The 57,028-nt window shown below is 57.4% G+C and carries 55 protein-coding genes (1 of these 55 cut by a window edge); 30 read left to right on the top strand and 25 right to left on the bottom strand.

Translation table 11 applies throughout. The annotated features are described in order from the left end of the window. The 7 genes from RT018_RS01270 to RT018_RS01240 form a co-directional block, all read right to left on the bottom strand. Nucleotides 1-862, bottom strand: the 5' portion of a protein-coding gene (locus RT018_RS01270) for a DUF3810 domain-containing protein (protein WP_312938724.1). 239 nt of this gene lie to the left of the window's left edge; only the first 862 of its 1,101 coding nucleotides appear in the window; it begins with the start codon at nt 860-862; the stop codon falls past the left edge of the window. Nucleotides 863-867: 5 nt separating this feature from the next. Continuing rightward, entirely contained in the window at nt 868-1,602 is a 735-nt protein-coding gene (locus RT018_RS01265; RefSeq protein ID WP_312938723.1) for an ATP-binding cassette domain-containing protein, read from the bottom strand. 65 nt (nt 1,603-1,667) lie between these two features. Next, a complete protein-coding gene (locus RT018_RS01260; protein ID WP_312938722.1) occupies nt 1,668-2,465 on the bottom strand; it encodes an ABC transporter ATP-binding protein in 798 nt (265 codons plus the stop codon). Continuing rightward, nucleotides 2,458-3,291 carry an ABC transporter permease gene (locus tag RT018_RS01255; protein ID WP_312938721.1) on the bottom strand — a complete coding sequence of 278 codons (834 nt, stop codon included), beginning with the start codon at nt 3,289-3,291 and terminating at the stop codon, nt 2,458-2,460. Before RT018_RS01255 ends, RT018_RS01260 begins: the two co-directional genes overlap by 8 nt. After that, entirely contained in the window at nt 3,288-4,232 is a 945-nt protein-coding gene (locus tag RT018_RS01250; RefSeq protein ID WP_312938720.1) for an ABC transporter permease, read from the bottom strand. Before RT018_RS01250 ends, RT018_RS01255 begins: the two co-directional genes overlap by 4 nt. A gap of 46 nt (nt 4,233-4,278) precedes the next feature. Further along, complete coding sequence (locus tag RT018_RS01245; protein WP_312938719.1) at nt 4,279-5,835, bottom strand: ABC transporter substrate-binding protein; 1,557 nt, start codon at nt 5,833-5,835, stop codon at nt 4,279-4,281. Between the two features lie 163 nt (nt 5,836-5,998). Beyond that, entirely contained in the window at nt 5,999-7,285 is a 1,287-nt protein-coding gene (locus tag RT018_RS01240) for an AI-2E family transporter (protein ID WP_312938717.1), read from the bottom strand. A 178-nt stretch (nt 7,286-7,463) separates the two neighbouring features. On the opposite strand from RT018_RS01240, the gene RT018_RS01235 reads away from it, so the two are divergent. The 4 genes from RT018_RS01235 (at nt 7,464) to typA (ending at nt 11,309) form a co-directional block, all read left to right on the top strand. Next, nucleotides 7,464-8,354: a YegS/Rv2252/BmrU family lipid kinase gene (locus RT018_RS01235; RefSeq protein ID WP_312938716.1), complete on the top strand. Its 891-nt coding sequence runs from the start codon at nt 7,464-7,466 to the stop codon at nt 8,352-8,354. A gap of 30 nt (nt 8,355-8,384) precedes the next feature. Beyond that, nucleotides 8,385-9,011 carry a CoA pyrophosphatase gene (locus tag RT018_RS01230; RefSeq protein ID WP_312938715.1) on the top strand — a complete coding sequence of 209 codons (627 nt, stop codon included), beginning with the start codon at nt 8,385-8,387 and terminating at the stop codon, nt 9,009-9,011. Between the two features lie 56 nt (nt 9,012-9,067). Next, nucleotides 9,068-9,376 (top strand): helix-turn-helix domain-containing protein, encoded by a 309-nt coding sequence (locus RT018_RS01225; protein ID WP_312938714.1) that lies wholly within the window; start codon nt 9,068-9,070, stop codon nt 9,374-9,376. A gap of 166 nt (nt 9,377-9,542) precedes the next feature. Then, nucleotides 9,543-11,309 (top strand): translational GTPase TypA, encoded by a 1,767-nt coding sequence (typA, locus tag RT018_RS01220; RefSeq protein ID WP_312938713.1) that lies wholly within the window; start codon nt 9,543-9,545, stop codon nt 11,307-11,309. An 83-nt stretch (nt 11,310-11,392) separates the two neighbouring features. On the opposite strand, the gene RT018_RS01215 is transcribed toward typA, so the two are convergent. Further along, nucleotides 11,393-11,746: a hypothetical protein gene (locus tag RT018_RS01215; RefSeq protein ID WP_312938712.1), complete on the bottom strand. Its 354-nt coding sequence runs from the start codon at nt 11,744-11,746 to the stop codon at nt 11,393-11,395. A gap of 171 nt (nt 11,747-11,917) precedes the next feature. Here RT018_RS01215 and RT018_RS01210 point away from each other — a divergent pair, with 171 nt between their 5' ends. Continuing rightward, a complete protein-coding gene (locus RT018_RS01210) occupies nt 11,918-13,084 on the top strand; it encodes an S-layer homology domain-containing protein (RefSeq protein WP_312938711.1) in 1,167 nt (388 codons plus the stop codon). A 108-nt stretch (nt 13,085-13,192) separates the two neighbouring features. Here the strand turns inward: RT018_RS01210 and RT018_RS01205 are convergent, their stop codons facing one another. The 6 genes from RT018_RS01205 to murI form a co-directional block, all read right to left on the bottom strand. Beyond that, a complete protein-coding gene (locus RT018_RS01205) occupies nt 13,193-13,528 on the bottom strand; it encodes a branched-chain amino acid transporter permease (RefSeq protein WP_312938710.1) in 336 nt (111 codons plus the stop codon). Continuing rightward, the gene (locus tag RT018_RS01200) at nt 13,519-14,229 is read right to left on the bottom strand and encodes an AzlC family ABC transporter permease (protein WP_312938709.1); all 711 of its coding nucleotides are present in this window, start codon (nt 14,227-14,229) and stop codon (nt 13,519-13,521) included. The genes RT018_RS01205 and RT018_RS01200 overlap by 10 nt, the downstream gene beginning before the upstream one ends. Nucleotides 14,230-14,233: 4 nt before the next feature. Continuing rightward, complete coding sequence (locus tag RT018_RS01195; RefSeq protein WP_312938708.1) at nt 14,234-14,518, bottom strand: hypothetical protein; 285 nt, start codon at nt 14,516-14,518, stop codon at nt 14,234-14,236. A 66-nt stretch (nt 14,519-14,584) separates the two neighbouring features. Further along, the gene (gene argS / locus RT018_RS01190) at nt 14,585-16,330 is read right to left on the bottom strand and encodes an arginine--tRNA ligase (RefSeq protein ID WP_312938707.1); all 1,746 of its coding nucleotides are present in this window, start codon (nt 16,328-16,330) and stop codon (nt 14,585-14,587) included. A gap of 51 nt (nt 16,331-16,381) precedes the next feature. Then, nucleotides 16,382-16,846: a DUF1934 domain-containing protein gene (locus RT018_RS01185; RefSeq protein ID WP_312938706.1), complete on the bottom strand. Its 465-nt coding sequence runs from the start codon at nt 16,844-16,846 to the stop codon at nt 16,382-16,384. Further along, nucleotides 16,812-17,627 (bottom strand): glutamate racemase, encoded by an 816-nt coding sequence (gene murI, locus RT018_RS01180; protein WP_312938705.1) that lies wholly within the window; start codon nt 17,625-17,627, stop codon nt 16,812-16,814. The genes RT018_RS01185 and murI overlap by 35 nt, the downstream gene beginning before the upstream one ends. Nucleotides 17,628-17,836: 209 nt before the next feature. Here murI and RT018_RS01175 point away from each other — a divergent pair, with 209 nt between their 5' ends. Further along, nucleotides 17,837-18,250, top strand: coding sequence for a hypothetical protein (locus RT018_RS01175; protein WP_312938704.1), 414 nt, complete (start codon nt 17,837-17,839; stop codon nt 18,248-18,250). A gap of 56 nt (nt 18,251-18,306) precedes the next feature. Then, entirely contained in the window at nt 18,307-19,425 is a 1,119-nt protein-coding gene (locus RT018_RS01170) for a DUF362 domain-containing protein (protein ID WP_312938703.1), read from the top strand. A gap of 48 nt (nt 19,426-19,473) precedes the next feature. Here the strand turns inward: RT018_RS01170 and RT018_RS01165 are convergent, their stop codons facing one another. From RT018_RS01165 to mtaB, 3 genes are all read right to left on the bottom strand, one after another. After that, on the bottom strand, nt 19,474-19,656 hold the full coding sequence (locus RT018_RS01165; RefSeq protein WP_312938701.1) for a hypothetical protein: 183 nt from the start codon (nt 19,654-19,656) through the stop codon (nt 19,474-19,476). A gap of 82 nt (nt 19,657-19,738) precedes the next feature. Next, nucleotides 19,739-20,314 (bottom strand): 5'-deoxynucleotidase, encoded by a 576-nt coding sequence (gene yfbR / locus RT018_RS01160; protein WP_312938700.1) that lies wholly within the window; start codon nt 20,312-20,314, stop codon nt 19,739-19,741. Further along, nucleotides 20,311-21,606: a tRNA (N(6)-L-threonylcarbamoyladenosine(37)-C(2))-methylthiotransferase MtaB gene (gene mtaB, locus RT018_RS01155; protein WP_312938699.1), complete on the bottom strand. Its 1,296-nt coding sequence runs from the start codon at nt 21,604-21,606 to the stop codon at nt 20,311-20,313. The genes yfbR and mtaB overlap by 4 nt, the downstream gene beginning before the upstream one ends. Nucleotides 21,607-21,730: 124 nt before the next feature. Between mtaB and RT018_RS01150 the strand changes: the two genes are divergently transcribed. The 3 genes from RT018_RS01150 to RT018_RS01140 all read left to right on the top strand — a co-directional run bounded on the left by RT018_RS01150 (nt 21,731) and on the right by RT018_RS01140 (nt 25,141). Continuing rightward, complete coding sequence (locus tag RT018_RS01150; protein ID WP_312938698.1) at nt 21,731-22,864, top strand: cysteine desulfurase family protein; 1,134 nt, start codon at nt 21,731-21,733, stop codon at nt 22,862-22,864. A 64-nt stretch (nt 22,865-22,928) separates the two neighbouring features. After that, on the top strand, nt 22,929-24,320 hold the full coding sequence (locus tag RT018_RS01145) for an MATE family efflux transporter (RefSeq protein WP_312938697.1): 1,392 nt from the start codon (nt 22,929-22,931) through the stop codon (nt 24,318-24,320). Further along, a complete protein-coding gene (locus RT018_RS01140) occupies nt 24,317-25,141 on the top strand; it encodes a putative RNA methyltransferase (protein WP_312938696.1) in 825 nt (274 codons plus the stop codon). The genes RT018_RS01145 and RT018_RS01140 overlap by 4 nt, the downstream gene beginning before the upstream one ends. A 548-nt stretch (nt 25,142-25,689) precedes the next feature. Here the strand turns inward: RT018_RS01140 and RT018_RS01135 are convergent. Next, on the bottom strand, nt 25,690-26,121 hold the full coding sequence (locus tag RT018_RS01135) for an enolase C-terminal domain-like protein (protein WP_312938695.1): 432 nt from the start codon (nt 26,119-26,121) through the stop codon (nt 25,690-25,692). Between the two features lie 160 nt (nt 26,122-26,281). Between RT018_RS01135 and RT018_RS01130 the strand changes: the two genes are divergently transcribed. Further along, nucleotides 26,282-27,415, top strand: a complete 1,134-nt coding sequence (locus RT018_RS01130; protein ID WP_312938694.1) for an exosporium glycoprotein BclB-related protein — start codon at nt 26,282-26,284, stop codon at nt 27,413-27,415. A gap of 98 nt (nt 27,416-27,513) precedes the next feature. After that, nucleotides 27,514-28,614, top strand: coding sequence for a glycosyltransferase (locus RT018_RS01125; protein ID WP_312938693.1), 1,101 nt, complete (start codon nt 27,514-27,516; stop codon nt 28,612-28,614). Nucleotides 28,615-28,682: 68 nt separating this feature from the next. Here the strand turns inward: RT018_RS01125 and RT018_RS01120 are convergent, their stop codons facing one another. From RT018_RS01120 to RT018_RS01095, 6 genes are read right to left on the bottom strand one after another with little or no spacing between them, the layout of a single operon-like run. Next, complete coding sequence (locus RT018_RS01120) at nt 28,683-29,399, bottom strand: PilZ domain-containing protein (RefSeq protein ID WP_312938692.1); 717 nt, start codon at nt 29,397-29,399, stop codon at nt 28,683-28,685. Nucleotides 29,400-29,426: 27 nt separating this feature from the next. Further along, nucleotides 29,427-32,759 carry an S-layer homology domain-containing protein gene (locus tag RT018_RS01115; protein ID WP_312938691.1) on the bottom strand — a complete coding sequence of 1,111 codons (3,333 nt, stop codon included), beginning with the start codon at nt 32,757-32,759 and terminating at the stop codon, nt 29,427-29,429. Between the two features lie 25 nt (nt 32,760-32,784). Next, a complete protein-coding gene (locus RT018_RS01110; RefSeq protein WP_312938690.1) occupies nt 32,785-37,647 on the bottom strand; it encodes an S-layer homology domain-containing protein in 4,863 nt (1,620 codons plus the stop codon). A 60-nt stretch (nt 37,648-37,707) separates the two neighbouring features. Next, on the bottom strand, nt 37,708-38,307 hold the full coding sequence (locus RT018_RS01105) for a PilZ domain-containing protein (protein WP_312938689.1): 600 nt from the start codon (nt 38,305-38,307) through the stop codon (nt 37,708-37,710). Continuing rightward, nucleotides 38,307-38,636 carry an EscU/YscU/HrcU family type III secretion system export apparatus switch protein gene (locus RT018_RS01100; RefSeq protein WP_312938688.1) on the bottom strand — a complete coding sequence of 110 codons (330 nt, stop codon included), beginning with the start codon at nt 38,634-38,636 and terminating at the stop codon, nt 38,307-38,309. The genes RT018_RS01105 and RT018_RS01100 overlap by 1 nt, the downstream gene beginning before the upstream one ends. Beyond that, entirely contained in the window at nt 38,623-40,071 is a 1,449-nt protein-coding gene (locus tag RT018_RS01095; protein WP_312938687.1) for a hypothetical protein, read from the bottom strand. Before RT018_RS01095 ends, RT018_RS01100 begins: the two co-directional genes overlap by 14 nt. Nucleotides 40,072-40,337: 266 nt before the next feature. Between RT018_RS01095 and RT018_RS01090 the strand changes: the two genes are divergently transcribed. The 11 genes from RT018_RS01090 (at nt 40,338) to RT018_RS01040 (ending at nt 50,403) form a co-directional block, all read left to right on the top strand. Beyond that, nucleotides 40,338-42,449, top strand: a complete 2,112-nt coding sequence (locus RT018_RS01090) for a chemotaxis protein CheA (protein ID WP_312938686.1) — start codon at nt 40,338-40,340, stop codon at nt 42,447-42,449. 37 nt (nt 42,450-42,486) lie between these two features. Then, on the top strand, nt 42,487-42,954 hold the full coding sequence (locus RT018_RS01085; RefSeq protein WP_312938685.1) for a chemotaxis protein CheW: 468 nt from the start codon (nt 42,487-42,489) through the stop codon (nt 42,952-42,954). A 2-nt stretch (nt 42,955-42,956) separates the two neighbouring features. Further along, nucleotides 42,957-43,802, top strand: coding sequence for a protein-glutamate O-methyltransferase CheR (locus RT018_RS01080; RefSeq protein WP_312938684.1), 846 nt, complete (start codon nt 42,957-42,959; stop codon nt 43,800-43,802). 43 nt (nt 43,803-43,845) lie between these two features. Next, nucleotides 43,846-44,898, top strand: a complete 1,053-nt coding sequence (locus RT018_RS01075; RefSeq protein WP_397359462.1) for a chemotaxis response regulator protein-glutamate methylesterase — start codon at nt 43,846-43,848, stop codon at nt 44,896-44,898. Between the two features lie 281 nt (nt 44,899-45,179). Beyond that, nucleotides 45,180-45,500 carry a flagellar biosynthesis anti-sigma factor FlgM gene (locus RT018_RS01070; protein WP_312938683.1) on the top strand — a complete coding sequence of 107 codons (321 nt, stop codon included), beginning with the start codon at nt 45,180-45,182 and terminating at the stop codon, nt 45,498-45,500. A 3-nt stretch (nt 45,501-45,503) separates the two neighbouring features. Then, entirely contained in the window at nt 45,504-45,980 is a 477-nt protein-coding gene (gene flgN / locus RT018_RS01065; RefSeq protein ID WP_312938682.1) for a flagellar export chaperone FlgN, read from the top strand. 32 nt (nt 45,981-46,012) lie between these two features. Continuing rightward, a complete protein-coding gene (locus RT018_RS01060; RefSeq protein ID WP_312938681.1) occupies nt 46,013-47,947 on the top strand; it encodes a FlgK family flagellar hook-associated protein in 1,935 nt (644 codons plus the stop codon). A gap of 14 nt (nt 47,948-47,961) precedes the next feature. Continuing rightward, nucleotides 47,962-49,008 (top strand): hypothetical protein, encoded by a 1,047-nt coding sequence (locus RT018_RS01055; protein ID WP_312938680.1) that lies wholly within the window; start codon nt 47,962-47,964, stop codon nt 49,006-49,008. 65 nt (nt 49,009-49,073) lie between these two features. Beyond that, the gene (locus RT018_RS01050; protein ID WP_312938679.1) at nt 49,074-49,685 is read left to right on the top strand and encodes a DUF6470 family protein; all 612 of its coding nucleotides are present in this window, start codon (nt 49,074-49,076) and stop codon (nt 49,683-49,685) included. 26 nt (nt 49,686-49,711) lie between these two features. Continuing rightward, nucleotides 49,712-50,161, top strand: a complete 450-nt coding sequence (gene fliW, locus RT018_RS01045; RefSeq protein WP_312938678.1) for a flagellar assembly protein FliW — start codon at nt 49,712-49,714, stop codon at nt 50,159-50,161. After that, nucleotides 50,155-50,403, top strand: coding sequence for a carbon storage regulator (locus RT018_RS01040; RefSeq protein WP_312938677.1), 249 nt, complete (start codon nt 50,155-50,157; stop codon nt 50,401-50,403). Before fliW ends, RT018_RS01040 begins: the two co-directional genes overlap by 7 nt. Before the next feature lie 267 nt (nt 50,404-50,670). Here the strand turns inward: RT018_RS01040 and RT018_RS01035 are convergent, their stop codons facing one another. After that, nucleotides 50,671-51,588 carry a sugar phosphate nucleotidyltransferase gene (locus RT018_RS01035; RefSeq protein ID WP_312938676.1) on the bottom strand — a complete coding sequence of 306 codons (918 nt, stop codon included), beginning with the start codon at nt 51,586-51,588 and terminating at the stop codon, nt 50,671-50,673. Nucleotides 51,589-51,796: 208 nt separating this feature from the next. Here RT018_RS01035 and RT018_RS01030 point away from each other — a divergent pair, with 208 nt between their 5' ends. The 7 genes from RT018_RS01030 to RT018_RS01000 all read left to right on the top strand — a co-directional run. Next, nucleotides 51,797-52,219 carry a transcriptional repressor gene (locus RT018_RS01030; protein WP_312938675.1) on the top strand — a complete coding sequence of 141 codons (423 nt, stop codon included), beginning with the start codon at nt 51,797-51,799 and terminating at the stop codon, nt 52,217-52,219. Further along, nucleotides 52,206-52,919 (top strand): ATP-binding cassette domain-containing protein, encoded by a 714-nt coding sequence (locus tag RT018_RS01025; RefSeq protein ID WP_312938674.1) that lies wholly within the window; start codon nt 52,206-52,208, stop codon nt 52,917-52,919. The genes RT018_RS01030 and RT018_RS01025 overlap by 14 nt, the downstream gene beginning before the upstream one ends. Continuing rightward, the gene (locus tag RT018_RS01020; RefSeq protein ID WP_397359457.1) at nt 52,916-53,737 is read left to right on the top strand and encodes a metal ABC transporter permease; all 822 of its coding nucleotides are present in this window, start codon (nt 52,916-52,918) and stop codon (nt 53,735-53,737) included. The genes RT018_RS01025 and RT018_RS01020 overlap by 4 nt, the downstream gene beginning before the upstream one ends. Before the next feature lie 324 nt (nt 53,738-54,061). Continuing rightward, nucleotides 54,062-54,526 carry a ribosome maturation factor RimP gene (rimP, locus tag RT018_RS01015; RefSeq protein WP_312938673.1) on the top strand — a complete coding sequence of 155 codons (465 nt, stop codon included), beginning with the start codon at nt 54,062-54,064 and terminating at the stop codon, nt 54,524-54,526. Between the two features lie 88 nt (nt 54,527-54,614). After that, a complete protein-coding gene (nusA, locus tag RT018_RS01010) occupies nt 54,615-55,784 on the top strand; it encodes a transcription termination factor NusA (protein WP_312938671.1) in 1,170 nt (389 codons plus the stop codon). 24 nt (nt 55,785-55,808) lie between these two features. Then, nucleotides 55,809-56,084 carry an RNase P modulator RnpM gene (gene rnpM / locus RT018_RS01005; protein ID WP_312938670.1) on the top strand — a complete coding sequence of 92 codons (276 nt, stop codon included), beginning with the start codon at nt 55,809-55,811 and terminating at the stop codon, nt 56,082-56,084. Further along, nucleotides 56,077-57,028 (top strand): hypothetical protein (locus tag RT018_RS01000; RefSeq protein ID WP_312938669.1); only part of this gene is annotated, 952 nt, incomplete at its 3' end. The genes rnpM and RT018_RS01000, both read left to right, overlap by 8 nt.

The raw sequence follows: 57,028 nt of genomic DNA, 5'->3' as shown, positions 1-57,028 counted from the left end.
GAGCGTTTCCAAGATGTACATAACCCAAAAGCCACCCGGAATACGCGTATTCCGGCAGACCGGAAACCGTGCAGGCCAGAATCGCAATGAAGTTGCACTCCTGCTCTGAGGCAAAGCCCCGCTGATGTGCCAACTCGTGGGCCACGGTGGAGGGCAGAAACACGGCGGGACTGTCCACATTCACATTGCTTTCTCCGATGAGGGGGCAGTAAAATCCTGTGAAGTCCAGCATACTCATCACACGGGAGAAATAAACCGCCTTGGGCGGCACATCGTCAAAGGACAGGAAGGGATATTCCTTGGAAACCCGGTCGTAGACCCATACGCTCTCTTTCAAAATTTCCTCTGTGGACAGAGAAAATAGGCCGTTTTCGTCCCGGGGAACCTGCCCCGCCGTTTCTGCCAGCCGGTCAGCGAAATACTGTGTGACGGCGGTCAAATCCTCCAAGGACACGCTTTGAGCAACGATGCCGGATTTGGCCTGAAATCCGTCTGCCCGATACTGCACGCCCCATAGCCAGCAAAATGCCAGCCAGACCGTCAGTCCTGTGCACACGGCTCCAAGCATCGCGCCGTACGCCCGATGGCCCCGACCCTCCTTCTTCCGAAAAACAGCGATAGTTCCCAGAATAAGGTAGAAGACGATAAACACCACCAGCAATCCGCACAGGACTTCCATCACGGAAAAATGGACCCGATAGCTGAAGATGCCCAGTAAGCGGCGGAAGGGATTGATCACCCGCTCCGTCAGTGTGGTCATCCATGCGCCATTCCATCGGACGGCAAAAAAGACCGCCAGAAGCAACAAGTCAACCGCCAGCCAAAGATGCAGTTTTTTGTATCGTAGAAAAAAGGATCTCATACCCATCACTCCGAGGCGAGAAGACGGCGGGTGTAGTCATCCTTGGGATTCCCGAACAGTTCTTCCACTGTCCCTTGCTCCACAATCCGCCCGTTCTTCATCACCAATACTCGGTGGCAAAGCTGATATACCACATTCAAATCATGGGAGATGAATAGATAGCTCAGCTCCAGTTCCTGATTCAGCTTTTTCAAAAGCCCCAGAATCTGGGCCTGAATCGTCACGTCCAAGGCGGACACCGGCTCATCAGCCACCAAAAATTTCGGCCGCTGAATCAGCGCCGCTGCGATGGACACCCGCTGGCGTTGCCCACCGGAAAGCTCCGCAGGCTTTGCGTCCAGCACCTCTTCGGGCAGTTCCACCCGGTCCAGAATGTCCCGAACGCGCTGCGCCCGTTCCTCTGCGTTGTATTTACCGAATATCCGCAGCGGCTCCTCCAGAATCCACTCTACGGAATAGGCCGGATTTAAGGAGCTGTACGGGTCCTGAAAAATCATTTGGGGGCGCTTGGTATAGTGGATAATTTCGCCGGAGTCGGGCTTAATCATGCCCAGAATTGCCTTTGCCAAAGTGGATTTCCCCGTGCCGGATTCTCCCACCAGACCCAGAATTTCTCCCTCGCGTACATCAAAGGTGACGTCATGCAGCACCTCCCGGCGCTTTCCTTTTCCCAGCAGTCCGCCGCCACTCTCATACCCACAGGTGAGATGGCGGACGGAGAGGGCCGGCTGATCGGTCATTGTGGAACCCTCCCTCCGTAAACACAGATATTTTTCGACACAAACTGAAATATTAGATCAATATATTACACATTGGAATCAGAATTGGGCTTATTCCGGGAGGGAATGGCCGCCACCAGCTTTTTTGTATAGGGGTGCTGCGGATTGGAGTAGACCTCCTCCGTGGCGCCCGCCTCCACAATCACCCCGGTCTGCATTACCGCCACTCGGTTGGTAATCCTGCGGACCACGTTCAAATTATGGGAGATAAATAGCATAGCCATGCCGTATTCCCGGTTCAACCGCTTTAAAAGTTCCAGTATCTGAGACTGAATGGTCACGTCCAGCGCGGTGGTCGGCTCGTCCAGCAGCAGGAGCTTGGGGTGAATCACGGCGGCTGCCGCAATCATTGCACGCTGAAGCATGCCGCCGGAGAGTTGGTGAGGGTATTTGTCATAGAGTGTCTCTGGCTCGGGCAGTTCCACCCGCGCCATGGCGGAAAGCGCCCGGGCGCGGCGTTCCGCCGGGTTCATATCCGTGTGGAGATACAGGCATTCTTCGATCTGCCGTCCAATTTTCATCAGCGGGTCCATACTGGACTGCGGCTCTTGAAATACCACGCCGATGTCCCGGCCCTGAATTTTCCGCAGGGCGGCCCGGTCCGCGTGGAGAAGATCCTGCCCATCCAGCAGCACGTCACCGGAATAGATGCACTGCTTGCGCGGCAACAACCCCGCCACCGACATGGCCGTGACGGATTTGCCGGAGCCAGACTCCCCCACAAGGCCCAGAATCTCTCCATCGGCAATGGAAAGAGACACGCCGGATACCGCCTCCCGGCAGCGGGAGTGAAATTTCACATGAAGGTCCCGGATTTCAAGCATTCCGTTCCCCCCTTCCGTCCTGAAGCCCCTCGCCGATGAGGCCCACGCCAAAAATCAGCGCCACAATCATTCCACCGGAGCAGAGCGCATACCACGGGGCGGAGACAAACATCCCCTGCGCCTCCGAAAGCAGTGCACCGAGAGATGCCTCCGGCGGCTGACCGCAAAGGCCCAAAAAGCTCATGGACGCTTCCGCCAGCACGGCGTTGTTAAATCCAATGGTCAGCGCGGGGAGCAAAATGTGAAGCGTGTTTGGCAGCATATGAACAAACAGAATGCGTGCGCTGCCTGCGCCCATCAGCCGGGCGCTCTGGACAAAGTTCGCGTCCCGCAGGGCGGCAAACGCCGTTCGGGAAACCCGGGCAAAGCTGGGAATAAACACAATCCCCAGCACCAGCAGCACCTGATATTTCCCGGAGCCGAACACAGCCACACATACCAGCGCCAGCAAAATGCTGGGAAAGGCGGTGATGGTGTCGTTTAGGCGCATCAGCGCCTCGTCCACCGCGCCGCCGAAATACCCGGTCAGCGCCCCGATCAGGGTGCCAAGGATTCCGCCGATTGCCACGGTTCCCCCGGCCACCAACGCCGTGAAGCCTGCGCCCTTGAGAACGCGGCTGAAAATATCCCGCCCAAAGTTGTCCGTTCCAAACAAGTGGATAAAGGAAGGCGGCAGAAGTGTTTCACTGCCGCGCATGGCGGTGGGGTCGTAGGGCGTCCACACCGCGCCCAGCAGAATCAGGGTCAACAATATCCCCGTGATGATGCAGCCCGCAAGAAAGCAGGCGTTTCGGTGGGCGCGAACGGCCTTTTGCAGCGTTTTCATGTCCGCGCACCTCCAAGCCTTGGGTCTATAAAACGGTTGATCAGGTCCGCGGCGGTATTTGCCAGCACAACCCACAAAGCCAGAATCACCACGATGGCCTGGACTGTGGGATAGTCCCGCCCTGAGATGGATGTAAGTAGCAGCCGCCCCAGCCCCGGCAGGTTAAACACCTGCTCTACCACAATGCTCCCCGCCACGATTTCCGCCATGGTCTGGGCCAGAAACGTCACCACCGGAACCAGAGAATTTTTCAGTACATGGTGATACAGCACCCTCGACCGGTCGTTTCCCCGGGCAATGGCGGTGCGTACATAGTCTTTATCCATCTCCGTCAGCACGGTGCTGCGAAGCATCCGCATCGTCTGGGCCACCCGGGGGATGGCGAGGGCGACGGAAGGAAACAGCAAATACCACAGGGACCCGCCCACATCCGTACTGAATCCGGGGAAGGCCCCATGGCGAAACCATTGCAAGAGGATGCTGAACAGCCATGTTAACAAAATGCCGATGAAAAACGGAGGCAGAGCCATCAAAAACTGGTTGGTCACGGTGTTCACCGCGCCCTCAATCCGCCCGCCCTGCCGCACGGAACGAAGGCCCAAAGGCAGGGCCAACGCCAGCGTTAGGGCAAAGGCCATCAGGCTGAGCATCAGCGTCACCGGGAGTCGGGCCGAAAGCAGGTCAGCAACAGGTCCGCCGGAATAGGACTGTCCGGGATCTCCCGTGACAAAGCCTCCAAGCCAGCTTCCGTACTGCACCAGAAAAGGGCGGTCCAGCCCCATTTCGTGGCGCAGCTCCGCCACCCGTTGGGGCGTGGCCTCTGTCCCCAGCCGGTCGGTGGCGGGATCCCCCGCCACCACCTGAAACGCCGCGAAGGCCAGAAAGGAGACCGCCAGCATGGTTGCAAACAGCGACGCCAGTTTTTTTGCCGCGTATTTCAAGGCCGCCGCCTCCTTTCCGTCTCCGGGTGCATGCAAGCTTGCACAATTATCCGGCCTTCACGCCGGAGAGGTCCATCACGTAGATGGGATAAAACCGATACCCGTCAAGCCCTACCCGGACGGCGACTAAATCGCCCAAATCCTGCAAGTATACGTTGGCGGCGTTGGCCGCCAGATTTTCCTGCATCTGCTTGTACAGGTTCACCAGCTCCGCATCGTCGCCGGCGCTGGAGACCAGTCGGGTCTTTTTAAACAAAGCGTCGTATTCCGCGTTGCTGTAATTTACAAAGTTTTTGCCATAACCGGAGGTAAACCGTTCCAGCATGGCCTGGCCGGTCATGCTGCTGGCGTCCACACCCACCACGGTGGACTGGTAGTTCCGGTCTGTATAGACCCGGCTGACCCAGGTGCTCCAGTCCACCAGCTCAATTTTGGCGTTGACGCCCGCAGCCTTCAGCTGCTCCACCAGCACCTGCGCTGTGTCCACATGGGGTTGATAGTTGGAGGGAACGGTGATGGTCAGGTCAAAACCGTTGGGATACCCGGCCTCTGCCAGCAGGGCCTTGGCCTTTTCAAGGTTTTGGGTATAATAGTCGGTGACGGAATCGTCAAAATACTTGACAAACGCCGGGTACATGCTGGACCCAAGAGGCTTGCCTGTCCCGTTGCCCGCAAGATCAATCACCTGCTGCTTGTCCACGGCATAGCAGAGGGCTTGACGCACCCGCAGGTCGTCCAGCGGCTTTGCAGCGTTATTCAAATAAAGCGCCTGAACAAGGTTCATGGTGCCGTTCAATACCTGAAAGCCGTCTCTCAACTGGGCGGCCTGTGTGGGCGTGAGATGGGCGCACAGGTCCAGCGCCCCGCTTTGCAGGGCCAGCACCATCGCGTCACCACTCTCGAATATTTTAAAGGTCACGTTTTTCAGGGCGGGTTTGTCCCCCCAATAGCCGTCAAACCGCTCGAGGACAATGGAGTCCCCTGCAACCCGCTTGACGAATTTGAAGGGCCCGGTGCCCACGGGAGCCGTGGCCTGCGCGTCGTAATCCTTGGGGAGAATGGCAGTGGTAAGGGCCGCCAAAAATTCGCTCTCCGCCGAGTTCAGTGTGATCACCACGGTTTTTTCGTCCGTCGCTTTGACCGACTGAATAGCAGAAAACGCCTCCACCAGCGGGGATTTTCCCTCACCGGCGTCGGCGCAGCGTTCGATGGACCAGACCACGTCGTCCACGCTCACCGCCGCGCCGTTGTGAAACGTCACGCCCTCACGCAGAGTGAAGGTGTACACCGTTCCATCGGCTGATACCTCGTGGTGGCTGGCGACCGCGTCGATCAGATCCCCGTTGGGAGTGGGCTTTACCAGCCCCTCGAATACGTTGAACATGACTTCTCTGGTCCCTGCCGATACCGTAAGGTGTGGGTCAAGGCTTTCGTCTAAATCCTGAGAGATGCCCACGGTGATGGAATCCGTCGCGGGCACCAGGCCGTTTCCGCCCGTGCTTTGGCCTCCTGATGCGTTGCTTGCGCTGCTGCCGTTCCCACAACCGGAGAGTACGGCGCAAAGAAGTGTCGCCAGAAATCCTGCCAAAATTCGCTGTTTCATTGCTTTCTCCTTCCCCTGGCGGCCCATTGGGTCCACCGGGTTTGAAAAAATTTTTGGCTCCTATTCAGTTTTCATCTAAAAAAAGGGGCCTTGCGGGAGGTTCAGAAAAAACGTTCCGCAAGGCCGTATTTTACACGATTTCGCCCAGAATTGCAAGAGGATTTTACGGTTTGCCCTGCTCCTCTGGGCTTTTTTCCGAAGCGCCCGCTTCCACGGATCCGGGCTGCGTTCCTCCCGCAGAAGACGCCCCAGGCACAGGCGTTTCACCGCAATAGTAGGCGGGGTTGATGGGCATTCCCCGCTTTTTCAGGCGGCTGTTTACGCAGAACTCCACAAGGGTATTGATGCACGCAAACACGGGCACGCCGAAAAACATTCCCGGAATGCCGAAGAAGCTGCCGCCCACCAGAATGGCGATGATGACCCAGAGGCTGGAAAGACCGGTCCGGTCGCCCAGAATCTTGGGGCCGATTACGTTGCCGTCCAATTGCTGAAGGGCGAGAACGAAAATTACAAAATACAGTGCCTTGATCGGAGAGTCCAGCAGAATCAGGAAGGTGCTGGGAATCGCGCCCAGAAAGGGCCCAAAGAAGGGGATCACGTTGGTCACGCCCACGATGACGGACACCAGCGGCGCATAGGGGAACTTGAATAGGCTTGAGCAGATGAAGCAAAGAATACCGATGATTAAAGAATCCAGCAGCTTGCCGCGGACAAAGCCGCTGAAGATGCGGTCTGCCTTTCCTGCGGCCCGGAAAATCCAAACCGCCTGAGAGGGGCGGAAAAAGCCGCACACCAGCTTGCGGACATAGGCTCCGCAGCGCTCCTTGGTGGCCAGCAGGTACACGGAAACGATGGCCCCCACCAGCAGATTTTTCAGTAGGTTCAGCGCCGAAAGCACGCCGCCGCCCACGGCGGACATCAGATTCCGTGCCTGAGGAAGCACTTGATCGGTAATCAACGTGGACAGGTCCTTGTAATACACGTTCAACTGGGCCGTGACCCAGGATTCCAGAGAGGGGTTCTGTTCCAGCAGTCCGGCAATCCAGACATTGATGGTATTGTAGTAGTTTTCCATGTTTGCGATCAGCCGCAGAATGCTTTTATAGACCTGAGGCAGAAGAATGCTTAAAAGCAGATAAGTAAAGACGGAAATGACAATCCACGTCATGAGCAGGCTGACCGCTCGCACACTGGTGGCTCGAAGCGAGCCGTCTCCCCTCAGAATGGAGCGTTGGCCCCGGGCAATGCGCTGGTCGAAAAAATCCACCACGGGGGCCAGAAGATAAGCCATCAAGGCTCCGTAAACAATCGGTTCCAGCGCCGTGAACAGACGCAGCAGCAGCACCACGGCCGCCCGCTCTCCAAACAGCACGTCGTAAAACAGGAGAATCGCTGCCGCGGTCAAAAATACGGTGACACCAACCTTCCAATATCTGCTCTGCCGCACGCGGCTTCGCCTCCTTTATTCTGGCCGCAAATTGCGAGCCATTTTTCGTTATTGTAACACGGGGAGAAAGAGAATTGCAATACCGCGTGTGGCATGCTATACTGTTTCAGCGGGTTTGAAGACCCCTGTTTTTTAACTATTTACAAATTCTTAATGGCTTGCAGACAGGAGATCCGCTATGAAGGATAAAAAGCTGCTTCTAATTGTAAATCCACGGTCGGGGAAAACGCAGTCCCGCTCGCCGCTGTTTGAAGCGCTGGGGGTTTTTTCTGACGCGGGCTACCTTATGAAGATTCACAACACGGTGGGCGCCTGCGACGCAACGGAAACGGTGGCGGCGGAAGGGGCGAATTACGACGCGGTGGTCTGCGTGGGTGGAGACGGGACGCTGAATGAGACGGTTTCCGGTCTGATGCGCCTTGAGAATCCACCGATACTGGGCTATATCCCCCGGGGCAGCACCAACGACTTTGCCGCAAGCCTCGGGATTCCCAGCGGAGCGGTGCAGGCGGCCCGCAATGCCATGGCCGCAGAGGCACGCAAGCTGGACATCGGAAAATGGAACCGGCGGTATTTTGTGTACGTGGCCTCTTTCGGCGCCTTTGCGCGCACGTCCTATACCGCGTCTCAGGACGCGAAAAACGCATTGGGTCATTTTGCCTATATTTTGGAGGGGATGAAGGACTTAAACACGCTGCGACCCTATCGGCTCCGCATCATGGCCGACGGGGAGACGCTTGACGGGGAATATCTGTTCGGCGCGGTGTGCAATTCCACCTCCATCGGCGGGCTGATGAAGCTGGACCCGGAACGGGTGGTGCTGGACGACGGAAAGTTTGAAATGCTGCTTGTCCCCAGCCCCAAAACCGCCATTGAGCTGAACAACCTCATTCTGGCGCTGCTGAATCAGGAGTATGACCGGGGCGGACTGGTGTTCCGCCATGTGTCCTCTATCCATATGGAGACGGAGGACGAGGTTCCGTGGTCCCTTGATGGAGAGTATGCCCCCGCCGTGTCCTCGGTAGACATTGAAAATCGAAAGCAGGCCCTCTCCTTTTTGCTGGGCTGAGGGCGCTTACAGGAAAAAGGATTTGGCAGAATGAAGGAACTGAACGTGAAAACGCTTCAGGCCCTTTGGCGGGACCATACGCCGGGGCTTTTGGGGCGGAAAAATGAATTTGCGGTGCTGTGCCCCTTTGTGCAGCGAGAAGACGGCCTGCATTTGCTGTTTGAGGTGCGCGCCGCCACGCTGCGTCGTCAGGGTGGGCAGGTTTGCTTTCCCGGCGGACGGATGGAGCCGGGAGAGACGGCGGAGCAGTGTGCCCTGCGGGAGACGGAGGAAGAGCTGTGTATTCCCCAAAGCAGCATTCAACTATTGGGCCGGTCGGACTATCTCTGCCAGCCGGGGCACTTTTTTCTTCAGCCGGTGCCGGGGCTGGTGGACGAGGCGGGTTTTCGCGCCCTGCGTCCCTCCCCGGCGGAGGTGGCAGAGGTGTTCACCGTGCCGCTGGAATTTTTCCGCAGTACCCCTCCGGAGATGTACTTCTATACATTGGAGCCGGAAAGCCCTTCGGACTTTCCCTATGACGCGGTGGGCGTTTCCCCGCCCTATAACTGGGAGGGCGGCGAGGTGGACGTTCCCATCTGGCGCTGGGAGGGCCGCGCCGTTTGGGGCATGACCGGACGCATCGTGAAAAACCTGATTGAAACCATGGAGACTTTTTAGGGAGGTATTTCCTCCTCCGAATATAAAACCGGCGCAGCCAACAGGCTGCGCCGGTTTTGCCATTCTCTGTGGATGGAGACGGAGGGCCGGGTGGCATCCAGGCCGCCGCCCGGGGCGCGGTTATTAGCCACAGATATTTAGCTGACATTGAGCGCGGCGACAAGGTGCCTAAGCTGGAGACATTCATCCTCATTCTCAATACGCTGGCGGCCCCGGCGGACGACGTGCTTCAGGACAGTCTGGTGGCGGGCTATGAGGCCAAGAGCAACTACATTCTCAAGAAGCTGGAGGTCCTTGACGTGACCCGCCGAAAGCAGGCGCTGGATATTCTGGATGGTGTGATTTCTTCCCTAAAAAACGATTAAAAACCTTTGAACGTGCGCGTTCAAAGGTTTTTCTTGCAAAAAATGAACATTCAGCATATAATATAAGGCTGTGCAAAAAAACATGCAATACTTGCGTGCCTGACAGGCGGGCGCGTGGCGCGGGGACGCCCGAGACCCCGCTATACAATAAGGAGAAGAACAAAATATGCAGAATGAAAAACTGAGAAATGTCGCCATCATTGCCCACGTTGACCATGGCAAAACCACGCTGGTGGACCAGATGCTCAAGCAGGGCGGTGTGTACCGCGAAAATCAGGAAACGGTGGAGCGCGTGATGGACTCCGGCGACCTGGAGCGGGAGCGGGGCATCACGATTCTGGCGAAAAACACCGCCGTGCGTTATAAGGACACGAAGATTAACGTGGTGGACACCCCGGGCCACGCGGACTTCGGCGGCGAGGTGGAGCGCATTTTGAAAATGGTCAACGGCGTTATTTTGCTGGTGGACGCCGCCGAGGGCCCCATGCCTCAGACCCGCTTTGTTCTCAGCCGCGCGCTGGAGCTGGGCCACCGAGTCATCGTGGTGGTGAACAAGATTGACCGCCCGGACCAGCGCATTCACGAGGTGGTGGACGAGGTGCTGGAGCTTTTGATGGATCTGGACGCCACCGCCGAGCAGCTTGACAGCCCCATGCTGTTTTGCTCTGCGCGGCAGGGCATCTGCTCTTACACGCCGGAAAACTTGGGAACCGACTTGGACCCCCTGTTCGAGACGATTCTGCAATACATTCCCGCGCCAGAGGCAGACACCCAGCAGCCCTTCCAGATGCTGGTTTCTTCCATCGACTATAACGAGTTTGTGGGCCGCATTGCCATAGGCCGCATTGAGCGTGGCGTTTTGAAGCAGAATCAGGAGATTGCGGTTTGCAATTATCATGCGCCGGAGGCCACGCCCCGCAAGGCGAAGGCCACCGCCATCTATGAGTTTGAGGGCCTCGCCCGCAACGCCGTTACCCAGTCCACCGCCGGCAACATCATCGCCATGAGCGGCATTCCCGACGTGACCATCGGCGACACCATCTGCGAGCTTGCCAACGTGGAGCCGCTGCCCTTCGTTGCCATCTCCGCCCCCACCATGGAAATGACCTTCTCCGTGAACGACTCGCCCTATGCGGGCCGGGAGGGAAAGTTTGTCACCTCCCGCCAGCTCCGGGAGCGGTTGTATAAAGAGACGCTGAAGGACGTGTCCCTCCGGGTATCCGACACGGACACCTCCGAGGCCTTCAACGTGGCAGGCCGTGGCGAAATGTCCCTGAGCATTCTGATTGAGACGATGCGCCGCGAGGGTTATGAGTTTCAGGTGTCTCCCCCCCGCGTGCTGTACAAAGAGATTGACGGGAAAGAGGGCGAACCTATCGAGCGGCTGGTGGTGGATGTGCCCGGCGACAGCGTGGGCTCGGTGATTGAAAAGCTGGGCCAGCGCAAGGCGGACATGCTGGAGATGACTCCGGTGGGCACCCGTATGCGGATTGAATTTCTGATTCCCGCCCGGGGACTGTTCGGCTATCGGAATGACTTTTTGACCGACACCAAGGGCGAGGGCATCATGGCCTCCATCTTTGAAACTTACGCCCCCTATAAGGGCGATATTCAGCGCCGGGGCAGCGGCTCTATGATTTCCTTTGAAACCGGCGAGTCCATCACCTATGGCCTGTACAACGCACAGGAGCGGGGCACGCTGTTTATCGGCCCCGGCGTGCCGGTGTACGGAGGAATGATCATCGGCGTGAATCCCCGCAATGAGGACATGACGGTGAACATCTGCAAGAAAAAGCAGCTCACCAACACCCGGGCCTCCGGCTCGGACGAGTCGCTGCGTCTGGTGCCGCCCCGGCAGATGAGTTTGGAGCAGTGTCTGGAATTTTTGGCGGACGACGAGCGGCGTATGAAGTCCCTCCACGGAAAGAAATAAGAAAATCGGGTCAAATAGTTTGGCCCGAACAAATGAAAAAGGTCCGCGGAGGAACTTCCTCCGCGGGCCTTTTAAAATTAAGTTCAGTTTCGCAGGAGCTTGACAACCTGCTCCGCATCCTGCGGGGTCATGTCGGCCATAGGCCCGGTTAGACCGGTGGGAAGTTTGCAGATGACAAACACCCCTTTGATATCCAAGACGCTTGTATCCCCTTGGGCGTTCACCAGATAGGCAGTCATGTTGGAGGGGAGCTTCTTTTTCTCGCGGTTTCCATCCAGCAGAATGTAATAAAAGCCGCGATACAACGAAAACGTGTTGACTTCGGTGGATTGCAGACCGGCAATGCTGCTGTAAATTTTCTCAATTCGGTCGGTGGGAACCTGCATATAGCAAAGCGACTGACCGGGGAATTTTACGAGCACGGTGATTTTTTCCATAAACTGCACTCCTTTCCGGATATCCCGGCGGGGGCTTGCGGATTTGAAGATATTTTAACGGATTTATCCCGTGATGTCAATGTTCGGAAACTTTTTTGACTTTCCAAGCGTCTCAAGATACAATAACAGGCGTGGCGAGAGCCGCGAGGATTTTCAAAGGAGGACTATGCTGTGAAGAAAAAGAGAATGGGTGCGCTGCTAAGCCTTGTGCTGTGCGTCGCTTTGCTGGCCGTTCCCGCCGCCGGAGCGGAGGCAGAGCCGGTGGCTTCCGCCCCTCTGGGGCCCACCCTGCTGGACGGCACGGTGAAGCAGACAAACGAGGGAACACTGCTGCTGACCAAAGAAAACGGCAGTCAGGTAATCGTAGGGTATAACGAGACGACCTACATAGTGGATGCCACCGACGGCATGCCCGCAAGCATGACCGGACTGAAGGACGGGGAGAGCGTACGGATGTATGTGGGACCCGCCATGGCGTTGAGCGAGCCGCCGCAGACCCGGGCTGTCATAATCCTACGTAATTTGCCGAAAGACAAAAAGGCCCCCACCTATCAGCAGGTGGCGGCAGTGGACACGGTGAACGAGAGCGGTGTGGCGCTTACCACCCGGGAAGGGGAGCGGATGACCGTGCCCTTTGACGCGAAGACTTCACCCTATCTGACGAAAAACCTTGTTACCTATCGGAACCTGATTCCCGGAACATGGTTTTTGGCTTGGAGCAGCGGCGTCGAGGTGACTCGGGCGGTGCTGTTCCCCTACGATGGTCTGCCCTTTACCGACGTGGAGAAGAGCCACTGGGCTTATGACGACATTCTTGCCGTCACCTCTCGGGGCCTTTTGCAGTGCGATTCCACGCTGGCGTTCCGCCCTGGGGACGCACTGACCCGGGCAGAGCTGGTAAAAGCACTCTACGAGCTGGCGGGCAGTCCTGCGGTGATTCAGTCCATTCCCGGGTTTGAAGATGTGCAGGATGGCGGAGATTATATGAACGCGCTGACCTGGGCTGTGGGCAACAAGCTGGTGAATGGCTATTCCGACAACACGTTCCGCCCCAACGAAGTGGTGTCCCGCCAGCAGCTTGCGGTGTTTCTCTATCGATGGGAACAGCATCGGGGCGGTGGCTTTCAGGGCGCGTGGATGTTTCTGCTGGATTACTCCGACCGGGACAGCGTTTCCCAATATGCCTATGAGGGCGTTGCATGGTGCGTTACAAACAACATCCTCTCAGGCCGGTCCGACGGGACTTTGGCGCCACGCGCCTCTGTGAGCCGCGCGGCCGCTTCGGCCATGCTTCAGCGGTATCTCACCTATCAGGCCAATGCCCGCAGCAGCGGCTAATGCGCCCACAGGTGAAGACACTCCAATCTGATTTCCAATAAAACATCCGCCGCGCGGCCCTTTGGGTCGTGCGGCGGATGTTTTTCAGTGATGGATCACCGTTTTCACTCAGGCAAACACCGTTTGAATCAGCACCATGTAAAGGGCTGTTCCCCCGGCAATGGACAAAAGTACGTTTCCCTTCCACCAATGGAGCAGGCCCACCGCAACAATCGACACCGCCTCCGGAATCCCGTGGGACGGAGCGAAGAGCGAGACGTTCCGCAGGCAGTATACCACCAGCAGGCCCATGGCGGCGGCCGGAAGAAGCTTTCCGAGATACTCCACGGTTTTGGGAATTTCTTTCCCCTCCGGCAGCAGTAAAAAGGGGAGCCACCGGGTTAGCTGCGCCCCTATGGCGACGGCCAAAATGATGATCACTGTTTGCATCGCGTTCAGGTGCAAAGTTTTTTCCTCCCTGCCAGAAGAATTGCAACAATTGTAAGCATAGCGGGAATCACCAGCTTGTCCGGCCCGAACGCCAACAAACACGCCGCCGTGGCACCGATGCCGATGAGTCCGGCGGGCCGGTTTTCCCTCTTTTTCCACTGCTCCATAAACAGCACTACGAACAGGGCTGTCAGGGCAAAATCCAGGCCTGCGGTGTTAAAGGGAACGAAGTCCCCCAACAGGCCACCCAAAGCCGTGCCCCCCACCCAGTATAAATAGTCCAGCAAGGAGATGGAGAGGTAAAAATATTTCTTATCCACGCCTTCCGGCAGTTCCACCGTGGAAACGAGGGAGAACGTCTCATCGCATAAAACGTAAACCAGCGGAATGCGGGCCTTGCCCAGACCCCCGTATTTTCCAAGCATGGCAATGCCGTAAAACAGATGGCGGGCGTTCACCATGAAAGACAAAAGTAAAGCCTGAACAGGATCGAATACCGTGGTCAGCAAAGAGATCGCCACAAACTGCATGCTTCCGCAAAAAGCCACGGCGCTCATAAGCGTGGACCAGAGGGGGCCGTAGCCTTTGGCGTTCATTAAAACACCGTAGGCAATGCCGAGGAAGAGAAAGCCGGTTAACACGGGGACAGTGTGAGGAAAGGCGGCGCGCAGGGCGGGGCCGAGACGGCGTTCCGTAGGATTCTTGGGTACGTTCATGAATTCAGGTCTCCTGTTCCTGCACCGCCCGCAGCCGATCCAGCTTTTTGTTTCTGAAATAAAGGAGAACGTCGGTTCCCACCATCAGGAAATTCGTCAAATACAGGAAAAACACCCAGTCAAACCGCACCAGAACCTTGTTCAGCATACCGCAGATGTAGCCTATTTCGATAATGATGAGGAAAAACAGGCTTTTGCCCACGGTGGAACGGGTCACCCAGGATTTGCGGATATTTACCGGCCACGAAAGGCCAAAGCAAACCAGCATCAACGCTTCAAAAATACTCATGAAGTTTTTCCTCTTTTTTGTCATAAATCCGCGTCCGATGGGCGTGGGCCGGGCATTGCCGCCGTTTTACATTTTTTCGGGCGCGTCCACGCCGAGAAGCTTCAGTCCGCTGCGCAGAACCGCGCGGGTGCAGTCTGCCAGTTTCAGCCGTGCCTGTGCCAGCTCCGGAGCCTCCCCCTTGATGCGGCAGGCCGTGTAGAATCGGTGGAAGCAGGCGGCCAGCTCCTGTAAATATCGATTGATGAACGAGGGGTCATAGTCTCTGGCGGAAAGACGGACGATTTCGCAGAACTGGGCCAACTGTTTAACCAGCGCCTGCTCCGCCTCGCCGTTCACCTGCGCCATGTCCACGTCTGCAGCGGCGGGAACGCGCAGCCCCTCGCCCTCCATGGCCCGCAGCAGCGAGCAGATGCGGGCGTGCGCGTATTCCACGTAGTACAAGGGGTTCTCGCTGTCTTCCCGGACGGCAAGCCCCAGATCAAACTCCATCTGGGTGTCCGGCTTGGCGTTGAAGAACCACCTTGCCGCGTCCACGGGCACCTCGTCCAGCAAATCGCACAGGGAGATGGCCTTGCCCGTGCGCTTGCTCATGCGCACGGCCTCGCCGTCCCGCAGCAACTTCACAAGCTGCATCAGCACAATGTCCAGCCGGTTTGCGCCGTCCAGACCCAGCGCGTCCAGCGCGCCCTTGATGCGGGCAACGTGGCCGTGGTGGTCTGCGCCCCAGACGTTGATCACCTTGTCAAAACCACGGACGGCCAGCTTGTTGCGGTGATAGGCGATGTCGGCGGCAAAATAGGTGTAAAATCCGTTGGCCCGGCGTAGTACGTCGTCCTTCAGCTCCAACTTTTCAATGTCCGCATCCTTTTTTCCCTCTCGGCGAAGGTTTGCAGCCATAATTTCTGCGGTTTTCAGCCACAGGGCTTCATCCTTTTCATAGGTAAAACCCGCTTCGGTGAGCTTGTCCACCGTCTCTGCCACGTAGCCGGACTCGTGGAGCGAGGACTCGTAAAACCAGGTGTCGTACTGAATCTTATACCGGGCAAGATCGGTCTTCATCTTAGGCAGGTTCACGCTCAAGCCAAATTGGGCAAGCGTATCCCGCCGGGTATCCATGTCCGCGTTGGCCAGTGCATCTCCGTGTTCGGCGCGGTAGGCCTGAGCCAAATCCCGGATGTCCTCACCCTGATACCCGTCCTCCGGGAAGGGAACCGCGTCCTCGCCCTGAATGAGCTGGAGGTAGCGGGCCTCAATAGACTGGGCAAATTTTTCAATCTGATGGCCCGCGTCATTGACGTAAAATTCCCGGGATACCTCCGCCCCACAGAAGGAGAGGACGGAGGCCAGCGTATCGCCCAGCACGCCGCCCCGGGCGTTACCCATGTGCATAGGGCCGGTGGGGTTTGCGGAAACGAATTCCACCATGATTTTCCGACCCGCGAGCTCGTCGTTCTGGCCGTACTGCTCCCCCTCGCTCTCCACGGCGGAGAGCACGTCGCCAAACCACGCCTGCCCCAAATGAAAGTTTAAGAAGCCGGGGCCGGCGATTTCGGCGGAGTCAAAATAGCTGCCTTCCAGTGAAAGGCGCTCCAGCAGCGCCTGTGCAATGGCACGAGGCGGCTGGCGCAGGGCCTTGGACGCGGCCAGCGCGAAGGTGGTGGTATAGTCGCCGTTTTTCGTGTCCTTGGGAATTTCCACAGGGACGGAGGCGATTTCCGCCTCGGGAAGGGTCCCGTCGGAAACGGCGGCGCGATAGGCGCTTCTGGTCAGCTCCGCCGCCTGGTCCTTTGCTTTTTGAATCATATGCAACATGGTATATCCCTCATTTTCATTGGTGTGGTGATGGAAGGCGCGTTCCCTCCGTCAGCTTTTGGGCCGCACGCGGATTTTAAATGCGTTTTTCCCCGTGGCGGTGTGGTCCACCGCAATGGAATATCGGATTTCAAGAAGGCCGCCTCGCTCCGTCAGGCTGTGGCGCAGGAAGCTGGTTAAAATGTCCACGCTCAGCTCCCCCATGGGCGTTTCATACAGCGATGTGTGCTGACGCCCCTCTTCGAAAATCATCTGCGAGTTCACCTTGCCCGCCCGGGTCAGAATAACCTTTTGCCCCCGCAGTTCAAAGGTGGTGACGGTGCCCTCCATCCCGGTAAGGGCACTCTCTTCATAGCGCAGCAGCAGCCCTTCCGGGAGCGGGCGCAGCGTCCCCTCGGTGGTCAATTCTGTGCCGTCGGGGTCGCAGTCATCAAAATACTGCTCTCCCCGCACAGAGATAATCACAGGCAGGGGCGGGCTTTCAGTATCGGTCGATATCAATTTGATTGGCTCCATGGCGCAAATCCTCCCGCAGGAACCAGGAGGCGGTTTCCTCGAAGCTCTCCACCCGGTCGCTGACATAATATGTGGCGTCGCCCTGACGGTTTTCGCGGTTTCGCAGTTCTCCCGCCTTCAGCAGCCGTTTCAGCTCAAAGGCGGACTCTTCTCCCGCAGACACCAGCTCCACCCCCGGCCCCATTACTTCGCCGATAATCTCCTCCAATAGGGGATAGTGCGTGCAGCCCAGAATCAAGGTGTCCACCCCCGTCTCCCGCATGGACGCAAGATACTCCTGGGCCACGGTTTCAATCACGGCGTCACCCTTCCGGAAACGCCCGTTTTCAACCAAGGGGACAAACAGAGGACAGGCCTTCGAAAACACCTGAATCTCCGGGTCCAGCTCCGCAAGGGCCTTTGCGTAAGCCCCTGCTCGGACGCTGGCCTGCGTGGCAATCATGCCAACACGCTTGTTTTTTGTCACGGCGGCAGCCCGGCGGCAGGTGGGTTCCACAACGCCCACCATGGGCAAATCGTTTTCCGCCTGCAGCGCGGGCAAAGAGGTGGTGGACACGGTGCCGCAGGCAATCAAAATCGCCTTGAGGTCAAAGGAACGCAGGAACCGCACGTCCTGCCGCGCATATTTCAAAATCGTCTCCCGGGACCGGCCCCCGTAAGGGACGCGGGAGGTGTCTCCAAAGTAAATCAAGTCCTCCTCGGGCAAAATCTCCCGCAGGGAGCGTATGGCGGTCAGCCCGCCAAGGCCGGAATCGAACACGCCGATGGGTCGCTTATCCATGCAAAGTGCCTCCATATCTGTGGCTGTAAGGGCCATATTCCTATCATATAGCCCCAACTTGACCATTATACTATGTATGTGAACCCCGGGCAAGACAGATTTTAGGCTTTTTTCCCGGTTTTTGATGTGGAATTTCCAAATGGAATTTGGTATAATGCTGAAAGGAACGGCCTTGCGGCCGAAAAAACCGGATGAGGGAGGTGTTTGTCGTGAAGATCGAGCTGACGGAGCAGCAGTATCGCTATCTGCTGGATCTGGTGTACATCGGGAATTGGGTGATGAACTCCGCCCGTGAGGACGACCGCATTGTGGAATACGATAAGGTGGAGAGCCTGATCTTCTCTCACTGCCCCGCCCACGGAATGCATAAGCTGGCGGAGCATCTGGACGGGGAGATCATCCCCTCCCGCGCGTTTGCCGACGGCGGAATCCACGAGGCCATCGCAGATTACGAGGATGTGGTGTTCTATGAGATTTTGGCGGAAGAGCTGGCTTTGCGGGACATGGACGGAGAGCCCATGACCAGAGAGAACTACAACGAGCTGATGGAGCGCATTGATACTTATATGGATGAGTTTGAAGAGCATGGGACGGACCACATAAACGTGGAACTGGACGAGTAAGCAGAGTGAATTTCGGGGATAGAATAGAGAGAGAAGAACAGGGAGGAACACTGAAGATGGCAGAAAAGGCAAAGGTTTATTTTGCGGATTTCCGGGCTCCAAGCTGGAGGGAGAATCTGCCCCAGAAGCTGGCGCGCCTGATGATGACCGCTGGATTTGGCGACATCGACATGGAGGGGAAATACGCGGCAATCAAAATGCACTTCGGCGAGCCGGGGAATTTGGCGTATCTCCGGCCAAACTGGGCCAAGGTAGTGGCAGACCTTGTAAAGTCTCAGGGCGGAAGACCTTATCTGACGGACTGCAATACACTGTATATCGGCGGACGGAAAAACGCCCTGGACCACATTGAGTCGGCCTATGTCAACGGCTTTTCCCCCTTTTCAACCGGCTGTCATATTCTGATCGGAGACGGGCTGAAGGGCACCGATGAGGTGCTGGTACCGGTGGCGGGCGGCGAATACGTGAAAGAGGCTAAAATCGGCCGGGCGGTGATGGATGCGGACGTGTTCATCTCCCTGACCCACTTTAAAGGCCATGAACAGACCGGCATGGGCGGTACGCTGAAAAACATCGGCATGGGCTGCGGTTCTCGGGCGGGGAAGATGGAGATGCACAGCTCGGGTACGCCCTATGTCAAGCAGAAGCGGTGTATCGGCTGCGGTGCCTGCGTAAAAATCTGCGCGCACGACGCGCCCACCATCACCGACGGCAAGGCCACCATCGATCCGGACAAGTGCGTTGGTTGCGGAAGATGTCTTGGGGTTTGCCCCAAAGACGCGATTTTTGCCGCCAACGATGAGGCTCCTGCTATCCTGAACAGAAAAATTGCAGAATATACCAAGGCAGTCGTGGATGGACGGCCCTGTTTCCATGTGTCGCTGGTGCTGGACATCTCTCCCAATTGTGACTGCCACGGAGAAAATGACGTGCCCATCGCCCCGGACGTGGGGATGTTTGCCTCCTTTGACCCGGTGGCGCTGGACCAGGCCTGTGCCGACGCGGTAAATGCGCAGCCCGCGATGGCGGGTTCCGTCCTGTCGGACGGGGCGTGGGACTGCAATTGCGGCGACCATTTCGTTGCCCTCCACCCCGACACTGACTGGCGGGTGTGTCTGGAGCACGGGGAAAAACTGGGGATTGGAAACCGGGAATATGAGCTGATTAAGATTTGAGAAACAAAAACGCGGGCTTCGGAATCCTCCGAAGCCCGCGTTTGTTTGTCAAAAACCTTCCGCCCCGCTGCGTTCTCTAATAAATATGGAAAGGCCATTTCCATCCCTGCAAAATTTCCAGCCCTGTTCGCCTAGCGCATTCCATTGCGTTTCCAAGTCGATCACTTTCTTATCATAGTTGAAGCCCGCCTCAAAATTGAATTTTACAAACTTATATTCGTATTGCTTCATAAGAATCCGTCCTTTCAGATCTGGGCGTGATTGCTTCCGACCACAAATGACCCGCCATTATAAAAATTACTGAAAATGTGCCTTATTTTAGCTGGTCCAGCGTCAGGGAGAAGCTGTCCATAAAAGTTTCGAGAAAGTAGTCCACCTCGGGAAGGCCGAAGGCCTCCAGAGCGACACGGGTCTGGCGTGCCGCGTCTCCAAACTCCCCGTTTCCTGCTTTGACTTCTTCCGCGCATTTAATATAGGCGGAGAGCTTGTCCGCCGCCTTTACCAGCGAGCGCAGCTCCGGGTCGGGGATTTCCAGAACCGGCGCATAGCATTCCCGCAGCTCCGGGGGAAGCATTTCCAGAAGCTTCCGGGTGGCCTCCTCCTCCACCTCATGATAGGCGGAGCGGATGGAGGGACTGTAATACTTAATGGGGGTGGGCATGTCGCCGGTGAGAATTTCCGACGCGTCGTGATACAGCGCGGCCGCCGCCGCCGCGCCGGGGTCCACATGACCGCCGAAGCGCTTGTTGCGGATGAGGGCCAGCGCATGGGCCAGCACCGCCGTCTGGTGGCTGTGCTCTTGCACGTTTTCCGGGGCGGTGTTGCGCATCAGCGCCCAGCGGGAGATGAACCGCAGCCGGGAGATATACGCAAAAAAGTGGCTTTTCATGGTGTTTCCTCCAATTCTCCCAGCAGGGAAAACCCCTTTGTGCCGATGATGCGAGTGGCAAGCACCCGGTTGTGAAGGTGTTCGCTGCCCGAAACCAAAACCTCCGTATAGTTGGGCGCGTGGCCGGAGAAGAAATTTCCCTTGGCCTGTTCAAACAGCACAGGGTATACCTGTCCCACACAGCCCTCAAGATATTCCTTGCGCATTTCGTCCGCCACAGTGGCGGTCCGGGCGGCGCGGTCCTCTTTCACCGCGGCGGGGATTTGTGCAAGCTCTGCTGCCGGAGTGCCGGGACGGATGGAATAGGGGAAAATATGCATCCGGGCAAAGCCGCATCGGCGGATAAAGTCCAGTGACTGGGAAAATTCCTCCTCCGTCTCGCCGGGAAAGCCCACAATCATATCGGTGGTGACGGCGGGGCGGTCGAAGGATTCCTTCAGCAGCGCAACGGAGCGGAAATACCGGGCGGTGTCGTACTTCCGGTTCATGCGCTTCAAGGTTTCGTCGCAGCCGGACTGCATGGACAGGTGGAACTGGGGGCAGAGATTGGGCAGCTTCGCGGCCCGGCGGCAAAAGTCCTCATCAATGGTCCGGGGTTCCAGACTACCCAGCCGCAGCCGAAGACCGGGGGCGGCGGCGCTGAGAAGTTCCATCAAATCAATCAGGCTCTGCCCCGTTTTTAAATCTGCGCCCCAGGAAGAAATTTCAATCCCTGTGAGCACCATCTCCCGATAGCCCGCAGCCGCAAGATCCTTGGCTCGCGCCGCCGCCTCTTCCGGCGGCAGGGAGCGCACGGGACCCCGGGCGTAGGGAATGATGCAGTAGGAACAGAAGTTGACGCAGCCATCCTCCACCTTCAGCATGGCCCGGGTGCGGCCCTCCAACCCTCCTGCGGGCAGAATTTCAAAGGCGCGGCGATCAAACACCCGGTCCACGGACTCCATGGGTTTGCGGTCTTCCAGCTCCTGCTCCAAGAGGTCCAGAAAGCCCATTCGATCCCCGGTCCCCGCAATCAGGTCCACATCCAGCTTGCGCACGTCCTCAGGCCGGGTTTGGGAATAGCAGCCACACACCGCCACCACCGCTTCGGGGTGCTCCCGCCGCGCGCGGGAGAGCATCTGGCGGGACTTCTGGTCGCTGACCGCAGTGACGGAGCAGGTGTTCACCACATAGGCGTCCGCTGCACCGGAAAAGGACGCGATTTCGTGACCACGGCGGGAAAGCTCCTGCTCCATGGCTTGCGTCTCATATTGATTCACCTTGCAGCCCAGGGTATAAATAGCGATTTTCATGGATTCTCCTTGCTATTTCAAACAATTTTCTTTATAATAATACGATTGAGCCGCAATGGGCGGCACAACTCTATTATACGTGTATTTTACCGCCGGGGCAAGCCCCAATCAAAGGAGTGTTCTCATGATTTATCTCGACCACGCCGCCACCACGCCGGTGCCCAGGGCGGTGGCGGAGGAGATGTTCCGCGTGCTGACAGAGGATTACGGAAATCCCAGCTCCCAGTACGCCTATGGCCGCCGGGCCAAGGGTCTGGTGGAGGACTGTCGTGAAACCGTGGCGCAGGCCCTTGGCTGCGAGGCGGCGCGTCTGTTTTTCACCTCCTGCGGAACCGAGTCGGACAACTGGGCCTTCACCGCAGCCTTGTGGCAGAATCGGCGGGTAGGGCGGCATATCGTCACCACTGCCGTGGAGCACAGTGCCGTGTTGGAGCGGTGCCGCTGGCTGGAACAGGATGGGTACGAGATCACCCGTATTCTCCCGGACAGGGATGGGAATATTCCAGCGGAAAAGGTGTTGGAGGCTGTCCGTCCAGACACGGCGCTGGTGAGCGTGATGTTGGTGAACAACGAAACGGGAAACATTTATCCCATTTCGGAGATTGCCGCCGGACTGGGCGCGAAAAACGAAAAAACCCTGCTGCATACCGACGCGGTGCAAGGCTTTTTGAAAGTTCCCTTCTCCGCCAAAACACTGGGCGCGGACTTTATTGCCCTCTCTGCCCATAAAATCGGGGGACCCAAGGGAATTGGGGCGCTGTATATCGGCGGACGGGTGCGCGGACCTCGCGCCTTGCTGCCCGGCGGCGGGCAGGAGTCCGGCTTTCGGGCCGGAACGGAGGCTACCGCCCAGATTGCGGGCTTTGCCAAGGCGACAGCGCTGCGAATGGAAAACTTTGCGGAGAATCTGCGGCATATGGCGGAGATCAAAGCCTACGCCGTGGAACGGCTCGGGGAGATTTCGGATTTGAGGTTCGTCGCAAGGGGAACCGCGCCCCACGTGTTGTCCGTCTCCATGCCGGGGTATCCCAGCCAAAACGTGGTGAACGAGCTGTCTGAGGCGGGCATCTGCATTTCCGCCGGGTCTGCCTGCCATCAGGGAAAACCCAGTCAGGTAACGGCCGCGCTGGGTCTTGAAAAGCGAGTTGCTGCCGGAGTGGTGCGGCTGAGCTTTGGCCCGGAAACCACGAAGAAAGAGATCGACGCGGCGGCGGATGCCCTGCGTCTGCATCACGACACTCGCTTTCCCATGCTGTGACGCCCCGGAAGTTAGCCCCGCGCAAAAACGGGTATGAACTATTTTAAGAACGATTGAGGTAATTATGTTTTCCGTGCTTCGCCAAAAGCCCGGCTTTTATGGTCGGCTGTGGAAGCTGTCGCTTCCGATTATTTTACAAAATCTTATTACCACGTCCCTTGGCTTTGTGGACACCTTCATGGTGGGGCTTTTGGGTAACGATCAGCTCTCCGCGGTCACCGCCGCCAACACGCCGATCTTTCTGGTGCAGGTGGTCATTTTCGGGGTGATGAGTGGGCTGACGGTGCTGGTGTGCCAGTACTGGGGCAAGGGAGACACCGTTTCCATCAACCGGGTAATGGGAGTGGCGGCCTATGCGGGGCTTGCCGTTTCGGGAATTACGGCGCTGGTGCTGTTTTTCTTTCCGGCGTGGGTGATGGGCCTTGTCACCAACAATCCGGGACTGATTGTGCTGGGCGCGCCGTATGTGCGGATTGTGGGCGTATCCTATGTGTTCAACGCCGTCAGTTCGGTGTATGTAGGAATGCAGAGGAGTACGGAAAATCCCGGCTTCGGCATGGTGGTGTTTGCCATTTCCATGCTGCTGAATACATTTTTGAACTACTGTTTAATTTTCGGAAATTTCGGTGCGCCCCGGCTGGAAATTAAGGGTGCGGCGCTGGCCACGCTGACTGCCCGGGTGGTGGAATTTGCCATTGTGTTTGTTTACGCCATCACCAACCGGCGGATTCCGTTGGCGCCACGAGCGCTGTTGTGTCCCGGCAAGCCCATGGCGAATAGCGCGGTGGTCTATGCAGGACCGGTTATTGTAAACGAGACGTTGTGGGGCCTTGGCACCTCCGTGATGACCGCCATCATGGGGCACTCGGTGATCAGCGCGGATATGCTGGCGGCCTATGCAATCATGGGCAACATCGACAAATTTGCAACGGTGGCCTGCTTCGGGTTGGCGGGGTCCACCGCTGTCATTGTGGGCAAGCGCATCGGGGAGCGGGCCTCGGAGGAAGAGGTTTACAACCTGAGTTATTGCCTTTTGCTGGTGTCGTTTTTGCTGGGCGTGATGGTTGCCGTGGTGCTGGCGGTGCTGTTGCCCACGCTGTTCATCCCGATTCTCTACCCGTTGTTCAACCTGACGGAAACCGCCGTAAAGGTGGCGGTGACTATGTGCGCGGTCTACATCGTGATGATGCCCATGAAATCCTTTGACATATCCAACATCACCGGGGTGCTGCGCGCGGGCGGCGACGCACGGGCGGCGGCGATTCTGGACCTGCTTCCGCTGTGGCTGGTGGCGGTGCCGCTGACGGCGCTGACGGGACTGGTGATGCAAGCGCCCATTTGGCTGATGTGCCTGTCCATTTACTCGGAAAATATCTGCAAGATGCCCGCCGGATTCCTTCGGTTTAAAAGCCGGAAATGGATTAACGACGTGACCATCCGCGAGGAAGAGGCATGAACAGTCTGTTCCGCTGCCCCCTGTGCGGCACGGCGCTGGAGCGGACAGAGCGGACCTATGTCTGCCCCGGAGGCCACAGCTTTGACATCGCAAAAGAGGGGCATACGCATCTGCTTCCTGCAAATCAAAAGCATTCCGCCGCCCCGGGGGATGACTCCGGCATGACCTCCGCCCGGCGGGACTTTCTCTCTCGGGACTACTACCGTCCGCTGCTGGACGCGCTGTGCGCTTTGGCTGTCTCCCACACAGGGCCAGAGCCCGGGGTTTTGGACGCGGGCTGCGGAGAAGGATATTACACCGCCGGAATTGATCAGGCGCTGCGCGCGGCGGGAAAGCGCCCCCGCATGGCTGGGACGGACATTTCCAAAGCCGCGGTGCGTCTTGCGGCGAAACGGGATAAGGCCGTGGAGTTTGCAGTGGCATCCTCTTATCGGCTGCCGCTGGCGGATGGGTCGGTGGACCTGCTATTGAATTGCTTTTCCCCTCTGTGTGTTTCGGAATTTCGGCGGGTGCTGCGCCACGGCGGAAGCTTTTTATATGTGGTGCCGTCGGCCATGCACCTGTGGGAGTTGAAGGAGGTTCTCTATAACGAGCCCTACCCCAACGAGGAAAAGCGCACGCCCTACGAGGGCTTTTCCTATGAAACCATCCTCCCGGTGGAGGGGCGGATCGAGCTGAATTCTCAAGAGGAAATTCATGCGCTGTTTCAGATGACACCCTATTACTGGAAAACACCAAAAGAGGGGACGATTCGGCTGGCTGCCATGGAGCGGCTTGCAGTCCGCACGGGGTTTCATATTCATGTTTTTCGGGCGGAGTAACCCAACATGCAAAACCGATCTAAAAGCCGCCTGAAGAGGAGTGTTTACCGCTATAGGTACAAAATGTGACCCAAGGGTAACGCAAGTGGTACGGGAGAAGAACAACGCCAAGTCATCGTTATGATGGCTTGGCGTTGTTCTTCTAATGGCAATCATTTTAGGTATCTGCGTGTTTTTGAGTAACGGTTTTTCAGTTTTGTATATCTTCTTTTTGTTACTATCTTGTACATTTTTGATATTGTGTGCTTGCAAGTACAATACAGACAATAGGGGGGAGAATAAGGTCACAGCGTTGGCGGCCTACTACTTTGCCAACAAGTGACCAGACTCCGACTGGGTGGTACTGCCAGTAGCCAGCTTTGACGCTTATTTCGGCACCACATGGACGGAGGGGACTGAAGCAGATTCCGGAGATCATCATGGAGCACTGGGATACTGAGTACGGGCTGTGCAGGTATCGGGTAACAGAAAGTTCGAAATGAATTAAAAGAGACTTTTTCGTAAATTATGTGGATCCAATTCGAAATACTGCTGTATGTTCCCAAATCTCACCAGAATGTAAAATACAGAAGAAAAATCCTGGACAATTCGGTGTATCTGGGAAAAACGGCGTCTCCAGCCAGCAGCTCCTCGTGGATCTCAATGCCCAGGCCAGTCTTGGTGGGAACTTTAAAGTAGCCGTCCGTGATTTCCAGATTCAAGTCGAAGATATCTGTCCGATTCAGCACGCCGGACCAGAACTCCAGAATCGCAAAGTTATGGGCAGCAGCGGCGACCTGCATGCTAGCGGCAGTAGCCACGGGGTCATTGGGGTTATGGGGCGCGAACATGATGTGATAGGTCTCTGCATGTGCGGCAATGCGCATGATCTCAAAAATGCCGCCGCCAAAGGAGAAACAGTTTGCGGCGAACATTAACTGGAAGCACAGCCAGGAACTGCGGCAGGAGATCAATTCTCTGCAAAAGGAATTGGACTCCATGTAGCGCAGGCGGAATGGCAAAGTTAGAAGAGAAAGCATACACTGTATTGGGTTTCGCCAGCCTAATATCTTGAAAGGAACTTCGTATATGGCTTTCAGAAACTGCTCGCCTTCTAATTGTGGATGCGATAATTCTTCTACAAATTCCCAGAATTGCACGATGAAAATTTATTCCGGCTCTTCTTGCAATTCCTATTGCTGCGTTCCCGGCCCTCCGGGCCCTCCCGGCTGTCCCGGTTGTCCCGGACGGCAAGGACCCACTGGCCCAACCGGACCGCAAGGTCTCCAGGGTCCACAGGGTCCCCAGGGGCCCCAAGGTCCTCAGGGACCTGCCGGCCCTCAAGGTCCCCAGGGCCCCCAAGGTCCTCAAGGGCCTGCCGGAGCGAACGGAGCTACTGGTCCTGCCGGCCCTCAAGGCCCTCAGGGCCCACAAGGTCCTCAAGGGCCCTTTGGCCCACAGGGACCCATCGGTCCCATCGGCCCGACCGGCGCAACCGGAGCGACTGGTGTAGGAGCAACCGGCCCGACCGGCGCAACCGGCGCGGACGGAGCACAGGGCCTTATCGGCCCCACTGGCCCCACTGGCCCCATTGGCCCCACCGGTGCAACCGGCGCGGACGGAGCACAGGGCCTTATCGGCCCCACTGGCCCCACTGGCCCCATTGGTCCGACCGGGCCGACTGGTGCAACCGGAGCGGACGGAGCACAGGGCCTTATCGGCCCCACTGGCCCCACTGGCCCCACTGGTCCCACTGGTCCCACCGGCCCGACCGGCCCCGGTGCGATTATCCCCTTTGCATCCGGACTGCCCGTTGCTCCGACAGCTCTGCTGACAGGTCTTGTGGGTCTGCCTGCAGTGGTGAGCTTTGGCAACAGCGCGGTTCTGCCCAATAATCTGGGTGCAACCATCGACCTCACCGGTGCTGCAGGACTGCTGGCCAACATGTCCTTCTCCATGCCCAGAGACGGAGTTATCACGGATATCACCGCATATTTCAGCACCGTGCTTGCCTTGTCTTTGGTTGGCGGAACGGCAACCGTCACTGCCCAGCTCTATGCCTCCACTACACCCGATAACACCTTCTCGCCCATTGCCGGGACAGCGGTGTCGTTGGCTCCCACATACAGCGGTGTGGTGGCAATCGGCCAAGTTGCCTTTGGCTCCCTCACCGGACTGAACATTCCTGTGACGGCGGAAACCCGGCTGCTGCTGGTGTTCTCCGTCACCACTACCGGGCTTACGGTCGGCACCACGGTCACAGGCTATGCCAGCGGCGGCATCAACATCGCCTGATTTTTAAAAGCTCTTACGGACAGAATGCCCGTTTGCCGGCCCGCCCGCCCATACGCGGGCGGACCGGCACTTATTATTTTCCGAGAGGTGAATTCCGGATGAATACTATTAGTTTGTGCATGATTGTTAAAAATGAAGAGGCGCAGCTTGCGGACTGTCTTTCCTCTGTGGAGGGCATTGTCGACGAAATCATTATTGCAGACACCGGATCAACGGATTCCACAAAGGAGATTGCTGGTAAATTTACAGATAAAATTTTTGATTTTCCGTGGGTAGATGATTTTTCCGCAGCCAGAAATTTTTCTTTTTCTAAGGCGACAATGGACTATATTCTCTGGCTGGATGCCGACGATGTGTTGCTGCCCGAAGATCAGGAAAAGCTAAAAAAGCTCAAAGAGGAGCTAGATCCCTCTGTGGATGCGGTAATGATGAAATACAACATCGCCTTTGATAACAACGGAGCCGTCACCTTCAGTTATTTTAGGGAGCGGCTCTCGCGTCGGGAACGACAGTTTTTGTGGCAAGAGCCGGTACACGAATATCTTGCAACAGGCGGAAAAATTATTCATACAGACATTGCAGTGACCCACCGAAAGCAAAAAGCGTCCTCATCGAACCGCAATCTGACCATTTACCGGAGAATTCTGGACGGTGGAGGAGAGCTGACGCCCCGGGGCCTCTATTATTACGCCCGGGAACTGAAGGACCATGCCCAATACGTCGATGCAATTCAATATTTCAGCCTATTTCTTGACGGAGGCAAAGGGTGGGTAGAGGACAATATCGCCGCGTGCAACGAGCTTGGGGAGTGCTATCGCCGAGAAAATCGGCAGCAAGAGCAGTTGACGGCCCTTACTCGCGCTTTTAGCTATGATACGCCCCGGGCAGAAACATGCTGTGCGCTGGGCTATGCATGGAAGGAAAAGGGAGACTATAAGCGGGCGACTTTCTGGTTCCGCCTGGCCACAATGTTGGAGCGGCCGGAAAATAGTTGGGGTTTCTTCCGGGAGGACTGCTGGGGCTTTATCCCCTGCATTGAACTCGCGGTGTGCCTCGACAAGCTGGGGCAGACCCAGTCTGCGGAGCAGTACAACGAGATGGCTGGCATATTGAAGCCTGAGAATCCTGCAATGCTGCACAATCGGGCATATTTTCAATCGCTGAAAACCGCCAAGCAGCCGGACGAAAAGAACTCCTGACAAACAGTCCGTTGCGCACAGGCGGCCTCTTTTAAAAAACTTTGCCCCCCGCCCGGCAAAGCTTTACGTTATCCGTTGCGGCTGGCAAGGTCCAGCCGCTGGAGTTCCAAAATGGCGGCGCATAGCCGGTCCTCATCCCGAATGCTCATAGACTCAAAATAGCAGCCAAACCGGGTCTCCACCTTGTTGACGGGCTGGGCCCAGCAGATCTGCACAGTGAACACAAAGGGCTGAGGCTGAGATTCATCCAGCCAAAGATTGGTCAAAAGCAGGTGGTCGCCGGGGTGATAACGGTCCTGGGTGCGCAGCTGGACGCCCCCCAGACTTACGTCCACCACCTTGCATAATCGGGAATAATACTGCGCTTCCCCCTGAAGACTTTCGGGATACAGCGCGTTGATGCACAGCGCGTTGGCCCGCAGGGAAACCGGTTGGCGAAAATTCACCCGCTGCTCCCGCTGATGGCATTTGAAAAGGTTGCCCAACTTCCAGAAGTAGCGGGAGCTACCGTGAATCTTTCCCAGCCACACTTGGGTCGATTTTCGAGGAATATGCAAGATGAGCTTGAAGTCATCATTGTAGATGACCGGCGGCGCCTCTCGCCCTCCGGCGGGAAAAACCGCCAACGCGCCGTTCTGGCACCTCTCCACGCGGCCTAAGAAAACCAGTTTATTGTCATTGGGCTTTCGCACCTCGCACAGGTGGCCCACCGCTTCACGCAGGTCCGCCGGAGTGGCCGCGCAGGGTCCCTCTTCCTCTTCCGGGACGGTTGGTTTATATGCCATAGACAGCAACTCCTTCTAGAACTGAATTTACAGCGTGATGGCGCGGCAGAGAATCACGGCCATTTGCGCGCGGGTGAGAGAGGACTGGGGATGCAGTTTTCCGTCACTGCCGCCCTGAAAAACGCCAAGGCGCACCATGGCGGCCAGATCGGCCGCGGCGTAGTCGGAGACGGCGGCGCTGTCGGAAAAGCCGGAGAGATCGGACTTGCTTCCCGCGGTAAAGCTCCAGCCGGAGGCCCGCATGGCACGGGCAAGAAACACGGCTGCCTGCTGGCGGGAGAGGGGGCGGGTCGGGTAGAAGGAAGAACCGCTTCCCTGGGCGATGCCCAGCGCCTGTGCAATCTTCACCGCTTCGGCATAGACGCTACCTGCCGGCACATCGGCAAAGCCCGGGCCGCCAGAGGCGGTGAATTGGAACGCGCGGTTGAGCATCAGCATAAAGCTGCCCCGGGTGATGGCAGCTCCCGGAGAAAAGGCGCCGCCGCCCGTGCCGTTTACCACACCGGCGGAATACAAGTATTCCACTGAGGAGGAGGCCCAGGTGTAATTCCCCATGTCGGTAAAGGAGCTTGCCTTGGTTTCAGAGGTGACGGTGACCACAACGGAGCCGGAATAGGAGTTGCCCTGACTGTCCTTCCCCGTGTAGGGGATGGTGGCCGTGCCGGTATAGCCCGCGGCGGGGACAAAGGACAAGTTGGAAACCAGCGGTGAGCCGGAGGCGAAATAGCTCGCCCCGGAGGTCACGGCCGTGCCGGGCGTGGAAGAGGAACGATACTGATAGCGAAGCTGCCCCACGCCGGAAGAGGGCTGGGAAAAGGCAGCGCTAACAAAGGAGCCTGCGCCCCGGGCGCTGCACGCAAGTTGGAACGCGGAGACATCAAAGGCTGCTGCCTTTCCAGCGGAAACAGTGTAGTAAATCACGCCCGCGGACGCCGCTTTCTTTACCTCCACGTTTACGGAGCCGGTATAGCGCTGCCCGCCCGTGTCATAGCCGGTGTAGGAAATCGTCGCCGTTCCGCTCCAGCCCGAGGCGGGAACGAAGGTGACGTTGCTGAGGTAGGGCGAGGAGGAGCGGTAATAGCCGGTGGAACCGGAGACGGCGTTGCCGGTGCTGGAGGAGGAGCTGTAATTATACCGCAGCGTCCCTACGGAGGAGGAGGGCAGTGTAAAGCGGACGTAATTCAGGTTCCGGTCCGTCTCCTCCCGGCACACCGTATCAAAATCGTTCGCGGAGAAATTCACAGGGGTGTCCTGCTTTGTGGTATAGGACACGCCGCCTGCTCCGGAATCCCGGACGGTGACCCGCACCGTGCCGGTAAAGCGCTGTCCGCCGGTGCTGTATCCGGTAAAGCTGATGTCCACCGTTCCGCTCCAGCCCGAGGCGGGAACGAAATACACGCTGTCCAGATACGGCGAGGAGGAGCGGTAATAATTGGTAGAGGAAGAAACAGAGTTGCCCGAGCTGGAGGAAGAATAGTAATTATACCGCAGCGTCCCGTAAGAAGACGAGGGCAGCGTAAAGTTGACATAGTTCAGCCACTGGCCGGTTTCGCCGTCGCAGCGTGTGTTGAAGTCGTCTACGTTAAACCGTACGGCGGTGTCCCTCCGGGTGGAGTAGGACAACGTGCCGGAAGAGGAAGTGGAATCCACATCCACAGTGACAACGCCGGTGAAGCTCTGGCTGTTGCGTCCATACCCCGTAAAGGAGATGTCTGCCGTCCCGGTCCAGCCAGAGGCGGGAACAAAATATATGTTGTCCAGATATGGCGAGGAAGAGCGGTAATAGCTAGTGGAGGAGGAAACATAGCTTCCGGCACTGCTGGAAGAGCTGTAGTTGTACCGCAGCGTCCCCACAGAGGAGGCAGGCAGGGTAAAGCGGACGTATTGCAATCGAACGCCCAGTACATCCTCGCACAAACTGTTAAAGTCGCTGGCGTTGAACCGGGCAGACCGGTTTCTCGAGGTGGAATATTGGATGTTTCCCCGGCTGCCCGCGCTAGTGGAAACGGTGATAGAAACAGACCCGCCAAAGGAGTTTCCATTGGTGTCCCTGCCGGTATAGGAGATGGAAAGCGTGCCGGAATATCCATCGGCAGGTACGAAGGTCACGTCGGAGAGCAGGGGGGACTTACTGCGGTAATAAGCCGTGCCGGAGGTGACCTTGTTGTCAAGGTCGTTGCCGTTGTATTTGTAGAACAGCGTCCCTTTGGAGGTCGAGGGCAGGGAAAAGGTCACGTATTGCAGCTCGTGGCCGGTGGCGGCCCGGCAGACCGCGCTGAAATCCTCGTCATTGAAATCCACCCGGTTTCGCCCGGTGGTGGAGTAGCTGATGCCGGAGACGGCGGCCACATTTACCTCAATCGTCCCCTGAAAGGACCGGGGAGTGGAGGAGGAATCGTAACCGGTGTAGCGGATGACGGCCGTGCCGGAAAAATCCGCCTTGGGGACGAAGGTCACGTCAGAGAGCCACCGGGTTCCCCGATCGCCGGAGTAGGAATAATTCTCATTGGCGCCCACGCCTGCGCCGGGAACAGCCTCGGAGACATAGCCGTAATACAACGTTCCGGCGGAAGCGGGGACATACAGCCCCGTGACATAGGACAGAGAGGATTGCAGCACGCGGCTGCACTCGGTATTGATTTTTCCGGCGACATAGGAAAAGGCCAGAGGATTGTCATTCCGGGCGGATTCTATAATGACATTTGCCACAGCTTCCTCCGCCGTGACCTGACATGTGGTGGAATAGGCCCCCGCCTTGGCGGTGATGATGGCGGTCCCGGCACTTCCGGCGGTCACAAGACCGCTGGAGGACACTCGGGCAACCAGTTCGTTGCTGCTGCTCCATGTCACTGTCTCATCAATGCCGATGGGGAGAAACAGCGAGGCGGTAAGCTGGCGGCTTTCCCGTGTTTTCATAGAGAGGGATGCGCTGCTGAGGACGATGCCCGGAAGAAGGACGCTCCGGCTGATAGTGGCGGACTTGGTGACGCTGGGGTCCGAGGCCCACGCGGCAGTCACGGTGACGGAAACGTCGGTCCGTCCGGGCTGTTCGCCCCGGATGATGGAAACTGTATCCCCTACGCCGTTAACCGAGGCCACGGCGGTATTGCCGCTGGTCCAAGTGTAGGAATAGTTCACGGTTGCATCCGTGGGAGCTCCGGAGACATCCACGTTTACGGGGCGGTTGCTCTCGATGAGAAGCAGCTCGCTGGTGCCGTCTCTGAAGCTGACGGAAAGGCCGGAGAGGTCCGGCCCGGCGGGAGGCTCTGCCTCCTCCGCCGCCGCCGGAAGGATCAAAGAGACGGACAGAAGTGCCGAGAGCAGAAGCGCCGTCCCCCTGCGAAAAAAATTGTTTTTCATGGAAGAACTCCTTTTTTGTTCCACGTCAGGTGGTCATATCCCAGTCCTGCGTTACCACAAAGCGCGGGGTCGCGCCGCTGGTGTCCAGCTTAACGGTCAGGGGAATCGCGTGGACGTTGCCGCCCTTGTCGCCCAGTTCCGTGGCGGCGTAAATGTACGCGCCGTTCTTGGCGTTGGTAAACTCGAAGGTGACAGAGGAAATCTTCTGCCCGGGCGTGCCTGCAACCAAAGAGAAAGCCGCGCTTTTGTTGAAGGCCAGCCCCGCGGAATAGAAGCCGGACAGAGGATTCATGGTGGCGGTGGCATCCAGCGGCGTCACCGTCTGGTTGGAGGTGCTGGGGTCCTTCACAACCCAATAGAGGTCCTCGTTAAAGACCAGCGTCACGGTGCCCGTATAAGCAGTTCCAGCCGGATTAGGCTGAATGTCGGAAAGGCAGTCCGTCACCATAGGGGGCGTTGCATCCGTGTTGAACACGGGGCGGATGGCCCGGAAGGCATCGCCAGAACCGGCGGTGCTTTTGGCCACGGTCAGGAAGGTGTACCAGGTGGTGCCCACCATGCCGGGGGAACAGTCCACAGTTTTGTTGCGGATGCTTGTGGCGTCGCCGCTCATAGTCACGTCGCCGCTGGTGGTGGTCTGAGAACGGATGAACTCCGCAAAGTCGTCCTTTGCCGTCTGGGTGGCGTACTCATCAAACACGGAGCCTGCCAGTTCGTTATTCTTAAAAAAGCTGTTGCTCATTGCGTCCAGAACCGTATAACTTCCGTCCTTGCCTGTGCCTTTAGGATATTTTCTACCAAAGTCATCCTTTTCACCAGGAACCACATAATCGACCATGGCCCGGCTCAGGTTGCCCGGCTCGCTGCCGTTCACCGCCAGCAGATAGTTCACGTCGGAGGTGGTGTCCGTCTTAATGGAGACGTTGGGATTGCTGATGGTCAACTCAATGATGGGTCGGGAGGTTTCGGAGGTTTCAAAGCCAAAGAGATAGGGCTTTTCAGAATAAATGGTGGAAGCGCTGCCCTGAAGGACGAAATACGTCACATATTTCGTTTTTGGGCTGAGACCCCGCAGGGGAATGTTTACATTGCTGCCAAAATAGGAGACGCTGCCTTTCATAATCGAGGTGTCGTTATAGGGAGGCGTCATAATATTGCCGCTGGTGGGAACGGAGGAGAACACCAAAAGATTGGTGTCGACGGTGGTGCTTTTGGGAAGCTGATCCCAGTTGGAGGAAGTAAGAGATTTGTTGCCGCCCAGTTCCTCGGAAAGCGTGGTGGTAATGGTGGACACGGGGGCAATTACGTAGAAGATTTTCCCGGTGGTACGGGTGAGCTGGACGTTGATGGAGCCGCTAACGTCCAGCGCGTCAATTTTGGGATAGCCAGTGACAAATTCCGGAATCATCGTGTCACTGAAAATGTGCTTCATGGTGTAATCCGAAGGGCTGCCCACCTTTACAAGGCCATCCTTGACGGCCTGTGTCAAATCCTCGTTCTGCATGCCGCCCACGGCCAAATTGTGCAAGGCGCTTTTATCTGACCCAGCCACGGCCTGCACCTGCATTTCAACCTTGCCGCTCCAGGTTTCACGGACATCCACGTTTTTAATAGAGGTGAAGCGAATGCCGTAATACCGGGTGGCGGTCATGTCCCGCAGCAGCTCCGCGTTGGTGGAGGAACTGGTGTTTCCACTGCGGAAATAGCGGGTATAGCTTGCGCCGTACATCGTTCCGTCAGTGGAGTTGATCTCAGCGGAATTGGGGTACTTTGTCCAAGTGCCCTCCACCTCCTTGCCGTTCGAGCCGATGGTGTTCACCTTTTCATAAAGGTCAAACTTGGCGGGGATGTTCATGCGGAACAGCAAATCCCAGTACACGCCCTCCCCGGCATTGCCGGTGGAGAGGGGGAGCGCCCGAAACGACATGTCAAAATCAACCGTTTCATTTCCCACTATGGCAGAAACGTCCGTGCTGGAGAACTGAATCTGGGCAAACACAGTGGTAAAGGTGGGCAGGGAAACAGGGTTGGGCTTGATGATATTTTTGGCGGTGGAGGTGTCGGCAATGTTCTGGATTTTGAAATAGTATTTCGCGCCGCTTTTCAGCTTTAATGCCTGTCCGGATTTAAAGGTAGCCACGATTTTTCCGTCCTCGGCGGTAATCTCAACAAAGCGGTAGTCAATGGTCCAGTCGGCGCTGGAGTCGCTGGTCGCGGTTCGCTCTACCACTCGCTCCGCGGGCGCAGCGTCGGCGGACCAAAGCTGGATATCGTCCCGTAAAAGGCCGACAAGAACTTCACTCGCGGCTTTCTGTTCATCTTCTGATGTTGAAGTATCCTTGGACTTCTGGTAAAGGGCCAGAAGCTGGTGGTTGGTTCCCGAGTCCTGCACATTTTCGCTGAAAACAACGCGGATGTCGGTGTCCGCCAGAGGAGAAATGCCCGCTGCGTCGTTGGTGCGTGTAAACTCCTGCGTGATGGACGGTGGGTTGGTGTCCAGCGTGTGGATGGTGAGCTTGCCCACGGGGTCGGAGTAATTTCCGGCCTTGTCCTGGGCTACGTAGTACACGTCGTAGGCTGATTCGGAGGTAAGGCCGGAGATGTTGATCAGGGCTTCTTTATTGGCGGTAGCGGCTATCTTTCCGGCTTTCAGGCCGTTGATGCCGCTGGAAACCTGGAGCTTGGCCTCGGGGCTGCTCAGGGAGGGCTTGGTGGTCTGGCCGTTCATGGGCTTGGGATATTCGTCTCCCTGCTTCACCGCCACCCAGAAGATGGTGGCGGCCTCGTCCACCACGGCGTTCAGCCCCACGGAGGTTTCCTTAATGGCAGTGACGGTGGGACCGGAAACAAAGGTGGGAGGAGTGCCGTCCAGCGTCGTGAACGAGATTTTTTTTACAGCAGAGCTTTTTGCCCCGTCCGCGTCGGTGAGCCAGAGGAACAGGTCATAGTCTTTCAGCTCGTTCAAGGTGCCCTGCCGGTTGACCAGGAAGGTATCGGTCACGTTTTTCACCATGTTCCACGAGCCGGAACCCAGATTGCCGGACAGCGAACCGGATTTGAAGTCGGCGGCGGTGGGCGCCGTGGCGTTTTTGGGCATCAGCGCGTAATACAGTCGGCAGGATTTGGTGGTCATCACCGTGACTTCGCCGGAGACATTGGTGATTTTGGACATGTAGGGATACCCCGCGGCAAAGGCCGGGACGGAATCGTCCGACGTTGCGAAGGACACGGCCTTCACGGGGCTTCGCTGCTCCCGCTGGTCCACCAGCATGGCGGAGAAGTAGTAAGACCCGTCGGAGGTAAGTCCGGTGAGAGAGGCGATGTAGTCCGTATTGGATTTTTCGGCCTTGATATTGCCGCTTTTCAGGATGCGGGGATTGTTGGTGGGTTTCAGCAAATCGGCCTCCCCCACGGACCCGTCGGTCACAGAGGTGACGGCCCAGTAAAGCGTACCAGATTTGTTGGTGCGCATCAGCCCCTTTGCGGAGACGGAGGCCACGTCGGTCATTTTGGGATAGCCCGCCAGAAGCCGGGGGTCGGCGGAGGATTCCGCGGCCAGCGTGGTGTCCATCTTCTGGCCGTGGATATCTGCGTTGACGCCGGGACGGATATTGATGATGTCCGGAAGCATATCGGCCTTGGTGCCGTTTGCGTTCACATTGAGCTGCTCCACGTCGCCCCGGCCGGTAAGGGTAGTGCCGGTGTCCAGATTCAAAACCTTCGCCACGGCCCCGTTAAGCACCGCCACGGAGGAGCCTGCGGCCCGCTCGTCCACGGTCAGGGAGAGAACAGAGCCCTTTGCCACGGTGACGGCGGATTCGGGAGTGACGGTGACGATTTCCTTGAGGTTGCCCGCCGCGGTGAGGGCGGTTCCGGCTTCGCCTTCCACCCGGATGGCGGTAAAGCCATAGCTGTTTTCGGTGGAGTCCTCCACGTAGGAAGGAGTGCGAATCAGGGTTTTGTCGATTTTGGTGCTGCCCTCCGCACGGATGGAGACAATGTTGTTGGCCAGATTGTCCATCACCAGCGTGGGGGCAGTGACACCCCGGAGAATCACGCTGTTGTTTCCCTTTTCGCTCTCACCTGCGCCGCATACAACGATTTTGCCCAGAACGGTGACGTTTTCCAGCGTCACATTACCAAGTCCCAGTCCGCCGGTGATATACAGGTTTCCGGCAATGGTAGTGTCCTTCAGCGTCACGCCGGAGGTGGATATGGTGACGTTTCCGTACACGCCGCCCAGTGTGTGAGTTCCGGATTTGTTGACGGGGGTGCCGATGGCGTTTACCAGCAGCACGGCCATCTGACCACGGGTGATACTCTGCTTGGGACGGAAGGAGCCGTCGCCGTAGCCACTGAGTATTCCCTCGGTCACGGCGCTGCGGATCAGCCCCCGGCTGTAATTGGAAAGCTTGCCGCTGTCGGTAAAATCAATGCTGGCACCCGGCTCGTTGTCCAGCACAAGATTGCGGCCCAGCAAAACGGCTGCCTGCTCTCGGGTGACAGAGTTTTTGGGTGCGGCGGTGGTTTTGCTGGTGCCGTTAAAATAGCCGGTGGTATAGCCGATATTGATGTCGTCGTAATACCAGTCAGCGGCCTTCACGTCCCGGAACGGAACGGCGGCGCTCACGTCGTCATAGCCGAAGGCCCGGTTGACCAGCACGACAAATTCCGCGCGGGTCAGCGTCCGGTCCGGGTGGAGATTGCCGGAGGAATCCCCCCGCATCACACCCCAGCTCACCAGCTTTTCAAGATAGGGTTCCATCCAGCTGGCGGCGGCGGCGGGGACCGCCAAACCGGGCAGCAGGGATAGGGCCATTGTCATGCAGAGCACGGCGGACAGCAGCCGCGTCCCCCAGCGCCCCTTACGGATTCCGTTCAGTTTCATAGCGAAGCTTCCTTTCTGTATCTAGGTCGGTATCTTTACACATTCTCTTTCGAGGCGGCGCTATTTTCGCGTGTCGCGGTTTGTAATCTGCTGGGAAAAAACGGCCTCTCGCAGCAGGACCTCCTCGTCGTGAATCAGGTCCACAAAAGTGGCGGCATAAAGCGGAATGTTAGAGTTGGAGGGGCGTAGACGCAGAATCTGGGCATGCAAAATCAAGGGCTGGGAGGTAATGGGAACCACCACCTCCACAATCTCCGTGAGATTGAGCGCGTAATTGCAAAAAAAGGCAATCCCGCCGCAGCTTAAATCATGGCACACGATGGGCAGGCGCCCCGTCCACGTGCCGTTGACGGGATAGAGAAAGCTCTCAAACCGGACGGGAACCCGCAGGTTTTGACGCAGGCGTACGCCTGCCTCGTTCAGCGGCTCCACTTCAATCGTATCCGTGTGGTTGCTGGAGAGAATGCGCCCAATCATGTCGGGGCGGCCCTCATCCATGGCGATAAGGTTGATCACCTCGTGCTCCAGCACGTTGAGAAGGTCCTCCGGTTTCAGCCGCAGCCGCCAGGTTGCCGCATCCGGGTCCGACTCCATAAAGGCGGTACCCAGCGGTGCGTTCCGGCTGTCGGAGAGCATATAGCGATAAAAATAATCGGACATCATTCGGCCTCCTTTTCTGGGGCGGGAGAGAGCGTGCGCCGCCGCCTCGGCTTGTCGGGCTGTGAGGGGTCAAATTCCAAAAAGTATACGTAGATGTCCACGATGGCCTGATAAAGAGACGGGGGAATTTCCTGTCCCAATTCCAACTGGGAGAGCATGGTGGCAAGAGAGTTGTCCTCGTAGACGGGGACGCCGCTGTCCGCCGCCACTTCCACAATCTTCTCCGCCAGATATCCCATGCCCGAGGCCACCACCACTGGGGCAGAATTTGCCCCGTATTGCAGCGCCACCGCCTTGCCGGCGGGTCTTTTTCTTTCAGGCTCTGACATTGACACTGTCCTTTCCGTTAAAGATTTTAGGAAAAATTTCCGACACAGTCAAGGGTTTGACCATTTTTTCCACGTCTACCAGTCCGGCGGAAAAGCCGTTGTCCGCCAGAATGTTGCTTAAGGAGGCGCGGATGGCGTCGGAAAACATAGCCACAGACTCGGGGCAGCGCACCGCCAGATCCACGGTACTTCCCCGGTTGGTGATCACGATGTCGAACAGGCCCAGAGGCTCCACGTCCGCCTTCAAAAGAAAGCGCAGCGTGCGCACTCCGTCTTCCTGGGACTGGTTGTCCCGGTCTGCGTCTGGGTCTACCCATATCTCAGAATACATCATTCTTTCGTTCCATACAAGCGGGAGAATGAAATGATTTAAGGGCATGTACACGCTTTCGTTCACGAGCAGGGAAGCGACCATGGCCCCAAACCGCTCCTGTGCCTCCGCGCCGGCAGAGCCGCGCAGAGCCATGTCTGCGGCGGAGGCCAGCCGGTCGGCAAAGGGATTGTTCCTCCCCGCGCGCTCGAAGGGTGTGTTTTTCAGCATCCGAAGCAGCGCCGCGTCCTCTGCACCTCGCAAGTCTCCAAGGGTGCCCCGCAGAGACGGATGGTCAAACAGGTGGCGCAAAGCCTGAAGCATTCCCTCCTGCGAACCGCTTTCATACCGGGCGATGTCCAGCGTCAGCATGGACAGGGCAGAGCGGACCCGACCCATGTCGTGGGAGCGGGAGATATAGTCGGACAGATACGGGATAATCTGGCCCTGCAAAAGCTTCAGTGCCCCGGCCCGGTCACCGGCCAGCATACTGTTTTGAAGCTGCCCGGTGAAGTCCGACACCTGCGCGCCCCAGCTTCGAGGAAGCGAAGAGACAATCCGGTTCAGGCCACGCAGAAGGTTGTCCTCAATGTGGGCAGTGGAAGAAAAATCTCCATACTGCTTGAGAAACTGCAAAATGTCGCTTCGCAGGCTTTGAGAATCCGCGGCGCGATAGGCGCTTCGCAGCGCGGCGAAAAACGCGCCGCCAAAGCGGCTGGCGGAAACCGACTGGTCTTGAATAAACCGCAGAAACTCTCCCTCATTCATCCGAAGCAGGTCCAGGATCTGAGACAGATCCCCTGCGCTTCCCGCCCGCAGGCCGGAGGACACGGTGGTCCTTGCGCTCCCCGTCAGCGCCCGAAGCAGGTCGGCAGAGATACTGTTGCCACTTTCTGATACCCGATGGAGAAAGGCCTGAAAGTTGGAATCGTACCGCAAAGGGGCGGAGCCGGACTCCTCTCCTGCGGCGTGCTGCTGGCCGCTGTTCGAGTCCGACCGATTGACGCGCCCTGGGTTGGGGACGTTCTGAATGCCGGGGTCATAGGCCGTGTTGGGAATGGAGCGGTTGGCGGCGGCTGGCTCCCGCGCAGGGACGGGGTTGGTAACGTTCATAATTTCCGGCATAGGTTCAGCTCCGTTTCATTACTTCAAAAATTTCACAAATTTGCAACAAATTTCAAGGCATTTCGTTGACGCGGGACGCGGAAGACATTATAATGAAAAATAGGAAACCTGTCGTTCTTTGCTGATATACAAAAAACGACTTTTAGAATTATTTTTGCAAAGCGTTAACTTTTTCCTAAAAGTGGACGATATGACAAGTGAATTGCTGAATATTTGGAAAGGGGAGCAGTGCTCTCCTTCCTTGAAAAAGAGAGGGGCGGCTTTTTATGGACAACGGTGGAAACGAAAGCATTCTGGAAACTTATCTCTACGAGACAAATACCCTGCTGGAGCAGCTTGACAGTATCGTCTTGGCGGCGGAGCAGGCAGATACCTTTACGGAAAACGACGTGAACGAAATTTTCCGCATCATGCATACCATCAAGGGCGCTTCCGCCATGATGGAATATGAGTCTCTGACCACGGTGGCCCATCGGATCGAGGATATGTTCTTCATCATTCGGGAGCGGTCCATGGATGTGATCCCCCATGCGGAGCACGGGCTGCTGTTCGACATGATGTTTACGGCCATCGACTTTTTCCGTGGCGAAGTGGAGAAGGTCCAGAGCGACCAGCCTCTATCTGATGACATCGGCAAATTACTTCAAAAAATTAATAGCCTGATTACCAAAATTCAGGACGGAGCAGGAGCGGCCGGGTCTGCCGGCTCCGTTCCTGCTAACCAGCCAGCCGAAGCGCCCGCCTCCGGGGCGGATTCTGCCTTCCCATACGGGTTGCGGGTGTTCTTTGACGAAGGCGCGGGCATGGAGAATCTGCGGGCATTCATGCTTGTGACGGAGCTGCGGGGCATCTGCGGCGAAGAAAATTTCACCTTCTCTCCTGCCGACGTGGAAACGGATACATCCACCACCGAGACGATTGTTGCGCAGGGCTTTGTGCTCTCCTTCCGGGTGGCAGCGGAACGTGCCGGGGCCATCCATGTAGTGTCGGGTTCTGGCTCCGTTCGGGGCTATCAGACGTTTGACGAGGCGGGCGCGCCCGCGCAAGAGGAAGCAAATCGTCCCACACCCGCCGCTGAAGCCACCCGGCGTACAGAGCAGAAGAACCTCGCCTCCCCGCCGAAGACGGCGCGGGAAGAGGCCTCTCCGGTAAAGAGCGCGGCGGCTGCTCCGGCTCCCGTTCAGGCGGGCGGAGCTCACCCCAAGGAAAGCTTGATCAGCGTGAATCTCAGCAAGCTCAACCAGCTTATGGACGTGGTAGGCGAAATTGTCATTACCGAGTCCATGGTCACGGCTTCTCCCGATTTGAAGGGGCTGAAGCTGGACAACTTCACCAAGTCTGCCCGGCAGCTCCGCAAGCTTACCGACGAACTACAGGATGTTTCCATGTCGCTGCGGATGGTCCCTGTGCTGGGCACCTTCCAGAAAATGCAGCGCATTGTCCGGGATATGGGCAAAAAGTTGGGTAAGCGGGCCCGGCTGACACTGGTGGGCGAGGACACAGAGGTGGACAAGACCATCGTGGATGGCATCGGCGATCCCCTGATGCACATTGTCCGCAACGCCATGGACCACGGCATCGAGGAAACGGAAGAAGAGCGCATCGCCGCAGGCAAGAACCCCGAGGGCGAAATCATCCTCTCCGCCAGCCACACCGGCGGCGAAGTCATCATTCAGGTGAAGGATGACGGCCGGGGCGTGGATTATGACCGGGTGCTGAAAAAGGCGGTGGACGCAGGCCTTGCAAGCCCTGATGGGGAATACAGCCCCAAGGAAATTATCAACTTCCTTCTGATGCCCGGCTTCTCCACCAACGTAGAGGTGACGGAGTTTTCCGGCCGGGGCGTCGGGATGGACGTGGTAAAGAAAAACGTGGAGGAGGTGGGCGGCGCCGTGGTGCTGACCAGCGAGCCTGGCAAGGGTATGACCGCCACGCTGAAAATCCCCCTGACCATGGCGATTCTGGACGGGATGGAGGTTTCCGTTGGCTCCTCCATTTTCACCATTCCCATCAACAACATCCGCCAGTCCTTCAAGATGAGCGGCACAGATATCATCCACGACGCGGCCCACGGCGAGATGGTAAAGGTGATGAACAACTTCTATTCCGTCATCCGCGTGAAGGACGTATACGGCCTGAGCACCGGATGCGACGAAATCGAAGACGGCATTTTGATGTGGGTGGAGTCTGGCGAGTGCACCTACTGTCTGTTTGTGGACGAGCTGATGGGCGAGCAGCAGGTGGTTGTGAAGCCGCTGCCCAATTATATCAATACCTTTAATGTTAAGCAACACGGCATCACCGGCTGCACAATTCTGGGCGACGGAAATATCAGCGTCATTCTGGACGTGGCCAACCTTTACTCGGCTATCCAGTGAGCGCGGCGTCGATGCAGAAAGAGAGGGTTATGAAAGTATGAATAACCAAGTGATGAGTTTTATGGAGGATGGAACCTCCGCACGGGCGGCTCTGACAGAGGAAATGGAGCAATTTCTGGTGTTTCAGTGCGATGCGCTGCGGGTGGGTATCCGCGTGGACTGCGTGGTGGAGGCCCTGATCAATCAGAGTATCACGCCGCTGCCCATGCTGCCGGGCTATGTGTGCGGTATTATCAATCTGCGGGGCGAGGTGGTTCCCGTCATCAGCATCCGTTTGCGGCTGGGGAAGCCCTCCGCTGACGAGCAGTCCGTGATTGTGCTGAATATCAACGGAATGCAACTGGGCGTTTTGGTGGACCGGGTGGATCAGATGGTGAAGCTGCCCCGCAGCTCGCTGCTGCCCATGCCCTCCACCAACGGGCAAAAGCTGATGTGCGGCATGAGTTCTCTGCCTGACGGCGGGACCATGCTGGAGTTGGACGCGGCGGCACTGCTGGAGCACTGAATATGGGGGAAGAGCAGAAGAACACGGCATCCTCCTTTGCCCCTATGGAGATCAGCGATGGAGACTTCCGGCGGCTGGTGAATTTCATTCAGCAGCACTATGGAATCGACCTGAGCAAAAAGCGGCAGCTGATCTCCGGGCGGCTTTCCTACACGGTGAAGGCGAAGGGGTATTCCGGCTTCGGCCCGTTTATTGATCAAGTGCTTGAAAAGCAGGACTCCGGCGATATTGAGCTTGTCATCAACAAGCTCACCACCAACTACACGTTTTTCATGCGGGAGCAGGAGCATTTCAATTTTTTTCGTAACACCATCCTTCCGGATGTGGTAAAGCGCCGCCAAGGTCAGCGGATGCTCTCCATCTGGAGCGCGGGCTGCGCCTCCGGCGAGGAACCGTATACGATTTCCATGTATGTAAAAGACTTTTTGGGAGCGGAGGCTGCCCACTGGGATACCCGGGTGCTGGCCACCGATATCTCCCAGCAGGCGCTGGACAAGGCCCAGAAGGGAGTGTACGCCCTTCCGGATAGCATTCCAGCGGCATGGAAATCCAAATTTTTTGTTCCTTCTGCGGAAGAAGGGCAGTATCAGGTGGCCCCCGTTATTCGGGACAACGTGATTTTTCGCACCTTCAACCTGATGGACCCCATCCGTTTCCGGCTGAAGTTCGACGTGATCTTTTGCCGCAATGTGATGATTTATTTCAACCAGCAGACAAAGGACGAGCTGGTTGCCCGCTTTTGCGATGCAACGGAACCCGGAGGATACCTTTTAATCGGCCATTCGGAAACGATGGGCCGTAATCCCGGATATCGCTATCTGGCACCGGCCACTTTCCAGAAGCGCTAGGGAATTCAACGTATAAAGCCTGACGCGGAAAAGGAGAGACACAATGGCAATGTCGGGAAACACAATTCGTGTGATGGTGGTGGACGATTCCGCCGTGGCGCGGAGCTATATCATCAGCGGGCTTTCCGCAAAGCCGAACATCCAGATAGCCGGGTTTGCCGTGGATGCGGCGGATGCCCTGCAAAAGGTGGGAGAGCTTCAACCGGACGTCATTACCATGGACGTGGAAATGCCGGGAATGGGCGGTATCGAGCTGATTCGCAAGTTACTTCCGGCTTATCGGGTGCCGGTAATTCTGGTGTCGTCCCTGAACCTGCGCGTGTTCGACGCGCTGGACGCCGGGGCGGTGGATTTCGTCCGCAAACCGGACGGGACTCAGAGCAAGGCGGAATTTATCAACACGCTGGCTCAGAAAATCGTGGTTTCTGCCTATGCAAAGGTTCGCCCGGGCCGCCCAGCCAGAACTGCACGGGTGGAGGCCATGGCGGAGCCCGGGTCCCCGCTTGGGCCGAGGTCCGCGCTGGATGGGACAGTGATCGGTCTGGGGGCCTCCACCGGCGGAACGGAGGCCACACTGGAGGTGCTGCGCCGCCTACCGGCGGACATTCCTCCCATGGTCATCGTGCAGCACATGCCCCCCGGCTTTACAAAAATGTACGCTGAGCGGCTGGACAGAATCTGCGCCATGGAGGTGCGGGAGGCCGTGGACGGCGACGAGCTGCACCGTGGACTCGCTCTGGTGGCTCCGGCAGATTTTCAGTGCCGCGTGGTGCGGTCGGGAAACCGATACCGTGTGACATGCAAGCCGGGCGACAAGGTCAGCGGACACCGCCCATCGGTGGATGTGCTGTTCCATTCCATGGCGGAGAACGTGAAAGGCCCCATGACGGGCATTATCATGACCGGCATGGGCCGCGACGGAGCGGACGGGCTTTTGGCCATGCGGAAGGCCGGGGCTTATACCATTGGACAGGACAAGGAGTCCTCCGTCGTATACGGAATGCCCATGGTGGCCTTTGACATTGGCGCGGTACAGATCCAGGCGTCCTGCGAAAACATTGCGGGGATGCTGCTTCGCCGCCTGCGGGAACTATGAAAAGCAGCGGGTGCGGCTGTGCAACAATCATAAAACAAGGGGGCTTTCGGCATTGCCGAAAGCCCCCTTGCATGAATCTTCTTCAAAATTTACCAAAATTATAAGGTTTTCCACTTTTTTTGAATTGCCGTATTATGTTTTTTGCGTAACTGCCGAAATAAAGGGTAGACATAGGAGGCTGCGCCGCAATGTGCGGTGTCACCCCAAGACGTGTTTAAATTATTTAAAAGCCGCTTCCCGGAAGTTGGGAAGGGATTCGCTGAAAACGGAGGAAATGCCGCATGATGAGGATAGTCAATGAGGCCGCAGGAGCGGCAGCGTATGCGCAGACGGTGTCTGCGGCGCAGAATCTGCAAAGCACCAAAACCGTTCGAGGTGCCGAAAAAGGGCAGGAGTCCGGCGGTGCGTTTGATCAGGTCGATATTTCCGGGGCGTCCTCCGGTGGGTCCTTGTTTCAAAAGGAACTTGCGGCCCGTATTGTGCGGGATGTCCGGGCATCCTCCAGCATCGGCGGTGTTCAGCAGGTGCGCCAGCAGATTCAAAGCGGCACCTATCAGTTAGACCCCGTTTCCATTGCCAAGTCCATGCTGCTGGAGAAATAAGTCATGGATAGAAATGATTTTCGGGAATACCTTGGTTTTTTAAAGGCTCTGGGCGACACGCTGGAGGACATTACCCGCGTGGAGCAGGAGAAGACGGAGTTTGTCCGCACAGATGATCTGGACGGGCTGAACGAGTGCATGAAGCGGGAGCAGGCGCTGTCTTTGGCTATGCGCGCCCACGACCAGAAGCGGGAGACTATGCTACGGACGCTGGGGCTGGAGGGCGTGCCCTTGCGCAGTCTGATGGACTATGCCTCCGCTCAGGATTATGAGGAGACAAAGCGGACCGTGGAACAGCTCTGCCGCCAATATGCGTTGTTTCGTGGCGCGTTTGAGGTGGCGCGGGACACGCTGGAGTGCAACCTTCACCAGATAGAAAAGATGATTCAGGCGGAGGACCCGGACGCCGCGTCGTCCGCGGGTTATCCGGAAGCGTCTCCTGAGCTTCCGCCCCGCATGAGGACGGATTTCAGAGCCTGAACCGGCCCACATGTGAAAGAGAGGAAAGCAACATGCTGTCGACAACCTTTGGAGCATTTACCACCGCACGTCTGGGCATCTATGCGGCGCAAAAGGCCCTGGAAGTGACGGGACACAATATTTCCAACATCAATACCAACGGCTATACCCGCCAGAGGGTGGATCAGGTGAGTCTGCGGGTGGGCGGCGTGGACCGTTATGCTTCGGCATTCGGCGGCGCCAGCGGGTCCGGTGTTCTGATTACGGGCATGTCCCAGTTCAGGGACCCCTATCTGGACATCCGCTTCCGCAACGAAAATTCCAGCGTGGGCGCCATGGACACCAAGCTTAGCGGACTGGAGGAGCTGGCTGCAATTCTGGACGAGGTGGGCAAAGGCGATATCGGCGAGGAGGGAGAAGGCATTCTGGCCGCGCGGTTTCAGGACTTGCGGGATATGCTGTCAAAGTTGACCGGAGACCAGACCACGGAGGAGGAAATGCTCTCGTTGGCGCGCACCTCTGCCGACGCATTGGTGGGAATCCTCCGAAGCTATGCTGAGCGGATTGCCGGCGTGAAGGAGGACCAGGCGGACGGCTTGACAAACGATGTTGCCGCCGTCAACGACATTCTCAAAAGCATCCAGTCTCTAAATGAAAATATTCAAAAAAGTGAGCTGTACGGGGATAATTCACTGGAACTGCGGGACCAGCGGAATGTGCTGATCGACAAGCTGTCCGGGTACATGAAGATTGACGTGACGTATGAGCCGGTGAGCGTGGGAGCGGGAAGGACCGTGGACAAACTGGTGATTAAGGTCGCCGGTGACCCGCCTACCAAACTGGTGGACGGCACCTATGTGGGACAGCTTTCCGTGGGGGACGGACTTCAGAAAAACCCCAACTATGCCCCCAATGCAGCGCCCCCTGTTTTGGAGCCTTACTTGGATGCATCCGGGACCCCGGTTACAGACCCTGCTGCCGCGGCTCTTTTGCCTTACGCAATCACCGTCTCTGAGTTGAAGGACCGCAACGACGTCGTTTTGAAGGAAAAGAACGGCAGCGTTTCGGAGGCCTATCAGTTCGGTGATACTGAGCTTTACGGCGGATTACAGGCAAGGCGCGAGCTTTTGACGGAGGCGGGCGAATTTGCCAGCGCAGACATGACGGCGGCGGATTCGGACTCCGCCACTAAGCGGGGTATTCCCTATTACCAAAAGGCGCTGGACTCTCTGGCGCAAAAGCTTGCCTCTGTGATGAATGCGGCGAACACCGGATACCTGCAAGATACCAACGGCAATATCATCACGCCGGGTTCAGACCCTGTGGAAAAAATAATTACAAAGGATGCGGGCGGAACCTATTCCTATTACGACGCTGCCACCACAACCACCACCACGCGGGACACGCTGGATGAGCTGGTTTCAGCCTTGTCAGGGGATGCCACTTTTAACACCAAGTTGGACAAATGTAAGCTGGGTGGAAACCTGTTTAGCAGCAGCGGCTCCAGTGACGATGCCTCGGGCATTACCGCAGCCAACATCTCCATCTCCTCAAGCTGGAGTCTCAGCGCCAGTTTTCTGCAAAACTCGTTTGAGGCGCTGGAAGGGAAAGCCACCGTGGGCAGCAGTGACAATCGGAACATTGTCCATATCATGGCGGAATTTGACAAGACGCAAGAATATAAACCCGGTGGGAACGCTTCTCCGGGAAAGCCGTTTTTCCGCGGCACCTTTGAGGGGATGTTCACCAACATCGAGCGGACGCTGGCAGACGATGTCAAGAGCACCACGACTCTGCTGAACAACTATACCGTTTCCGCCACAGGGCTGGAGACGGGCCGGGACAGTGTTTCCGGCGTGGACCTGAATGACGAGGCCATGAACATGATGCAGTTTCAGAAGTCCTATGCCGCCGCCTGCCGTCTGATGACGACACTTGACGAGGTGCTGGACAAGCTGATTAACGGGACCGGCGTAGTCGGCCGGTAAAGGAGGGATTTAAAATGATCCGTGTGACAACAAACGGAACGATGCGGGGATATCGAGCCAGCCTGACGCGCTCCTCCGCCACGCTGAATAATACGCGAAATAAGGTTTTGACCCAAAGTAACTACACCAGCTATGCGGAGGACCCGGCGGCGGCAACACAGGCGTTCAAGCTGCGTCGCTCATTTTCCCGCGTCAGCTCCCAGTTGAAGAGCACCCAAACCTTGAACAGCAAGTTTTCCGCTGCCTGCGACGCGCTGAGCAGCATTAAGAGCAACCTTGCGGACGGACAGGCAAAGATTTCTGCGCTGGCTGGATTGAACGATGCCAACGCCTCCGGTCGCCAGCCTCTGGGAGAGGTCATCGGCAGCGCGGCGGAGTCCATTGTGCAGATATTGAACTCTCAGTACGGCTCTTCCTTTATATTTGGGGGAAAGGACTCTCTGGGTGACGCGCCCTTCAAAATGGAGGAAATCAGCGGAGAGAAAGTCTTGACCTTCCGGGGTGTTCGGGTGGATGCAGAAGAGGGAACCGACGAATACAAACAGCTGAAGGCCATGTCCGGAGAGGAAAGCTATGTAGACATCGGCAGTGGCCTCACGGAGGTGGACGGAAAGCTGGTTTCCGCCAGTGCCTTTAACGGGGCGCTGAGTGGGCTGAGCTTTGTGGGTTATGGCGTGGATGCAGACGGTGACCCCAAGAATATGGCTTCCGTCATGAACAAGCTGTCTGATATTTTCAAGCGCTGTGATCCAGATACCGGTGCGTGGGCTTCGGATCAGGACAAGGAGGACGCCACCCGTCTGACGGGGAAGCTGAAGGACGGCATTGACGAAATTACCAACCAGTGGACCGCGTTGGACGGGCGCACCACCTATCTCGAAACCAGCAGCAACCGCCTGTCCCTTCTGGCCACCAATCTCAACGAGCAGATTCTGAACATTGAGCAGATTGATCTGGCCAGCGCCATCACGGATTTTTCCTGGGCGCAGTATTGCTATAACGCGGCCTTGAAGGTTGGCAACGGCATTTTGTCCCAGTCGCTGATTGACTATATGAATTAAAGGGCATAGACGGGCCTGCGAGGTCTGCCCGTCATGCTTGTAAAGGTGAAAAAGGAGTGAAGGCAATGACCTATCCACTTATCGAGATTAAATCGGTGCCCCTTGAGCTTGAGATGCGGGTCACGGACGCGAAGCTGGAGTACAGTCGCGCCACGGTGGATATGGAGATTACCCGGAACGAGGGCGGCCTGAGCATTCGGAGCAAGCCTATTCGCGTGAATTTGGACACGTTTGAGGCGCGCAATTCCGTCACCCCTACGCTGGCCACCCGCATAAAAGACAATGCTCAGGCGGGGAAACAGGCCGCCTATGAAGCCACGGCTACCTATGCCCGGCAGGGTCAACTGTTACTTCAGGCAAAAATCGGCGAGGAGATGGTGACCAAATTTGCCGCCGAGGCACAGGCACGGAATGTGAAAACCAATGTGGGACTTGCGTTTCTTCCCACGCAGGGAGCGGATATTTCCTGGGACAAGGGTGAGCTAAACATCCGCTACGAGATGGACAAGGTCAACTTCGACTGGCGCAGTCAGCAGGGAAACTTCGAGTTTACTCCCGGTGATATTCAGTTCGAGGTGACGCAGCAGCCGGATGTTGTAATTAAGTACGTGGGCGGGGCGCTGTATGTGCCGCCGTCGGCAGACCCGCAGTATGTCCCCCTTGACGTGGAAGTTTGACGCGTGCGAAAGAAAGGAAGCCTCCCATGGAACTCATGACAAAATATTTTGGGCGGATCGCCTATGAAGCCGGAGATATACTCTATTTCCGGGATGGTCTGTTCGGCTTTGAAGAGGAGACGCAGTTTCTTCTGCTCCCCTTTGCCGACAGTGACGGAACACTGCTGTGCTTTCAGAGCGTGACCACGCCGGGCCTCGCCTTTGTGGCGATGAACCCCTTTTCTCTAAAGCCGGACTATGCGCCCAAACTCCGTCCGGCAGAGTTGAAGACCATGGGTGTGGACAAAAGTGAAGAGCTGAGCTTTTACGTGCTGTGCGTGGTGCGCCAGCCCGTATCCGAGAGTACGATAAACCTGAAATGCCCGGTCGCAGTGAACGAGGATACCGGAACCGCCATACAGACAATTCTGGAGGACGGCGGCTACGAAATGCGCCACCGCCTGTCGGAATTTCAGGAGGGGCAGTCGTCATGCTGATTTTGCAGAGGAAACCCGGAGAGTCCGTGCTGATTGGAGACGAAATCGAGGTGACGGTGGTTTCTGTGGAAACCGGGGGACGGGTCCGGCTTGCTATCAGTGCCCCTAAAAGCCTGACCATTTTGCGCAATGAGCTGCGAGGTGCCATGGACGCCAACAAGGAGGCCGCGCAAGAGGAGGCATCTCCCCTTGCGCTTTTGGAGTTGCTGCCAAGGCAGGGTGGCCCAGAGACGAAGAAATAAGAAAACGCGCCCTGACTAACCGGTCGGGGCGCGTTTCAGCTTGAGTAAGAAGGCGTGTTGGCTTCTTACTCAAAAAGATTGTGGGCTGCCGCATGCCTCGCTGTCCGCCAAAACGGACAGTGCGACACTTGCGGACTGAGAAGCGTTTTCTCCGACGTACACGCCGCCGGAGAAAACGAATTTAACTTTTTTTCGCCGCTTTCATCGCAGCGGCGCGGAAATCTCAATTGTCTGCTCCGATGCACGTCGCATACAATTCTCCTGAAATCAGCCCTTCAAGGAAGCGGGATATGCCCCTGCGGCGTGAAGGGCCTTCAATTCTTCCGCCACCCGCTCCCGGTCTTCCCGGTAGGTCATGCCAAACCAGCGATCGGCAGAGTGAAGCACCGAGATTTCCAGTCCGCCGCTCTCGAGCTGATTGCCTACCATCAAGGGCAGAAGGCACTCTTTTTTCAGGTCATCCCCGGCTTCCGTGCGAAGAAAGTTTTCGAAGTAGGCCCGCATGGGGGTAAAGATCCAAGGGGTGAAGCCCCAGAAGTTCATGGATACCACTGTGTCTGGAGAGAGGGAGATCTCCTCCGCCAGATCTCGCAGAGTTCCATCGGGATAGAGCTGGATTTTCAAAGCCTCCCGCACGGAGAGAAGCTTTCCGTTCTCCACGGCGCAGACTCCCCGAGAAACCGTCCCGTGGAGACTGGCGGTGTTTTTCAGAAAATAACCCACCATGGCCCCGTGACCTTCGGGAGATAACGTCGTGAGCTGCTCGTACATGGCACGATAGGCGTCGATTCCATAGTAATCGTCCGCGTTAATTACGCAGAACGGCTCTTGAATAAATTCCTCGGCGCACAAAAGCGCGTGAACCGTGCCGAAGGGCTTGGTCCGCTCCGGAGGAATCGGATAAAAGTCCGGAATGGAGGAAAAGTCCTGAAACGCATAGGCCACCTCCACGGGAGAGCCGTCCTTTGCGGTGCGGCGGCGAAGATACTCGCCGCAAATGCGCTCCATCAGCGGCTCCATCTCCGGTTTAATGATGAACACCACCTTGCCAAAACCCGCACGTAGCGCGTCGTGCACGGAGTATTCCATCAAAATCTCATTGTTGGGGCCGATGCCGTCCACCTGCTTGTCCCCGCCGTATCGGGAGCCAAGTCCCGCCGCCATGATTACCAGTGCTGCCTTCATAAACCCTCCATACGTCCGCCGCGCCGCCTGGGAAACAAAACGCGCCACGGTGTAATTTCACGTAATATGCGGGCCGCGTGCTGCGCCCCTGCCCTTACCATACACTGTTGTGCCGTCCTTTGCAACCGCTAAACGATTTCTCTTGACAATTTTTCATGCCGGTCTATAATATGAAAATGATTATCATTCTTGAAAAAGGAGGCCGCATATGGCCTATTCCACAAAACAGCAGCAGGCAATTTTAAGCTGTCTGGAGGGGCGAAGAAGCACGCCCATGTCCGCGGCGGATTTGGCGGCGGAACTGCGCCGCCTGGGGGAGCCGGTGGGCCTTGCCACGGTGTACCGCCAGACGGAGAAACTGGCCGCCATGGGTTGGGTTCATAAAATCAACACGGAGGAAGGCGCCTACTTCCAATATTGCCCACATCAGTCCGGGGAGGAAAAGCAGGACTGCCTGCTTTTAAAGTGCGAGTCCTGCGGGCGGATTGCCCATCTGGACTGTACGCATTTGCAGCCTCTGTACCAGCATCTGCAAAAGGAGCATCATTTTATGGCGGACCACCGGCGGACCCTGTTTACCGGTTTGTGTGAAGCCTGCGCGGAGAAGGAGCAAATCCATGGAGAAAAATGAGCTGCTTGTCTGCCGGAATACTGCTCTGGGCTACGAGGGCCGGGCGGTGTTGTCGGGGCTGAATCTCACGGTTTCGGCGGGGGATTACCTCTGCGTGGTGGGGGATAACGGCTCGGGCAAATCCACGCTGATGAAGGGGCTGCTGGGTCTCATTCACCCCATGGAGGGCAGCATTGACCGGGCGGTGGAGCTGAAAAACGGGGCGATTGGATATCTTCCTCAGCAGACCCGCGCCCAGCGCGACTTTCCAGCCACGGTGTACGAAGTGGTGCTCTCTGGATTTTTAAACCAAAAGGGTTTTGGCTTTTTTTACACCGCCGCACAAAAGACCGAAGCAATTCAGGCCATTGGAAAACTGGGCATTCTTGAATTGAAGGACCGTTGCTACCGGGACCTCTCCGGCGGCCAGCAGCAACGGGCGCTTCTGGCACGCGCGTTGTGCGCTGCCGGACGGCTTTTGATTTTGGACGAGCCGGTGACGGGGCTGGACCCCGCCGCCGCCCAAGACCTTTATAAAACCCTGCGCTATCTCAACGAAAAAGAGGGCATGGCTGTGGTCATGGTGACCCACGACCTGCGCTCTGCTCTGGAAAACGCCCGGACGGTGCTGCACATCGGCCGGAATAGCTGGTTTTACGGCACGGTGGAGGATTATCTCCGCTCCCCGGAGGGCTGCCGTTTCCGAAAGGGGGAGCAATGATGGAACTGATGGGGATGCTTGCCTGGCCCTTTATGCGCCGGGCACTGCTTGCCGGCATATTGGTGAGCCTTTGCGCCGCGCTTTTGGGTGTGCCGCTGGTGTTGAAGCGGTACTCCATGATCGGAGATGGCCTGAGTCACGTATCCTTTGGCGCACTGGCCGTGGCAGTGGCCCTTGGGATTACGCCGCTGTACTTCTCTATTCCCGTGGTGATTCTCTCGGCGTTTTTTCTGCTGCGGCTGGCAAACTCCGGCAGCCGGATGGGCAACGACGCAGCCATCGCCGTGGTGAGTGCATCCGCCCTTGCCATCGGCATTATGGTCATATCGCTCACCACGGGCATGACCACCGATGTGGACAATTACATGTTTGGCAGTGTTCTTGCCATGACGGAAACGGACGTGCTGCTGGCGGCGGTGGTGTGCGCGGCGGTGCTGGCGCTGTTCGTGCTGTTTTACCACCGGCTGTTCGCCATCACCTTTGATGAAAATTTTGCCCGGGCCACCGGGATGCGGGTGGAGCTGTACAACACACTGTTGTCCATCCTCACGGCGCTGACCATTGTGCTGGGAATGCGAATGATGGGGGCCATGCTCATTTCGTCTCTGGTAATTTTTCCGGCGCTGACGGCCATGCGGCTGTTTCGCAGCTTTCGGGGTGTGGTACTGTGTGCGGGAACGACCGCTGTGCTCTGCTTTTGCGCGGGGTTAACGATTTCCTATCTGAAATCCACGCCGGTAGGTGCCACGGTGGTGACGGCGAATCTGCTGATCTTCCTTTTGGCCTGCACAATGGAACGGCTGCGGAAAAGGGGTTGACCGGTAGCCGCATGTCTGCGGACTGCCGCCGAAAGACCCAGCGGGAAATTGAAGCGTTAGTGACGCGAATCAAATTTTTGGAAATGAAACCGGGGCGGAAAGTTCGCCCCGGTTTTTATTTATTTTTTAACGGTTTTTCTTTGCAAATTCCAAGAAAACACTTGATTTTGGTGTAAAAGCGTGATATTCTAATCTAAGTAGTGATGGTAGTTGTGTGGAGTGGACCTTGTGTCCGCTTTTTTTGTCGGCCTTTTTAAGGGGCCGAAATTTAAAAGAGACCGAAGGCTTTTCCAGAAGCTGACGGTATGAAAGGAAGGCGTTTCCATGAAAAAGATTGCGGAGCTCACCGCCGAACTGGCGGCCCCCGTGGCTGCGGAGCGGGGCTGTACTATCTGGGATGTGGAATACGTGAAAGAGGCGGGGACCTGGTATCTCCGGGTCTTGCTGGACAAAGAGGGCGGCGTGGACATTCTGGACTGCGAGGCCATTTCCCGCAAGGTTTCGGATTTGCTGGACGAGGCGGACCCCATTGAGGGGAGTTATACGCTGGAGGTCGGCTCTGCCGGCGCGGAGCGGGCGCTGAAGCGTCCGGGCGATTTCGTGCGCTTTATGGACAGCCCTGTGACCGTCCGGCTATACCGCAACCGGGATGGACGGAAGGAATTTGCCGGGACGCTTACGGGCTTCGACGAGGGGACCGGGGCCGTTACCGTGCGCATCGGCGACAATGAGACGACCTTTGAAAAGGCGGACACCGCGCTGGTGCGCCTGCGGGTGGAGTTCTCCTGAAAAGGCGCCGCAGCCGGGCGCGCGGATTTTTTGCTGCAAAATAAAACAGACGAAGAAGACGTATCATATCATAAAAGGAGTACAGGCAATGAGAGGCAAGAAGCAGAAGGAACTCGTCGGCATGAATTGCGACGAGATTTTCACCGCGCTTGAGATGATTGAAAAGGAGCGGAACATCCCCCAGTCCTTTATGCTGGAGAAAATTGTCCAGGCGCTGATCACCGCCTATAAACGGGATTGCAAGGATCAGGTGGATAACGTGATCGTGGACGTGGATGTGGAGCACCGGACGCTTCAGATGTTTGTCCAGAAGAACGTGGTGGACGAGGAAGACTACGTTGACCCCTTCAACGAAGTTCCCTTGGAGGAGGCCAAAAAGCTTTCCGCCAAATACGAGATTGGCGACGTAATCAACGTCGCCGTGGACAACACGGAGTTTGGCCGCATTGCAGCTGGTAATGGCAAGCAGGTGATTATTCAGGGCCTGCGGGAGGCCGAGCGGGGCATGGTGTATGAGGAGTTTAACTCCAAGCAGCACGAAATCCTCACCGGCGTGGTCACGCGGCTGGACCCGAGAAATGGAAACGTCTCTTTGCGCATCGGCACCGGAACCGAGTCCACCGAGGCCCTTTTGATGTCGGGTGAGCAGGTTCCCGGCGAGGAGCTGATGGAGGGAATGCACGTCAAGGTCTACGTAGTGGAGGTCCGCCGATCTACACGAGGACCACAGGTGCTGATCTCCCGGACCCATCCAGGTCTTGTCAAGCGCTTGTTCGAGCTGGAGGTTCCTGAGATTTACGACGGAACCGTGGAAGTCCGCTCCATTTCCCGAGAAGCAGGCAGCCGCACGAAGATGGCTGTCTGGTCCAACGACGACAATGTGGACCCCATCGGTGCCTGCGTTGGCCCCAAGGGCCAGCGGGTGGAGAGCATCGTGGCCGAGCTGCGGGGCGAGAAAATCGACATTGTGAAGTACAGCGAGGATCCTGCGGAGTTTATCGCGGCCGCGCTGGCTCCCGCCGACGTGGTGGACGTCTGGATGGCGGACGAGGGCAAGGCTTGCCGTGTGCTGGTGCCGGACGATCAACTGTCCTTGGCCATCGGCAAAGAGGGGCAGAACGCCCGTCTGGCTGCCCGGCTGACTGGCTATAAAATTGACATCAAGCCCGAGAGCTTCCGGGAGGAAGCGGCGGAGGAGAGCGCCCCCGCAGGCGAGAAGCCCGCAGAGGACGATTCGTCCGCGGACGACGCGGAATAAGCGCACGGAAACGGGGGAAACGCCATGCCGAAGGTGAAAAAAATCCCGCAGCGGCAGTGTGTGGGCTGTCGGGAGATGAAGGATAAAAAGGCGCTGATCCGGGTGGTCAAGTCCCCCGAGGGGCAGGTCAGCCTGGACGATAAGGGCCGCATGCCCGGACGGGGCGCATATGTGTGCCGGGATGTGGAGTGCCTGCGCAAAGCGCGTAAGTCCCGGGCGCTGGAGCGGGCCTTTGAGGCCCAGATTCCCCCGGAGGTATATGACGCCATGGAGCGTCAGTTGGGAGGGACCGATGAGTAAAGAACTGTTGTCCACGCTGGGCCTGTGCAAGCGGGCCGGGATGCTGGAGGTGGGCGAAGAGCCGGTGGAGGCCGCTGCCCGGGCACGGGATGTGCGCTTGCTCCTGTTGGCGTCCGACGCAGCGGAAAACACCGCGCGCAGGGCTGACCATTTCTCCGAGATGGGCCAGTGCATGAAACTCCGCCTTCCCTTTACCAAGGAAGAGCTGGGGCAGGCCATGGGCCGTGGCGAATGTGCGATTCTGGGCGTGACGGACGTGGGCTTTGCCGCCGCCATTGCCCGCCGTCTGGCAGATGAGGACGCGGAAACCTATGGCGATGCTGCGAACCGGTTGGAAGTCAAGGCTCAGCGGGCCTCTTTGCGTAAGACAGAGGAAGCCCTACACGAAAAAAACCTCCGCCGGGGTAAAAAGCGCAAACCCGGCGAGGCTAAAGCAGCGGAAAAACCACCGGAGCCAACGGCCCCGGCGAAGAATTTGCGCCAAGCCCGGGGTGGCGGCAAGCCACCTTCTGGGAAAAGCTTTGGAAGAAAGCCCTTTGAGCGGAGCGAATCGGGCGGAGACCGGAAGCCCTACGGCAAGCCCGGCGCACCCGGCGGAGACCGGAAGCCCTACGGCGCACCCGGCGGAGACCGGAAGCCCTACGGCAAGCCCGGCACACCCGGCGGAGATCGGAAGCCCTACGGCAAGCCCAGCGCACCCGGTGGGGATCGGAAGCCCTATGGCAAGCCCGGCGTACCCGGCGGAGACCGGAAGCCCTACGGCAAGCCCAGCGCACCCGGCGGAGACCGAAAGCCTTACGGCAAGCCCGGTGCACCCGGCGGAGATCGGAAGCCCTACGGCAAGCCCGGTGCACCCGGCGGAGACCGGAAGCCCTACGGCAAGCCCGGCGCACCCGGCGGAGACTGGAAGCCCTACGGCAAGCTCGGCGCACCCGGCGGAGATC

It is taken from the genome of Oscillibacter sp. (genome assembly GCF_032060045.1).
In the GTDB taxonomy this organism is placed as follows: domain Bacteria; phylum Bacillota; class Clostridia; order Oscillospirales; family Oscillospiraceae; genus Oscillibacter.
This window is presented reverse-complemented; position numbering and strand designations above follow the sequence as displayed.

Bases quoted from the DNA above. Each gene is read 5' to 3' on its own strand.
- RT018_RS01055 (WP_312938680.1), top strand. From the start codon at position 47,962: ATGATCCGTGTGACAACAAACGGAACGATGCGGGGATATCGAGCCAGC.
- RT018_RS01020 (WP_397359457.1), top strand. From the start codon at position 52,916: ATGATGGAACTGATGGGGATGCTTGCCTGGCCCTTTATGCGCCGGGCA.
- RT018_RS01145 (WP_312938697.1), top strand. From the start codon at position 22,929: ATGTTTTCCGTGCTTCGCCAAAAGCCCGGCTTTTATGGTCGGCTGTGG.
- RT018_RS01110 (WP_312938690.1), bottom strand. From the start codon at position 37,647: ATGAAACTGAACGGAATCCGTAAGGGGCGCTGGGGGACGCGGCTGCTG.
- RT018_RS01085 (WP_312938685.1), top strand. From the start codon at position 42,487: ATGAATAACCAAGTGATGAGTTTTATGGAGGATGGAACCTCCGCACGG.
- yfbR (WP_312938700.1), bottom strand. From the start codon at position 20,314: ATGAAAAGCCACTTTTTTGCGTATATCTCCCGGCTGCGGTTCATCTCC.
- flgN (WP_312938682.1), top strand. From the start codon at position 45,504: ATGGATAGAAATGATTTTCGGGAATACCTTGGTTTTTTAAAGGCTCTG.
- mtaB (WP_312938699.1), bottom strand. From the start codon at position 21,606: ATGAAAATCGCTATTTATACCCTGGGCTGCAAGGTGAATCAATATGAG.
- rimP (WP_312938673.1), top strand. From the start codon at position 54,062: ATGAAAAAGATTGCGGAGCTCACCGCCGAACTGGCGGCCCCCGTGGCT.
- RT018_RS01150 (WP_312938698.1), top strand. From the start codon at position 21,731: ATGATTTATCTCGACCACGCCGCCACCACGCCGGTGCCCAGGGCGGTG.
- RT018_RS01200 (WP_312938709.1), bottom strand. From the start codon at position 14,229: ATGAACGTACCCAAGAATCCTACGGAACGCCGTCTCGGCCCCGCCCTG.
- RT018_RS01195 (WP_312938708.1), bottom strand. From the start codon at position 14,518: ATGAGTATTTTTGAAGCGTTGATGCTGGTTTGCTTTGGCCTTTCGTGG.
- RT018_RS01245 (WP_312938719.1), bottom strand. From the start codon at position 5,835: ATGAAACAGCGAATTTTGGCAGGATTTCTGGCGACACTTCTTTGCGCC.
- RT018_RS01075 (WP_397359462.1), top strand. From the start codon at position 43,846: ATGGCAATGTCGGGAAACACAATTCGTGTGATGGTGGTGGACGATTCC.
- RT018_RS01165 (WP_312938701.1), bottom strand. From the start codon at position 19,656: ATGAAGCAATACGAATATAAGTTTGTAAAATTCAATTTTGAGGCGGGC.
- RT018_RS01040 (WP_312938677.1), top strand. From the start codon at position 50,155: ATGCTGATTTTGCAGAGGAAACCCGGAGAGTCCGTGCTGATTGGAGAC.
- RT018_RS01140 (WP_312938696.1), top strand. From the start codon at position 24,317: ATGAACAGTCTGTTCCGCTGCCCCCTGTGCGGCACGGCGCTGGAGCGG.
- RT018_RS01030 (WP_312938675.1), top strand. From the start codon at position 51,797: ATGGCCTATTCCACAAAACAGCAGCAGGCAATTTTAAGCTGTCTGGAG.
- RT018_RS01255 (WP_312938721.1), bottom strand. From the start codon at position 3,291: ATGAAAACGCTGCAAAAGGCCGTTCGCGCCCACCGAAACGCCTGCTTT.
- RT018_RS01105 (WP_312938689.1), bottom strand. From the start codon at position 38,307: ATGTCCGATTATTTTTATCGCTATATGCTCTCCGACAGCCGGAACGCA.
- RT018_RS01035 (WP_312938676.1), bottom strand. From the start codon at position 51,588: ATGAAGGCAGCACTGGTAATCATGGCGGCGGGACTTGGCTCCCGATAC.
- argS (WP_312938707.1), bottom strand. From the start codon at position 16,330: ATGTTGCATATGATTCAAAAAGCAAAGGACCAGGCGGCGGAGCTGACC.
- RT018_RS01135 (WP_312938695.1), bottom strand. From the start codon at position 26,121: ATGGAGTCCAATTCCTTTTGCAGAGAATTGATCTCCTGCCGCAGTTCC.
- fliW (WP_312938678.1), top strand. From the start codon at position 49,712: ATGGAACTCATGACAAAATATTTTGGGCGGATCGCCTATGAAGCCGGA.
- RT018_RS01130 (WP_312938694.1), top strand. From the start codon at position 26,282: ATGAAAATTTATTCCGGCTCTTCTTGCAATTCCTATTGCTGCGTTCCC.
- RT018_RS01060 (WP_312938681.1), top strand. From the start codon at position 46,013: ATGCTGTCGACAACCTTTGGAGCATTTACCACCGCACGTCTGGGCATC.
- RT018_RS01230 (WP_312938715.1), top strand. From the start codon at position 8,385: ATGAAGGAACTGAACGTGAAAACGCTTCAGGCCCTTTGGCGGGACCAT.
- RT018_RS01260 (WP_312938722.1), bottom strand. From the start codon at position 2,465: ATGCTTGAAATCCGGGACCTTCATGTGAAATTTCACTCCCGCTGCCGG.
- RT018_RS01090 (WP_312938686.1), top strand. From the start codon at position 40,338: ATGGACAACGGTGGAAACGAAAGCATTCTGGAAACTTATCTCTACGAG.
- RT018_RS01070 (WP_312938683.1), top strand. From the start codon at position 45,180: ATGATGAGGATAGTCAATGAGGCCGCAGGAGCGGCAGCGTATGCGCAG.
- RT018_RS01235 (WP_312938716.1), top strand. From the start codon at position 7,464: ATGAAGGATAAAAAGCTGCTTCTAATTGTAAATCCACGGTCGGGGAAA.
- RT018_RS01115 (WP_312938691.1), bottom strand. From the start codon at position 32,759: ATGAAAAACAATTTTTTTCGCAGGGGGACGGCGCTTCTGCTCTCGGCA.
- RT018_RS01025 (WP_312938674.1), top strand. From the start codon at position 52,206: ATGGAGAAAAATGAGCTGCTTGTCTGCCGGAATACTGCTCTGGGCTAC.
- RT018_RS01095 (WP_312938687.1), bottom strand. From the start codon at position 40,071: ATGCCGGAAATTATGAACGTTACCAACCCCGTCCCTGCGCGGGAGCCA.
- rnpM (WP_312938670.1), top strand. From the start codon at position 55,809: ATGCCGAAGGTGAAAAAAATCCCGCAGCGGCAGTGTGTGGGCTGTCGG.
- RT018_RS01265 (WP_312938723.1), bottom strand. From the start codon at position 1,602: ATGACCGATCAGCCGGCCCTCTCCGTCCGCCATCTCACCTGTGGGTAT.
- murI (WP_312938705.1), bottom strand. From the start codon at position 17,627: ATGGATAAGCGACCCATCGGCGTGTTCGATTCCGGCCTTGGCGGGCTG.
- typA (WP_312938713.1), top strand. From the start codon at position 9,543: ATGCAGAATGAAAAACTGAGAAATGTCGCCATCATTGCCCACGTTGAC.
- RT018_RS01125 (WP_312938693.1), top strand. From the start codon at position 27,514: ATGAATACTATTAGTTTGTGCATGATTGTTAAAAATGAAGAGGCGCAG.
- RT018_RS01170 (WP_312938703.1), top strand. From the start codon at position 18,307: ATGGCAGAAAAGGCAAAGGTTTATTTTGCGGATTTCCGGGCTCCAAGC.
- RT018_RS01120 (WP_312938692.1), bottom strand. From the start codon at position 29,399: ATGGCATATAAACCAACCGTCCCGGAAGAGGAAGAGGGACCCTGCGCG.
- RT018_RS01185 (WP_312938706.1), bottom strand. From the start codon at position 16,846: ATGGAGCCAATCAAATTGATATCGACCGATACTGAAAGCCCGCCCCTG.
- RT018_RS01050 (WP_312938679.1), top strand. From the start codon at position 49,074: ATGACCTATCCACTTATCGAGATTAAATCGGTGCCCCTTGAGCTTGAG.
- RT018_RS01215 (WP_312938712.1), bottom strand. From the start codon at position 11,746: ATGGAAAAAATCACCGTGCTCGTAAAATTCCCCGGTCAGTCGCTTTGC.
- RT018_RS01080 (WP_312938684.1), top strand. From the start codon at position 42,957: ATGGGGGAAGAGCAGAAGAACACGGCATCCTCCTTTGCCCCTATGGAG.
- RT018_RS01100 (WP_312938688.1), bottom strand. From the start codon at position 38,636: ATGTCAGAGCCTGAAAGAAAAAGACCCGCCGGCAAGGCGGTGGCGCTG.
- nusA (WP_312938671.1), top strand. From the start codon at position 54,615: ATGAGAGGCAAGAAGCAGAAGGAACTCGTCGGCATGAATTGCGACGAG.